Below are 54,641 nucleotides of genomic sequence, written 5' to 3' on the forward strand. Positions count from 1 at the left end.
TCAAGACCGGCACCCTCTACGACGAGGCAACCGCCTGGTCGCGTCACACCGAGTCGCTTGCTGCTTGACAACTAAAGCTCCTGGGATGTCTTTCCTTACGGAGGTGGCCGGGTGCCGGTCGGCACCCGGCCAGCGGATCACGTGTTGTCGGGACGGTGGGGGCCGCGGTCGCGCGGGTACCAGTCGCGCTCGGCCGCGTTGTCGGAGGTCACGGCCGGAGCATCCACCGACGTGCTGGAGCGGATGAACTCGCGGGGGTCGGGCACTGATGTCATGATCATCTTTCCTTTCGTTGGGTTGATCACCGATCGGCAGTTGGCTTGAGGGGGAGCGCGGGCGGCGAGTCGACGGCGTCCGCGTCGGTCAGCGGACGGGCGTCGCCGGCGAAGCGGTCCAGCTCGGCGCCGCTGAGCAGCGGTGTCCCGGCCGGCGGGCCGCCCGCGACGACGAGGTTGCCGATCCTGTCGCCGCGCAGCACGTCGGGCTCGGCGAACAGGCGAACCTCGTCGAACACCGCCCTGAACGTCGCGACCTGGCGGCGGGCGAAGGCGAAGGGGACCGCGTCCAGGATGTTCAGCGCGTAGTGGCCGCCGGGCTTGAGCGCCGCCGCCACCGCGGTGAGGAACTCCAGGCTGGTGAGCCGCGCGGGGACGCCGGTCCTGATCAGCACGTCCGTGACGATGAGGTCGTAGGCGTGCGGGCGGGCGGACGTGACGGCGTCGCGGGCGTCCGCGATGCGGATGTCCAGGCCGGGCGGCGGCGGCAGCACCTCCGTGACCGTCTCCATCAGCGTGGCGTCCCGGTCCACGACCAGCTGGGACGAGCCAGAGCGGGTGGCGGAGACGTAGCGCGGGAGCGTGAGACCTCCGCCGCCCAGGTGCAGCGCCGTGATCGGCGTGCCGGGGGGCGCGGTGCCGTCCGCGATGGAGGCCAGCATCCGTACGTACGGCATTCTCAGACGGCGGGGGTCGGCGAGGTCCACATAGGACTGCGGGAAATGGTCGAGAATCAGCACCCACATATTCGGGCCGCCGGCGGCCGGCGTCAGGTCGACCGTGCCGAAATCGGTCGACACGGTGACCGCGCCTTCAGGTCCCTGATGAACGGTCATGGAGTAACGGACCTTTCTCGCGACCCGTCCTTCGACAGTATTGAGCTTAGGTCGGCGCGCGCATCCATTACAGGTCAGCGACAGGCCATTCACCGGACATTTCCCGCGATTGCCGGTCGCGCGGCGTTGACGGCAGGTCCCCGCGTCCGGCGAATGTCCGGCAGATACCCTCCGCACGCCCTTTGAACTCCTGACCTGCGCGTCGATACTCCTGAAGGAGAACGCACACAGGAAGGTGGAAACGGCATGAAAACTGCTTTAGCGTCGGTGGGCGACAGGCTGCTCACGCTGCTCGCGCCCAAGGCGGTCGCCAGTGCGGGAGCCTGTGAATACGAGAGGTTCTGCAGTTCCCCGCAATGCAAGATAGGGACCAACCTCTACCCGCGAACGCTGTACACCCTGTACAGCAACTGCGACATCGTCTCCTCAGGCTGCTGCACCACCTAGCGCCGCATCGACGATTCCGCTTGGTTCCGCGGCACGCGGGACCAAGCGGAATTCGTCCCGGACTTTTGTGGAGTCGGAACATTGCTGGCTTATGTAGGTTTCGGGTGCCGAGTGTTGCTCGCGGTGGTCTTCCTGGCCGCGGCGGTGAGCAAGGTGCGCGGCCGGCGCGATCGGGCCGCCTTCCGGACGTCTCTGGGGGCGTTCGGCGTCAAAGCCCGGTTCAGGCCCGCCGTGGCCGCGGCGGTGATCGCCGGCGAGCTGGCCACAGCGGCGCTGCTGGCGGCCGACGTCACCGCGCTCGCGGGGCTGGCTCTCGGCGCGGCGCTGCTGATCGCCTTCACGGTGGCGATCGGCTCGGTGCTGCGGCGGGGAGCGCCGGTGAGCTGCCGGTGTTTCGGCTCCTCGACGCAGCCGCTGGGCCGTCGGCACCTCATGCGCAACGCGCTCCTGCTGCTGGTCGCGGCGGCGGGCGTCACGGGGACCGCGCCGGCCGTGGGGTGGAACCCGGGGGCGCTGCTGGTGGCCGGGTTCATGGCGGTGATCGTGGCCGCTCTTGTCATCTCTTATGACGATCTCGTGTCGGCGGTCCTCCCCCGCTGACGCTTTCCGAAGGAGAGTGGGTCGATGGATGTGGTGCTGATCGCCGCGGTCGTCGTGGTCGGCGTGCTGGGCGGGCTGAACCTGCTGCTGATGCTCGCCGTGCTGCGGCGGCTGCGCGAGTACGACGACACATGGGCTCGGTCGGGCATGGACAACCTCGCCCAGCGCAGGTTCCTCCCCGACGCGGGCACGCGGGTCGCCGACTTCACCGTCACCACGCTGGACGGCGCCGAGATCGCCTTGCGCGACCCGGCCGGGGTGAGCGGGGTGGACGGTCCGCTGCTGGTCGCGTTCTTCGCCACCGGCTGCCCGGCGTGTCACGACGAGCTGCCGCGTTTCGTCCAGTACGCCGCCACCGCGCCGGGCGGCCGCGAACGGCACCTGGCGGTGGTCTCCGGGGCGCCCGACGAGGTCGCGGACGTCGTCGAGGCCGTCTCGCCGGTGGCCCGCGTGGTGGTGGAGCCGGACGAGGGCCCCGTGACGACGGCATTCGGCGTACGGCGCTGGCCCTTGTTCGTCCTGCTCGGGCAGGACGGCACGATCCTCGCCGGCGTCGGCGGCGTCTCCGCTCTCGAGCGGCAGGCCGTCTCGGTGTGATGCGCGCTCCCGAGGAGGATGAGTCCGGCTGGCGGGAACGCTGCGTGACCGCGCTCGGCCTGGCCTGGCGGGCCAGGCCGGCGCTGCTCGCCGCGCAGCTGGCCGGGGCGCTGGTCATGGGCGCGACGCCGGTCGCGGTCGCGTGGCTGACCAAGCAGATCCTGGACGAGCTGCTGGGACGGCGGCAGCCGATCGGCTGGCTGGTCGGGCAGAGCGCGCTGCTGGCCGGGCTCGGGCTGGTCGCGGCGGCCCTGCCGCATCTCTTCCAGTACGTCGACGCCGAGATGGGCCGCTCGATCCGGCTGCACAGCCGCGACCGGCTGTACACGGCGCTGTCGCGGCTGGCCGGGCTGTCCAGGTTCGAGAACCCGGCCTTCCACGACCGGATCCGGCTGGCCCAGCAGGCCGGCGAGATCTCACCTCAGACGATGCTCGACGCCTCGCTGGGGGGCGTGCGGACGGTGGTCACCATGCTCGGGTTCACCGGGTCGCTGCTGGCGGTCAGCCCGGTCATGGCGGCTGTGGTGCTGGTCTCGGCCGTGCCGGTGGTCGCCGCCGAGCTGAGCCTGAGCGCCAGGCGGAGCCGGCTGATGTGGACGGTCAGCCCGCACGAGCGGCGGCAGGTGTTCTACTCGCAGCTGATGATCGACCGTACGGCCGCGAAGGAGATCCGGCTGTTCGGCCTGGCCGGCTTCGTCCGCTCGCGGATGCTGCACGAGCTGCGCCAGGTGAACGCCGCACAGCGGCGGCTGGACCGGCGGGTGTGCCACACCCAGTTCGCGCTGGCCGCCCTGACCGCCACCGTCGCCGGGGTCGGCCTGGTCTGGGGCATCCTGCAGGCCCGCGCCGGCCTGCTGACCCCGGGCGACGTGATCGTCTTCATCGCGGCCGTGGCCGGCGTACAGACCGGCCTGTCCGGGCTCGTCTCCCAGCTCGCCTCAGGACACCAGGCGCTCCTGCAGTTCGCGCACTACCTCGCCGTCCTCAACGCCGAACCGGACCTGCCCGCCCCGGCCCTCCCCACCGCCGCGCTCCCGTTGCAGAGCGCGATCGAGCTGCGCGACGTCTGGTTCCGCTACGACCCCGACAAGCCCTGGGTGCTCCGCGGCGTGAGCCTGCGCATCCCGGCCGGCTCCCTGCTGGCCCTGGTCGGCGTGAACGGCGCCGGCAAGAGCACCCTGGTCAAGCTCCTGTGCCGCCTGTACGAGCCAACCCGCGGCTCGATCACCTGGGACGGAGTCGACATCCGCCACATCCCCGTCGCCGACCTGCGCGAACGCATCGGCACCGTCTTCCAGGACCACATGAACTACGACTTCACCGCCGCCGACAACATCGGCATCGGCGACCTGCCCGCCCTGCACGACCGAGACAGGATCCGCACCGCCGCGACCGCCGCCGAGGTCGACGCCACCGTCACCGCGCTCCCCCACGGCTACGACACCCTGCTGAGCCGCATGTTCTTCATGAACGCCGACTCCGACGACGCCACCACGGGCGTGACCCTGTCCGGCGGCCAGTGGCAGCGCATCGCCCTCGCCCGCGGCCTCATGCGCGGCCGCCGCGACCTGCTCATCCTCGACGAACCCAGCTCCGGCCTGGACGCCGAGGCCGAGCACACCATCCACCGCCGCCTGGCCGAACACCGCCACGGCACCACCAGCGTCATCATCACCCACCGCCTCAATGGGGTCCGCATGGCCGACCACATCGCCGTCCTCGACGACGGCCGCATCACCGAGCAAGGCACGCATGAGGAGCTGATGGCGTACGACGGCACGTACGCCCGCCTTTTCCGCATGCAGGCCTCCGGCTACCAGCCGGACCCGATCCCATGATTCCCCTGAGTCTGCTGACCGCCCTGGTCCTGACGATCATCCTTGTCCGCCGCACCGTCGTGATCGTCACCGTCTCCGGCACCAGCATGACCCCGACCCTGCGCCCTGGTGAAAAGCTCCTGGTCCGCAGATGCGAGCTCACCGCGCTGAAGGTCGGCGACATAGTGGTCCTGGGGCCCCCGCGCATCCCCGTCTCCCCAGAGGTCACAGCCCTGGCCCCGTTGCCCGCGCGAACGAGATGGCAGGTGAAACGCGTAGCCGCCCTCCCCGGCGACCCGATTCCCGAACCGGCGAGAAAAGCATCCGGCACACTGCGAACCGTCCCGGACGGCACCCTGATCGTGCTGGGCGACAACAAGGCCAGCCACGACTCCCGCCTCGCCGGCCCCTACCCCGCCACCCACCTCCTCGGCCGCACCCTCAGGAAACTCTCCACCCCCATCTGACTACTCGTCGGCGTAAGGCGTGAAGAGCGTGTCGCGTCGCATCCAGGACTCGGTGAGCAGCTCGCTGTGCAGCTCACCCTGGACGATGCCCAGGAGGAGGCCGGTGGTGGGCAGGTCGTATCGCTCCCATAGGTCTCCGTTGCGGTCCGAGATCCGGATCGCGTACGCCTGGGGTGAGATCTGCCAATAGAGCGTGACGCCTGTGCCGGTCGAGGCCCAGGGCAGCAGCCTGTCACCAGGGGCGAGATCGTCGGGGCGTCCCACGACCTCGTCCTCGAACAGGTCCTGGAGTTGTTCCCATTCCAGCGTCGATCGCTCCAGGTCGACGTGCTTGGGGCCTGCGGGCACGTGGAGTCTCAAGAAGCCCAGCCAGAGACCGCCTCCGCCTGCGTCGAGAAGCTCGCGGTAGTCGTGCGGTACGGCGGTTCCGAGCCGGTGCGTGACCCGTTCCCAGTCGTACGGCACGGGTGGTGCGGTGAGACGTGCCCTTTCGATCAGCTGCTGAGCTGCGGTTGCCATGTCGGGTGTGCCCTCAGGATCGCCGGTGTGCCTTCAGAGCCTATTGCCAGGCCCCCGTTCATCGAATATCGTCGATTGTCGATGAAGGAAGAGACGGGGCCGCTGCCGCGTGCGGAGGCCGAGGAGTATGCGAGCTGGTTCAAGGCGCTGGCCGACGCGACCCGGATTCAGATCGTGTCGTTGCTGGCCAGGCGGCGTGAGCCGATGAGCGTGGGCGAGATCGTGGCCGCCTCCGGGGTGGGGCAGTCCACGGTGTCGCATCACCTGAAGATCCTGGCCGAGGTGCGGTTCGTCCTGGTGGAGCGGCAAGGGACGTCCAGCCTGTACCGGATCAACGAGAACTGCGTGAGCTGTTTCCCCACCGCCGCCGACGTGGTGATGGGCAATCCGGTGCCGGCCGCGCCGACCTGTGAATGAGGAGATCTCATGGCGTCCGACGAGATCATCGACCACTACTCCGCCCTGGCCCGCAGCGCGCTTCATGGGCAGCGCATCACCGACTGCGATCCCGTCGCCTTCACCGGTGGCGGTTTAGGGCCCGCCGGTTACGACGACACCACCACGCTCCCTGACGGGGCGCTTCGCGCCAGCCTGGGGTGTGGCAACCCGGTCGCCGTCGCGGAGCTACGTGCCGGTGAGACGGTGCTCGACCTGGGCTCCGGTGGTGGCATCGACGTGCTGCTGTCGGCGCGCCGCGTCGGCCCGTACGGCACCGTCTTCGGCCTGGACGCCAGCCCCGCCATGGTGGAGCTGGCGCGGCGCAACGCCGAGCAGGCGGGCGTCACCAACGTACGGTTCCTGCAGGGGACGATCGAGGCGATCCCGCTGCCCGGCCACGCGGTGGACGTGGTCATCTCCAACTGTGTGATCAACCTGTCCGGCGACAAGGCGGCGGTGCTGGCCGAGGCGTTCCGGGTGCTGCGGCCGGGCGGCCGGTTCGGCGTCAGCGACGTCGTCACCACGCAGGTGCTCGACGAGCAGGCGCGGCAGCGGGCCGAGGAGCGCATCGGGTGTGTCGCCGGATCGCTCACGGTGCAGGAGTATCGGGAGCTGCTCGTCGAAGCCGGCTTCGTCGCCGTCACGGTCACGTTGACCGCCGATCACGGCGATGGGGTGCACTCGGCGATCGTCCAGGCCGTGAAGCCCGCCATCGGGCCCGGCCTGGAGATCCGGCCGATGCGCGAGAGCGACGCCGCGGAGGTGCTGGCGATCTACCAGGCCGGGCTGGACACCGGCCAGGCCAGCTTCGAGACCGTCGCGCCCAGCTGGGAAGGGTTCACCGCGAGCAGGTTGCCGCGCCTTCGGTACGTGGCCGTGGACACCGATTCGGGCGAGGTGCTCGGCTGGGTGGCGGCCTCGCAGGTCTCGGCGCGGAGCGTCTATGCCGGGGTGGTCGAGCACAGCGTCTATGTCCACCCCGGCTGCCAGGCTCACGGCATCGGCCGCGCCCTGTTGACGGCGTTCGTCGCCGCGTGCGAGGACGCCGGGGTGTGGACGATCCAGTCCGGCATCTTCCCCGAGAACACGGCCAGCCTGGCCCTCCATCAGGCGGTCGGTTTCCGCATGGTCGGGACCCGCGAGCGCGTCGGCTGTCACCACGGGGTGTGGCGGGAGGTGGTGATGGTGGAGCGGCGCAGCCCGGTGGTCGGCACCTGACCGACGCGGCGACATCGGCCCCGCCGTACGGCGGGGCCTTCGCCGTTTCCGGTTCCCCTCCCTCCGCCCCGCCTGTTCAGACTGGATTCGATGTATGTCAATATAGACGCACATCGATTTCAGTGACGGTCCAGAGGGAGGGCGTGTGGAAGTCCTGCAGATCTTGGAGTGCAGCCCGCCGCTGACCCGCGAGCCGCTCGACGCCGAACAGGCCGCGGCGGTAGCCCGGGTGTTCAAGGCGCTGGGTGATCCGGTGCGGCTGCGCATCCTGTCGATCGTGGCCAGCCGCGCGGGCGGTGAGGTGTGCGTGTGCGACATCACCGACGCGTTCGAGCTGTCCCAGCCGCCTTGCTGCTGCTCAACTGGGTGCTCGGCCCGGCGCTGATGTTCGCCCTGGCCTGGAGCTTCCTGCCCGAGTACCGCACCGGCCTGATCATCGTCGGGCTCGACATCACCGCCGCCCACCCCAAGGTCCTCACGGCCGACGCGGTCGAGACCTCCGACGTGGTCATCACCATGGGTTGCGGCGACGCCTGCCCGATCTTCCCCGGCAAACGCTACGAGGACTGGAAACTCGACGACCCGGCCCCGGGCAGGACATCGAAGCCGTCCGTGCCATCCGCGATGACATCCGATCCCAGGTCGTCAGGCTGCTCCGCGAGCTGCTGCGCGACGGCAGGGGCGGTTAGCGGTCGGCCAGCGGGGCGAACAGTGCGCCCAGCCGGTTCACTGCCTCGGGGATGATCCAGTAGTAGACCCAGGTGCCGCGCCGCTCACTGCCGATCAGTCCGGCGGTGCGCAGCACCTTGAGGTGGTGACTGATGGTGGGCGCGGTCAGGTCGAAGGCGTCGGTCAGGTCGCACACGCACGCCTCGCCGCCGGCGTGAGAGCCGATCATGGACAGCAGCCGCAGGCGTACCGGGTCGGCCACCGCCTTGAGCAGCACGGCCAGCTCGGCGGCTTCGCCTTCGCCGAGCGGCTCGCGGGCGATCGGCGCGCAGCACGCCCCATCCTGCGCGCCCTGGCCGGCCTGGACGAGGGGCAGCGTGGTGGTGGTCATGCGGGGGCCTCCGGACCTGACGGGTGCTTCGACGTTCGTCTAAATGATAGTCGGTGGTAGCCGGTGAGTGCGGCTGCGGCGATCAGACAGGTGAAGGTGACGGCGGCCATGACCCAGCCGTAGCCGGCGGCACCGGCCAGGACCAGGGCGGCGGCCAGGCTGACGGCTTTGGCCACGGTGGACGGCAGAGCCAGGCGGCCGGACAGGCTGGCGTACGCGGTGGTGCCGTAGCTTTCCGTCAGCAGGTGCGGCTTGGTGATGGTACCCACGCCGAAGCCGAGCCCGAACAGCAGCACGGCGGCGATCGCCCCCGCGATGGTGGCGCCGATGAACGGCAGTGCGGCCGCGGCCACGGCCTGCAGGGCGAAGATGGTGGCGGCGATCAGGGCGGCCGGCAGGCGGCGCTGCAGGCCGGTGGTGATCAGCCGGCCGGTGACCGACAGCAGGCCGAGCAGCCCGGCCACACTCGCGGCCAGCAGCGGCGGGTGGCCAAGGTGGATCAGGTAGGTGATGAGCAGGACCGAGATGGTGGCCACACCGGTGCTGTGCAGGGTGAAGGCGGCGGCCAGCAACCAGAAGGCCGCCTGGCGGGTGGCGCTGCGCACCAGCGCCACCCGTTCGTCCGCGCCGCCGCCCGCCGGGGCGCAGGCCGATGACGCCGGGACGGGCCGGCGTGCGGCCAGGGCGTGCAGCGGGATGGCCGCCGCGCCGTACACCAGGGCCAGGATGATCAGAGCCTGGCGCCAGCCGTGCGCCTGGGTCAAGACGCCGGTCAGCGGCATGAAGACGGAGGAGGCGAAGCCGGCCACCACGGTGATCGCGAGCAGTGCCGTGGCCCGGGCGGGAGCGGCGAAGCGGGCGACGACGACGGCGAAGGCCGCCTCGTACAGCGCCATGGCCGAGGCGAGGCCGATGAGGACGAACACCACGTACAGCTGCGCCACGCTCTGCACCTGTGACCAGGCCAGCAAGGCCACGGTGCCGAGCACCGAGCCGGCCGTCATCAGTCCCCGCCCGCCGCGCACGTCCAGCCACCGGCCCGTCACCGGCGCGGCCAGCGCCGCGACGAGCACCGAGGTCGTCAGCGCCAGTGAGACGCGGGAGGCGTCGGCGCCCAGGTCGCGGCTCATCGGGGTGAGCAGCACCGAGAAGCTGTAGTACAGCACGCCGAAGCCGATGGTCTGGGTGACGGCCAACGCCGCCACCAGCCGCCAGTCCTTGAGGGAAGGGCGGCCGGGGACGGAGTCGGGGCCGCTCCCGCCGCCGGTCGAGGCGGCGGTGATCGGATCGGGGGCGGGCATCGAATCTCCAGGTCAGCCGCAGCAGCCGCCCTGGGACGCCCCGACCAGGGGCAGCGGAGTGCTCAGGAGACCGCCGCCGATCCCGGTGGCCAGGCCGACCCGCTGCTCTTGGGCCTCGGCGAGGTTGGAGGAGCAGACGCCGGTTTCGGGCAGGTCGAGCTGGACGTCCCGTGCCGCCTCCCAGTCGCCGGCCAGCGCGGCGGCCACCGAGCGGGCCTGCTCGTAGCCGGTGGCCAGCAGGAACGTGGGGGCGCGGCCGTAGCTCTTGACGCCGATCGCGTAGTAGCCGTCCTCGGGGTGGGCGAGCTCGTCGGCGCCGTGCGGCGGGACGGTGCCGCAGGAGTGCGCGTTGGGGTCGATCAGCGGGGCGAGGGCGCGGGTGGAGCCGAGGATCGGGTCGAGGTCCAGGCGCAGTTCGCCGGCGATGGTGTGATCGGGACGGTAACCGGTGGCGGCCACGATGCGGTCGGCGGTGACGATCTGCTCGTGGCCTGAGGAGTCGCGGCTGAGCACGCGTACCTGGTCGCCGTCCCGTTCGACGGCGTGGGTGAAGAAGCCGGTCACCAGGCGGATGCGGCCGCTCTCGACGTGGGCGTGCAGGCGGGTGCCGAGCGCTCCCCGCGCGGGCAGGGCGTCCGCGTCGCCGCCTCCGTACGTACGGGCGGCGCTGCCGGCGCGGATCGCCCACGTGATCGGGGTGTCCTCCAGCTGGGCCAGCGCGAGCAGCGTGGTGGCCGCCGAGTGGCCGGCTCCGATCACCAGGACGTGCCTGCCCGCGTACCGGTCGCGGTCGGCGCCGAGGACGTCGGGCAGGGCGTGGTCGATCAGGTCACCGGCGTCGGCTTCGCCGTGGGCGGGCAAGCCGGAGGCGCCGAGCACGTTCGGGGTGGCGTAGGTGCCGGAGGCGTCGATGACGGCACGGGCGTGCAGCTCGCTCCCGTCGGCCAGGCGGATCAGGAACGGCGCCTGCTCACGTCCCGCCGTACGGACGCGGTCGTAGCCGAGCCTGCTGATCGCCGTCACTTTCGCCCCGGTACGCACCCGCTCACCGAACAGCTTGGCCAGCGGCGACAGGTAGTCGTCGATCAGCTCGGCACCGGTGGGCAGCCACTCGGAGTCCGGCGCGCTCCAGCCGTCGGCCTCCAGGAGGCGGCGGGCGGCGGGGTCGATGTCGTACTTCCAGGGGCTGAACACCCGTACGTGCCCCCACTGCGCGATCGACGCCGCCGCCCGCTCCCCCGCTTCCAGCACCACGAAGTCGAGCCCGCGCTCGGCGAGGTGGGCCGCGGCGGCCATCCCGATCGGGCCGGCGCCGATGACCACGACGGGCAGGCCGTCGGGTCGTGCGGCCTGGCGGCTGGGCTCCAGCTCGACGGCGGTGGGACCGCAGCATCCAGTCATGGCACTTCTCCTTGCTTCGATGTCCGTCTAAGTAATGTCATCAGCAGGATGCCCGAGGACTTAGATGGATGTCAAATTCGACCCTCATCTAATCAACCGGCGTGCGGAGGCCGCGGCGCTGGCGCGGGCGCCCATCACCCGCCAACGCACCCATCTCGGCGAGGTACGGCAGGTCCGGCCGGTATCCGGTGGCCAGCAGCACCGCATCGACGCGCTCGCGCCGGCCATCGGGCCAGACCGCTTGATCGCCCTCCAGCCGCGTGAACATCGCCCGCCACGCGTAGCGCCCCTCGCGCAGCGCCCGGCGGTAGCGGCCGTCATCGAGCACGGGCGACGGCGGCGGGGCCTCCGCGCGGGCCGGCGGCAGCCGCTCGAACCCGGTCACGCGGAACCAGAAGTGCAGGTCACGGCCCAGCGGGCACTGCTCGACAAAGCGGATCGGCGTGCGGCCGACCAGCGTCACCCGGCGTCCGGCGGCCAGCTCGTACGCGATCTGGACCGCGGAGTTGCCCGTCCCGACCACGACGACGTGCCCACCGTCCAACCGGGGACATGCCCGCCGCCCACGACACGTTCGCCGGCCCGGCCTCGGCAGGGGCGCTCCAGGTGGTTCTGACGCGCGGAAGCGGGCACGGTCAAGGCATGCCGGAGGACAGCTTCGACGAACGGATCGCGGCGACGTACGAGGCGAAGTGGCCGGAGCTGTTCGACCCGGCGGTGATCGAACCGGCGGTGAGCTTCCTGGCCGGGCTGGGCGGCGCCGCGCTCGAGTTCGGCGTCGGCACAGGGCGCATCGCGCTGCCGCTGGCGCGGCGCGGGGTCCGCGTCGAGGGGATCGACCTGTCGGCCGCGATGATCGCGCGGCTGCGCGCCGAGCCGGGCGCCGCCGCGGTCCGTACGACGGTCGGCGACTTCGCCACCACCAGGCTGGACGCGACCTTCACGCTGGTCTACCTGGTACGCAACACGATCACGAACCTGACCACCCAGGACGAACAGGTCGAGTGCTTCCGCAACGCGGCGGCCCACCTCGAACCCGGCGGTCGTTTCGTCATCGAGAACTACGTCCCTGAGCTGCGCCGGCTGCCGCCGGGCGAGACCGTCCACGCCTTCGCCGTGGGCCAGGAGCACCTCGGGTTCGAGGAGTACGACGTCGCGTCGCAGATCGCGACCTCCCACCACTACTGGCTGGCGGACGGCCGGATGGAGACCTTCTCCTCGCGGCACCGGTACGTGTGGCCGTCCGAGCTGGACCTCATGGCGCGGATCGCCGGGATGCGCCTGGAGGAGCGCTGGGCCGGCTGGACGCGCACGCCCTTCACCGGCGAGAGCAGGAGCCACGTGTCGGTCTGGCGGAAGGCGGACGGACGGTGAAATTTTCAACTATCCGAAATTTTCACCCGCTCGGCGTCGGACCAAGTGAGCGCGGCGTTTCGCGCCCATCCGGCCGGACCCCCTGACTGACCACAGTTGACAGGGCAACGGCACATTCTTGACTCTTTTGGGAGCGCTCCCACGTCTTTCATCTCCGGTTCTGGAGATGACACCAGTCAGCACGTTGAGGAAGGACGCTCTATGGAAGCACTGGTCAACCGGCAGCAGGATCTTTTCCTGGCCCTCTATCGCATCGTGCTGGGACTGCTGTTCGCCTGCCACGGCGCGGCCACACTGTTCGGTGTTCTCGGCGGCCCGCAGGGCGAGGCGCCGGCCTTCGCCGAGTGGCCGGGCTGGTGGGCGGCCCTCATCGAGCTCGTCGCCGGAGGCATGGTCCTGCTCGGGGTGGCCGCGCGCGCCGCCGCCGTCATCTGCTCGGGCACCATGGCGTACGCGTACTTCGTCGTGCACCAGCCGCAGGCGTTGTTCCCGATCGAGAACGGCGGCGAGAAGGCCGCCCTGTTCTGCTGGGGTTTCCTGCTGATCGCGGTGCTCGGTCCCGGCCGCTGGGCGCTGTCCCTGCTGCGCGCCCCGCAGGCGTCGCTGGCGTCCCCTCAGCCCGACCAGCCCAGCACCGGCCTGCCACGGCCATCCTGACCTGCGGTGACGCGCTCGCCATCCGGCCTGTCGCGGCGGAGGCCGTTGGCCCACAACGGAACGCCCGCCCCGTGGTGCCGGGGGCGGGCGTGTCCCGGTGCGCACTACTTCAGCCAGGCGTGGCGCCGCACGATCGGCAGGCCACCGAGTCCGAGGGTGGTGCCGGCGCCGGCCATAGCCAGGCCGATCAGGACGATGGAGTAGACGATGTGGTCGTCCATGAAGGGGTTGTTGGCCAGGGGCAGCTCGGCCGCCCACATCAGGGCCAGCATGAACGTGCCGGCGAGGGCGGCGAGCCTGGTGGCGATGCCGAGGATCAGCGCCAGGCCGATGCCGAGCAGGCCGGCCATGAACAGCCAGTCCACCCACGCCTGTCCCGCTAACGCGGAGAAGAACCCGCCGAGCGCGTTCTCACCGGTGCCCTTGAGGAACCCGGTCGTCGGGCTGCCGCCCGCGATCCAGGCCCGGTCCGACGGGGTGGCGAAGCCCCATCCGAACGTCTTGTCCAGGAACGCCCACAGGAAGATCCAGCCGATCGCGATCCGGGCGGCTGCCCAGACGTAGTCGACCGGACGGCGTCCCTCAGTGACGGTCGCGCCCGCCTGCCCGGCGGACCTGTCGATCGTGGCGGCCATGACGGCCCCTTTCCTCGGTGGTGTGTCTCGCGCTCTCATCACACCGGGAAGGGGCCCGTCCGAGGCAGTGCCGTACGGCCGTCGTACGAAGGACCTTGGTCCTGGGCCGGTCGCGCAGGAAGCGTGCCGGCCTTCGGCTGCAGGAGGCCGGGTCGGTGGGCCGGGGGGCGCGGTGGGCCGGCAGCCGGCGCCGTCGCGTCAACGCTGACCGGCGATGGTGTCCAGCTCGGCCAGGTCCTCGGGTGAGAGGGAGAGGGCGGCGCCGGTGATGTTCTCGCGCAGGTGGGTCACCGATGAGGTGCCGGGGATCAGGAGGATGTTCGGGGAGCGCTGGAGGAGCCAGGCCAGGGCCACGGACATCGGGGTCGATCCCAACCGCGAGGCGACGGCCGAGAGGGCTGAGGACTGGAGCGGGGTGAAGCCGCCCAAGGGGAAGAAGGGGACGTACGCGATGCCTTCTGCGGCGAGGCGGTCGATGAGCTTGTCGTCGTGGCGGTGGGCGAGGTTGTACAGATTCTGCACGCACACGATCGGCGCGATGCTCTGCGCCTCGGCGACCTGCTCCTCGGTGGCGTTGCTGACCCCGAGGTGGCGGATCAGGCCCTCCTGCTGGAGTTCGACCAGCGTTCCGTACGCCTCCGCGAGCGAGCCGGGCTGGGGGCCTTCGGCGTCGCCGAGACGGAGGTTGACCAGGTCGAGGACGTCGAGCCCCAGGGACGTGAGGTTGTCGTGGACCTGGCGGCGCAGGTCCTCGGGGCGCCGGGCGGGCGGCCAGCCGCCCTGCTCGTCGCGGGTCGCGCCCACCTTGGTCGCGAGGTGCAGCGACTCGGGGTAGGGGTGCAGGGCCTCGCGGATCAGTTCGTTGGTGATGCGCGGGCCGTAGGCGTCGCTGGTGTCGATGTGGGTGATGCCGTTGTCGGCCGCTTCCCGCAGGACGGCCAGGGCGCCCTCGCGGTCGGCGGGCGGGCCCATGACCCACGGGCCGGCCAGTTGCATGGCGCCGTACCCGAATCGGGTGACGGTCAGGTCTCCCAGGGTCCAGGTGCCGCCGGGAAGGGATGTGCTCATTGGGGTTCCTTTCGTTGTCGCTCTGCATCAGTATTGGGAAGCAACTTCCTTCCGGGAAGTAGGCACTCCGAAGTGCGTAACTCACCCACGGGCGAGAGGTGTGAGCGGTGGCGACGATGAAGGCGGCCCAGCAGCGGGCTCAGGCCAAGGTGGAGTACAACGCGTTCCTGGCGGGGTGTCCCAGCCGGCAACTGCTCGACCGCATCTCAGACAAGTGGGTCGTCCTGATCCTGTGCGCGCTGGGCGGCGGCGAGGAGGGGCCGAGAGCGATGCGGTACTCGGAGATCTCCCGGATGCTGGCCGGGGTCAGCCAGAAGATGCTGACCCAGACGCTGCGGTCGCTGGAGCGTGACGGGTTGCTGACCCGTACCGTGACGCCGACCGTCCCCGTCACCGTCTCCTACGAGCTGACCGGCCTCGGCCTCTCCCTCCACGACCTGACGCGCGGGCTCAGGAGCTGGGCGCAGACGCACATGAGCGAGGTCCTCGCGAACCGCGAGGACTACGACTCCAGGTGAGGGCCGCGAGCGCCGCCAGGGTGGCGGCCAGGATGAGGGCGGCCATGAGCGACCAGGTGGCGAGCGGGCCCGCGATCGCCGCGCCCAGGGCGAAGCCGGTGATCTTCAGGCTGGCTCCGGTGGTGAAGATCTGGCTGCGCAGCCGCTCAGGGGCTTCGCGGTGGCGGATCGCGAACAGGGCGGTGAGCTGGGGGCCCTGGCCGATGCCGAGCAGCAGCATGGCGGCGACGAGCACGGCCGCGTGATCGACGGCGGCCAGGGCGAAGGCGGCGGCCTGCAGCAGGGCGCTCGCCCAGACGACGGTGCCGGGGGAACGCGGCCGCCGGGCGAGTACGGCGTTGGCGGCCAGGGCTCCGGCGGCCGCGCACGACAGCAGCAGCGCCCCACGGTCGGCGTCGCCCAGCACGCGTAGGCCGAGCAGGGGAAGGCAGCCCACCAGCATGCCTTCGGCCGTGCAGCAGATGACCGAGACCAGGGTCGCCCGGAACAACGGCCGGTTCGCGATCATGACCCGCGCTCCGGCGAGCAGGGAGCCCGCTTCCCGTGACGGTGGACGGGCGGGCAGCGTCCACGCGCTGGGCACCGCGAAGCCGATGAGCGCCACGGCGACCACCACGGCCGTCGGTGCTCCGAGCAGCTCGGCCACTCCCCCGGCCAGCGCGGGACCGGCCAGGCTCGCCACGCTGAAGGTCATCGCGTCGAACGCGTTGGCCCTGGGCAGCTTTGCGGGCGGCACCACGCGGGGCAGCTGGGCCGTCCAGCCGCCCGACAGCGCAGGACCGAGCAGCCCGGTGCACAGCGCGATCACCACGCTGATCGCGATCGGCAGATGCCCGAGTCCCATGAGGATCGCGCCGAGGCCCGCCGCGTACAGCGCAAGAGCGCAGGCCAGCAGCCGGCCCGGCCGCGCCGCACGGTCGAGCAGCACCCCGAGCAGCGGGCCGCCGACCGCCGCCGCGGCGGTGATCCCCGCGAGCAGCGACGCGGCGTCGGTGGCCGAGCCGGTGACGGCGAATCCGGCCAGCATCAGGGCGGGCCCGGACATCTCGTCGCCTGCGCGGGCGGCCACCGCCCCGGCCAGGTAGGACCTGATGGAATACACCCGCGCGACCCTAGCGAGGTAACGCAAAACATAGCAATATGCGTTACATTGCCAGGATGTCGCACACCGACGACTGGTCCACCCGGCATTCCGTGCTGACCATGGCCCGGCGCACCGCCGCCCTCGTCAACGCCCTCACCGACGACGCCTCCCCGGAAGCCATCGGCGAGCTGCTGCGCGCGTACGGCGAGCTGGACCCCATCGAGGTGACCGAGCAGGACGTCGCCGCCATGCGGACGGCCGCCGCCCTGCTACGCGACGTCTTCGCCGCCACCGACGCCGACGCCGCCGCCACGGCGCTCAACCGCCTCCTGCGCGAGCACACCGGCCCGCTGCGCCTGACCTCGCACGGCGGCACCACACCCTGGCATCCGCACCTCGACCGCGACGACGACGGCCCCCTGGGCGAATGGTTCCTCACCTCGTCCTGCATGGCGCTGACCGTGCTCGTCTGGGACCGCCAGCGACCGCCCGGCAAGGTCTGCGCCGCGACCGGCTGCCGGAACGTGTTCATCGCCCAGGGCAGCGGCCAGGAACGCCACTACTGCTCCCGCCGCTGCGCCACCCGCGAACGGGTCAGGGCCCATCGGGCCGGACGCTAGGAGCGCCGCAGGTCGCAGGCGGCCCTGGCGTGCTCAGCCGCGACCTCGCCGTCCTCCAGGATCTCGACGCAGAACGCGGTGACGAGCGAGTTGCAGGCGTCGATCCTGGCCTGGGTCGTCGGGTAGCCGTGACTGTTGAGGTAGGCGAGGCAGTCCTGCGGCGACTGCGCCGAGGCGACGGCCGGCAGGGCGAAGATGGTCAGGGCGAACAGCCCCACGACGAAGGCGGCTTTCTGCAGAGCACGCATCACGGATCGGGCCCCTTTCTGCGAACGGAGACTCGTCCGATTCTCAAACGGCGGCAGCGGCCGGACCAGGGCGCCGGCCGGACATTCACCGGGCACGCTCAGGCGGGCAGGGCGTCTCCGGGGAAGCCGTGGCAGGCGTGGACCTCGTACCGCATCATCCCGGCCCGCACGTAGGCCACCCGCCACATGCCCTCGTACTGGACTTCGACCCTAGCAGCTCAAGTTTCCTTAGGGAACTCCGAAAGCTAGACTGCCGCCATGCAGCGAACCCGCTTCAGCGAGATGGCGTGCTCCATCGCCCGCACCATGGACGTGATCGGCGAGCCCTGGTCGCCCCTGATCCTGCGCGACGTGTGGGCAGGGGTGCGCCGCTTCGACCACATCCAGGCCGACCTCGGCATCTCCCGCAAAGTCCTCACCGAACGCCTCCACCACCTGGTCGAGCAGGGCGTCCTCGAACGCCGCCCCTACGACGCCCGCCCCCGCTACGAGTACCACCTCACCGACAAGGGCGCCGACCTCGTCGCGATGCTCATGGTGATGGCGCGCTGGGGCGACCGCTGGCTCGCCGGTGAGGCAGGACCACCCGTCCTCTACCGCCACCACGCCTGCGGGCAGATCGCCCACGTCGAGCCGGCATGCAGCCACTGCGGCCAGCCGATGCACGCCGGCGACGTCGACCTCCTGCCGGGCCCCGGCTCGGCAGCCGGGTGAGCGCCGTGGACGTGTACGAGGCCGTGGACAGCCGCCGGGCCGTGCGGGCGTTCAGCGATGAGCCCGTACCCGCAGACGTGCTCGAACGCGTGCTAACCGCCGCGACGCGGGCCCCGTCGAGCGGGAACCTCCAGCCGTGGCGTCTGTACGTCGTGACCGGCGAGCCCCTGGCCGAGCTGAAGAAGCGGGCGACGGCCAGGGCACTGGCGGGAGACCCGGGCGACGAGCGGGACTATCCGATGTACCCGGCGGAGCTGACCTCGCCGTACCGTGACCGCTTCGCCGCCGCTGCCGCCCAGCGGTATCAGGCGCTGGGCATCGAGCGTGACGACCCCGACCGGCCCATGAAGATCGCCGCCTTGAACTCCGAGGCGTTCGGAGCGCCGGTCGTGCTGTTCTGCTACCTCGACCGGGCGATGGGGCCGGGGCAGTGGGCGGACGCGGGGATGTACCTCCAGACGATCATGCTGTTACTGCGGGCGGAAGGACTGCACAGCTGCCCTCAGGTGATGTGGACGATGTACCGCGAAACGGTCGGCCGCATCGTCGGAGCGGATGACACGCTCGCGCTCCTGTGCGGTGTGTCGGTGGGGTTCGAGCGGGAAGGCGTGCCGCCGCTGCGCACCGATCGTGCGGACATGTCGGAGACGGTGACCTTCGTCGGAGCGTGACTCAGGGTTCGCGCAGTGCCGCGTCGAGGAGGGAGTCCAAGGCGTTCTGCGAGGTCTGGAGCTGTTCGATGGTCGTGGCGATGCGGGTGCGTTCGCGGCGCAGGTCGTCGATGAAGGTCGGGCAGTGGGACGGCGTGATGAGCCCGTCGGATCCCTGGATGCAATCCAGGACGCGGGCGATGACGGCGGTGGGAAGTCCGGCGGCGAGCAGGGCGCGAATGTGGCGGACGGCGGCGACGTCCGACTCGCGGTACTCGCGGTAGCCGTTGCCCAGCCTGACCGGCCTGAGCAGGCCCTGCTCCTCGTAGTAGCGCAGCAGCCGCCTGTTGACCCCGGTCCTGCCGGCCAGGTCCCCGATCCGCATGCCTTGACCTTCACATCGATGTGAGCCCTTACCGTCCTGAGTATCGCCGAAGCAAGGAGGAGATCAGATGGCGGGGGTTGTGATCATCGGGGCGGGTCCCGGGATCGGGCAGGCGGTGGCGCGCAGGTTCGCCAGGGAGGGGATGCCGGTCGGGCTGATCGCCCGCAGCGACCACACGTTGCGGAGCGCGGCCGACGCGGTCGCCGGCGAGGTGGTGACGTGCCGGGCCGACAGCACCGACCAGGCCGGGCTGAACGCCGCGCTCGACGAGGTGGCGCGGGCGCACGGCGTCCCCGATGCGCTGGTCTACAACGCCGCGATCATCCAGGCGGACGCGCCGGGTGAGCTGTCCGTACGCGGCCACATGGACGCCTGGGCGGTGAACGTCGTCGGCGCCCTCAACGCCGCCGCCCACGTGGCGCCCGCCATGGCGGCACGCGGCCACGGCACGATCCTCATCACCGGCGGCATGCCCGAGCCCAAACCGCAGTACGTGAGCCTCTCCCTGGGCAAGGCCGGCGTCCGCACCCTGGTCACGCTGCTCGACCAGGAGTACGGCCCGGCCGGCGTCCACGTCGCGAGCGTCACCGTGGCGGGCCCGGTCGCCCCTGGCACCGACTTCGACCCCGACGACATCGCCGAGCACTACTGGCGCCTGCACACGCAACCTCGCGGCCAGTGGACCCACGAGGCCCTGCACGCGGCGCCGTAAAACCGGAAACCGCTCCTGCGCGCCACGGACGCTTCCCATGCCGTGCGCGACAGGTCCCTGATCTGCGTACGTAAGCGACTTTTCCCGAGATGTCATCAAATTTCGTGATCTTTGTGATATTCACGACGCGAGATCCAGCACTCCCAGAAGGGAAGCACTACGTGCGACTGATCACTCACGCGATCGCGCTGGCCATGGCCCTGACGGCGTTATGCGCGGCCCCCTCCACGGCCGCCACCACGGCCGCCACCACGGCCGCCGCCCCCGAGCTCATCGTCAACGGCACCTTCACCAGCGGCACCGCACCCTGGTGGAGCTCGGCCAACACCACGATGGGCACCGACGACGGCAGGCTCCGGGTCGGCGTGACCGGCGGCACCGCCAACCCGTGGGACGCGATGGTGGCCCAGAACGACATCCCGCTGGCCCAGGGCAAGGCGTACACGCTGTCCTTCACCGCCTCGGCCGGCAGCGCCGTGAGCGCCGTCGCCACCGTGCAGCTCGGCGACGCCCCGTACACCAACACCCTCACCGCGCCGATCTCCCTCACCACCAGCGGCAAGCGCTTCAGCCTTCCCTTCACCTCGTCCCTGAGCACGACCGCCGGCCAGGTCACCTTCCAGCTCGGTGGCGGCGCCGCCCACACCTTCTTCCTCGACGACGTCTCCCTGACCGAGAGCGGCCAGTCCTCCGGCGGGCCGCTCGACCTGACGAACGGCTTCTACGTCGATCCCGAGTCCAACCCGGCCACGTGGGTACGCGACAACCCCGGCGACTCCCGCGCCTCGCGCATCCAGTCGGCGATCGCGTCCAAGCCGATGGCCTTCTGGGTCGGCGGCTGGTTCGGCGACGTCAGCGCCACCGTGTCTTCCCACGTCGCCGCGGCCGACGCCGCCGACAGGCTGCCGGTCCTGGTGGCGTACAACATCCCCGGCCGCGACGCCTGCGGCGGCCACTCGGGTGGTGGCGCCGGGAGCGAGAGCGCGTACCGGGCGTGGATCTCCGCCTTCGCCTCCGCCATCGGCGACCGTCCCGCCGTCGTCGTCATCGAGCCCGACTCCCTGGGCGACTTCGCCTGCATGGACGACGAGGACATCGCGGCGCGCAACCGCATGCTGACGTACGCGACCGAGCAGTTCCGCGACCACGCGCCCAACACGTGGGCCTACCTCGACGCGGGCAACGCAGGCTGGGTCGCCGCCGGCACCATGGCCCAGCGACTGCAGAACGCGGGCGTGGGCAACATCCGCGGCTTCGCCGTCAACGTCTCGAACTACTACACGACCGCGCAGTCGGCGGCGTACGCGTCGGACGTCAACGCCGCCCTGGGCGGCGGCGCAAAGTGGGTGATCGACACCAGCCGCAACGGCAAGGGCTCCAACGGCGAGTGGTGCAACCCCGCCGGCCGCCGGCTCGGCACGCCCGCGCGGGTCGGCGGCGACGCCGGCACGGAACTGCTGCTGTGGGTGAAGGTCCCCGGCGACTCGGACGGCAACTGCGGCATCGCGCCCGGCACGCCGGCCGGGACGTTCAGTCCTGAGCTGGCCATCCGCCTCATCGACGGCTCATAGCCGGAAGGGGTCCGCCTGCCAGGCGTAGTGGCGGGGCAGGCGGACCCCGCTCAGGGGGACCACGCGATCCGGCGCGCCCAGCCACTTCCGGCATTCGCCGGACGGCGGCTGATCCAGGACGAGCGTGCTGTAACCCTCTCTCCGCAGCTCGAAGCAGAGCGCCTCGCCCAGCCGGGCGAGCTGCCGGGGGCGACGGAGCCTGGCCATGCGGAGATAGCGCAGCTCACAGGCGTCAGGAGCGGGATGCCCGAGCACGGCGCCGACGACACCGATCAGCTCACTGTGATGATCCAGCCCGAGGACCACCAGGAGGCGCCGCTCCCCCGCCCCTGCGTCCTGGAAGATCTCCCTCCGCAGCTCGTCCACGCTGCGCGCGCCGGTCAGCGCGGTCACCAGCGGTTCGTCGTACGGCTCGTAGTCGCGGACGCGGTCCGCCTCTCCCAGCCGCAGGTCCAGGTACGCGTCGTGCGTGCAGGGCATCATGAACCCGTGCCGGCGCGTGCAGCCTGGGTCCCAGTGGTAGGCGTAGTGGATGAGCGAGGCGGCCAGGTCGGGGTGCGCACTCGCCCAGACGTCGTCGAAGGCATAGGTGTGCTCGTAGACGGTGCCCTTCCGCAGGACGATCTGCACCAGGTGCTCTCCGACGTGAATGACGGGAGCACGCCGGGGAGCACGTACGTCTCGTCCCAGCCCAGAGTGTCGTGCCGCGCGTTCAGGCTCGTGAAGAGCAGGTAGGTGGCACCGGTGTCCCCGGCAGGCGCGAGCTCCACGCAGGGAAAGGGCGGGACGAACGGCGCCGGCCCGGGAGCGGCGGCATCGGGCAGCGGCCACGATGGGTGGAGCGGGTAGGCCCACCGCTGCGGCTGCTCGGCGACGCGCGCGTCATCGACGAAGGAGAACGCCTCCTCCAGGTGGATGCCCATGCTCCTGATCCGGACGCTGTGGTCGTCGATGTGCAGCTCGTTGTCGGCGTATAACCGCATCCGGATCCGCCGACGCAGCTCGACCATGTCCTCGGGAGGCCCGTCGCCGCATTCCCGCAGCAGTTCCAGCTCGTAGGGCGCGGCCATCAGGTCGGCGTGCGCCCGCTCGAGTCCGTCCGGCTCCCACAACCCCTGAAACCATTCGAGCACCGTACGGCCGGGAACATGCCGGACGCGCTTGCCCAGCGGTCCGGCTTCCCAGTTGCGATGGATGAAGTACATCAGGGCTCCCGAGGAGATGGCGTCGTGGCGGCTGCCGCCGTGGATGGTGCGTTGTCCTAAGCCTGCCGTCCGAGGTGGGCCAGCAGGCGGGTGAGCAGCGGGGCCGTCGGGGGGACAGGGATCGCCGGGGCGAACTGGCCGGTGCGGCGCCGGGTGTCGCCGATGCCGGTTTCGGCGTGCTGCCAGACCATCCGCACCACGGTGTCGTCGGCGTGGTACGGCAGGTGGGCGCCCGTGGCGATGTCCCAGCCGTGGATCAGCGACTCCTGGAGGCTGATCGAGGCCAAGACGGCGCCGGGCACGGTGGTGCCCATGAAGGCGATGGGGCGCTCCAGGATGCCGGGGGTGGTGAAGGCCGCCACCGACCGGTCAGCAATCGCGCGGAAGGCGGCGGCGGGGTCGGCGCCGAGGTGGTCGGTGTCGGCCTGGCGCTGTTCGTCGAGTTCGGCCGGATCCGGTTGCTCTCCCTCGGCGAAGCGGGCGAGCAGGAGGAGGGCGCCGGCCAGGTGGTCGGCGGTCTGGCGCACGGTCCATTTCTCGCACCCGCCGGCGGCCTCCCACTGCTGCGGGCTGATCTGCTCCAGCACCCGGGCGACCTCAGAGTGGCTGCGCCTGAGCAGGCCGACGTGATCGGACGGGGCGGTGGTACGCGGTTCCATGGTGTCTTCTTCCGGTGCGGGTCGCGGAAGCGCGACCGTTCGCCCTGACAGATCCGGCGCGAGGCGCCGACTCATCGGTCGCGACGGATTCTCCGCTCCATGGGCAGCCCGAACCTACGGAACAGCTCCTGATCAGGGAACCCGACGATCTCCGCCACCCCTTGGGCGGTCAGGGACAGGACCATGATCCCGAAGCCGCGGCAGGCTCCGGCGTCGTCGGGAAGATAGGCCGCCAGCGCGGGCTGGCCGTTCGCGGCGACCTCGACCAGCTCGATGAGGTCCAGCCGCCCACCGGCCGGTCGCGTGGCGAAGAACTCCACCACCGCCGCCCGGCCGGCGAACTCGGCCGCTTCCGGCGGCATGCGCAGGATCACGTCATCGCGCAGGAGCGCGGCCAGGCCGTCGATGTCGCGCAGCTCCCAGGCGCGGACGAACCGCCGCAGCAGTCGCCGCTCGTAGTCGATCAGCGGCCGCGGCGGCCGGGTGTCATGAGCGCGCAGGGCCGCGCGGCCACGTTGCAGCGAGCTGTTGACCGCCGGGACGCTGAGGCCGAGCAGCTCGGCGACCTCGGCGGCGCTCCAGCTCAGCACCTCACGCAGGATGACCACGGCCCGCTGGGCGGGCGGCAGCAGTTGCAGCGCCGCGATGAACGCCAGCGCCACCGCCTCGCGCCGCTCGGCGATCAGGGCCGGGTCGAGCAGGGAGTCAGGACAGGGCTGCAGGTAGGTGATGTCGGCATGGACGGCCGGCAGCCGCTCGCGCCGCTCGGCGGCTCGCAGGCAGGCCATGGTGGCGATCCTGTGCAGCCAGTGGTGCAGCGGTGCCCGGCCCTCGTAGCCGGCCAGCCCGCGCCAGGCCCGCAGCAGCGTCTCCTGCGTCGCGTCGTCGGCCTGGTCGATCGAGCCGAGCATGCGGTAACAGTGCAGGTGCAGGGCACGCCGGTGCGGCGCGACCAAGGCGTCGAAGGCCGCGCGATCGCCGCCGCGGGCGGCGGCCAGCAGGTGCGCCTGACCGGCGCCGGTGTCCTCGACCGTGCTCACGGTCGCGAGCCTAGCGAGCGGGTCCGACACGGAAGCGATGAGTACGCCGCCGCCCGGGTCTTCCGCGCAGGGTTCGCGATCCGCTAGACGGTCTCCTCGGAGAGGCCGAGGCTCCCGGTCTCCGTGGTGGGGGCGGGAGACAGCCGGACGCGGACGATGGCGAGGCCCTCGACGGCGAGGACCTGCAGGCGCCAGCCGCCGGTGACGACGCTCTCCCCCGGAGCCGTGGGCACGTGGGCGAGCAGGGTCAGGACGAGGCCGGCGACGGTGGTGTAGTCGCCCTCCGGGCGTTCCTCCAGGTGCACGTCGATGTCGGGCAGGTCGTGCACGGGGAAGGCGCCGGGCACCACCACGCTGCCGTCGCTCTCGCGGACGGCTTCGAGGACGTCCCTGTCGGTCTCGTCGTAGATCTCGCCGACCACCTCCTCCAGGAGGTCTTCGAGCGTGACGATGCCGTCGATCGAGCCGCGCTCGTCCACGACGAGGGCGAACTGCTGGCGTTCGGTCTTGAAGCGGCGCAGTGCCTCGGCCACCGGCAGGCTGTCGGGCAGCAGGAGCGGCGGCTTGGCCGCGTCGGCGGCGGTGACGGCGTTCTCGTCGGTGAGCAGGTCGCGCAGGTTCACGATGCCGGTGACGTCGTCGAAGCCGCGGGCGCCCACGACGGGAGCGCGGGAGTGGCCGGAGCCGGCCAGCAGGCGGCGGGCCTGTTCGACGGGGGTGCCGGCGTCGAGGGTGAAGACCTGGCGGCGGGAGACGAGCACCTCGCGCAGCACGCGTTCGCTGATCTCGACGGCACCGGAGATGATCAGGCGCTGTTCGGGGGTGAAGCCGCGGTGGGTGGCGACCAGGTCGCGGATCTCTTCTGGGCTGATCTCCTCGCGGTGCCGGCGCGGGTCGGCGCCCATCAGCCGTACGGCGAGGTCGGTGGACTTGCCCAGCGCCCACACCACCGGCCTGGACACGGTGGAGATCGCGCTGAGCGGCCGGGCCGCCAGCATGGCCCAGCTCTCGGCGCGCTGCATGGCCACCCGCTTGGGCGCCAGCTCGCCGAAGACCAGGGTGAGGAACGTCAGCACGATCGTCACCAGCACGATGGCCACCGGGCCCGCCGCGTCGCCGAGGAAGCCCAGCAGCGGCACCAGCGGCTCCGACAGCGTGACCGCCGCCGTGGCGGAGGCGAGGAAGCCGGACAGGGTGATGACGAGCTGGATCGTGGCCATGAACCGGTTGGGGTCCCGAGCCAGCCGGACGAGGATCCGCCCGCCCTGGCCGCGCTGCTCCAGCCGGCGCAGCTGGCCATCGCGCAGCGAGATCAGCGCCAGCTCGCTACCGGCGAAGATCGCGTTGACGATGATCAGTACCACGACCAGGCCCAGTTGAACCCAATAGCCGTCCACGGCAGACATACTCCTCGACATGAGAACCCGGCGGCGCGCCGGTGATGGGGGAAGCCGGCGAGCCGACGCTGCGGGGCCGGCGTGTGAGGCTGCGGGACGTCTCGTTCACGGCGATCGGGACGACGGCGTCTGGGCACGTCCCGCCTGCCGGATGGGCGCATGGGTGACGGGACGCCGGGCGGTGGCCCGGCCTGTTCCTGCACTCTTCCACTGAAGAGCCGTCACTCCATTCGTTCATGATCCGTTCACACAGCTATGTGCATGAACGCGACATAGCTTAACAAAGTTCCCCATAGCCACCGGTGAGAGCCGTGCTCGTTTGCGGGCGTACACCATCGGGAAGCAACGCAATGCCGACGTGTCTCTGCGACCTGCCGCATCAATGTCAAGCAACCACCAGAAGGGCGGCGCAGCATGGAAGTCACCGGTATCATTTCGGCGCTCATCATCGGCCTGGTCATCGGCGTCATCGGGCGCCTGGTGGTGCCCGGGCGCCAGAACATCCCGATCTGGCTCACCATCGTGATCGGCATCGTCGCCGCCCTCATCGGCACGGCCATCGCCGCCGCGGTCGGCGTCGCCGACACCCGGGGGATCGACTGGATCGAGCTGGTCATCCAGGTCGTGCTGGCCGGGGTGGGCGTGGCGCTCGCCGCCGCCCTCTACGGCAAGCGCGGCACCACGTAGAAGACGAGCCGGGCCAGGCTCAAGGGCAAGGGCCTGGCCCGACGATCGTCATCTCGCCACGGGCGCGGCCTGGAGGACGGTCACGGAGAACGGCCGGTGGGTCTCGATCTCGACGTGGTGCAGAATCGGCGTCATGCCGCTGATGTAGGTGTAGAGGCGTTCGGCCTCTGGCCAGGGGTGGACGAGGGTCAGCAGGCCGCCGGGGGCGACGAGCTCGGTCAGCCGGGCCGAGGCGAGGCGCAGGCGTTCGCCGCGGCCCAGGTAGTAGAGGGTCTCCGCGCAGAAGACGAGGTCGAAGGCGCCGGGCGGGGTGTAGGAGATCAGGTCGGCGCAGGTGAACGTCAGGCGTTCGCGGGCGGGACGTGCGCGGGCCCGGTCGAGTGCGCGCTCGGAGACGTCCACGCCGGTGACCTCGGCGTCGGGATACCTCGTGGCCAGCATGTGCGTGAAGACGCCCTCGCTGCAGCCGACGTCGATGATGCGGTGATAGGGGCGGGCGGGCAGGAGACGTAACGTCGTGGCGTATTTGTGCTGCTCGTAGTCGTCGGTACGGAGCCGCCAGGGGTCGGGTGAGCGGTGCCACCAGTTGAAGTAGCGCCGCAGCAGCACCGCCTGTGATCGGGGCGGCAGCAGGGACACCGCCTTGAAGAGGGCTCGGTGGAGGAGGTCGGGAAGGGGCTGCCGGTCAGCCTCGGGCGGGCGCGGAAGCATGCTTCGAATCTAGGTGCGCGCCCGCTGATCGTCATGAGCCTCAGGTCGGAGTTGCGGTCTCGTACTCAGGAGGGAGGACCCCTGAGTATCAGGTTACAAGATTTGAAATCTGTCACCCATGGGCGTAGGTTGTGCCGCGTGGAGCAGAAGCGCACCCCGCTGGACGCGGACACGATCCTGGCGGCCACCGAGGAGATCCTGCGCCGCCACGGGCCGGACAAGGCGACGGTCGTGGACGTCGCCAGGGCGCTCGGGGTCAGCCACGCCGCCGTCTACAAGCACTTCGCCTCGAAGCAGGCGCTGCGCGAGGCCGTGACCCGGCGCTGGCTCGACCGCAACCGCGACACCCTCGCCGCCATCGCCGCCGACCAGGGGATGCCGCCGGCGCGCCGGCTGCGTACGTGGCTGCACGCCGTCCTGGCACTGAAGCAGACCAAGATCCGCGAGGACCCCGAGTTGTTCGCCGCGTACGGGAACCTCGCCGCCGCCCACAGCACCGTCGCCACCGACCACGTCGCCGACCTCCTGGGCCAGCTGACGGCCATCATCACCGACGGCGCCCGCGACGGCGGCTTCCGCACGAGCGACGCGGAGTCCACCGCCCGCGCGGTCCTCCACGCCACCGCCAAGTTCCACCACCTCGCCCATGCCGCCGAATGGCGGGAGCCCGGCATCGACACCGAGCTCGACGAGGTGTGCACCCTGCTACTCGAAGGCCTCCAGCCGTAAGGAGTGACGCATCGCCATGGTGTACGCAATCGGAGCCACCCAGCTGGGCGGACCTGACACGCTCGTCGAGTTCGACCTGCCGCCGCAGCCCCTCGGCCCCGGCCAGGTCAGGATCCAGGTGGCCAGCGCGGCGGTGAACCCGGCCGACGTCATGGCCCGGTCACTTCCGCGGCAGCACGGGGACGACTCGGTACGGGTGCCGGGCATGGACGTCGCCGGCACGATCACCGAGGTCGGCCCCGGCGTGGACCGGCCGCTGACGGCCGGGGACGCCGTCATGGGCATCGTGGTGCCCTCGGGCGAGCACGGCGGCTACCGGGCGGACCTGGTCCTGTCGGCACGGTCGGTGACGAAGATCCCGGCAGGGCTCTCGGACGCCGAGGCCGCCACCCTTCCCATGAACGGCCTCACCGCGCAGCACGCACTCGACACGCTGGCGCTCCCCGCCGGCGCGACGGTCGCCGTCACGGGCGCCGCCGGCATCCTCGGCGGGTACTTCGTCCAGCTCGCCAAGGAGGCCGGGCTGGTCGTCGTGGCCGACGCCGCCCCGCAGGACGAGGACTTCGTCCGCTCGTGCGGCGCCGACGAGGTGGTGCCGCGCGGGGACGCGTTCGTGACGGAGGTCCGCCGCCTCCACCCCGACGGCGTGGACGGGCTGCTCGACACCGCCGTCCTGGACGCCGCCGTGCTCCCGGCCGTCAAGGACGGCGGCACGCTGGTCACCGTACGCGGCTGGCCGGGCGACGGGACCGACCGCGTCCGCGTCGCCCCCGTCTTCGTCCTCAACTACGCCGAGGAGGCGGAGAAGCTGGACCGGCTCGCCGAAGTCGCCGGCCGGGGACGCCTCACCCTCCGCGTCGCCGCCCACCTGCCCGCCGCCCAGGCCGCCGAGGCCCACCGCGCACTCGAACGGCCCGGCGTCCGAGGCCGCTACGTCCTGACGTTCGCCTGACCCACGGCCACGTCTACCGGGGGTGTGCCGCGCGTATACCGCCGTTCAACCCGTCGATCTACCGGCACCGCAGCGTCAAGGTGAGCTACACCTGCTATGCCGGCCGGTGCAGGGTCACCAGCACCCTGTACGGCATGTGGATCAACGGAGTCGGCAAGCCGATGTGACCCGCCCTCCGCCCTCTCCCGCCCTCTCCCGCCGGTTCGAGCGGGAGAGGGCGGACGGTCGCTCAGGCGGTCGCCGGGGCGGGGGCCGGTTCTTCGTCGGGGGTGTGCCACAGGCGGGTCGCCATCCACGCGACCCCCACCGCCGCGACCACCAGGCCGGTCAGGTAGACCGGGAGCGGCACCGCGTTCCGTAACGAGCCGGGGATCATTCCCGCCGCGTACAGCACGACGCCGATCACCGGCAGCGTCCCCGAACGCAGGGCGGCCACGCTGAAGGTCAGGACGCCTGCGAGCAGGACGATCGCTGTGATCATGAAGGCTTGTCCCGTGCTTCCCGCCAGCAGGCCGGCCACCGCGCCGCCGCTGAGGTAGGGGAAGACGAAGTGCAGGATGTACTCGATGGCGAAGGCGCCGGCCAGGCCGGCGCTGTTGAGCACGTACCCGATCAGGCCCAGCGTGCCCGACGCCGGACGGATGAGCAGGTAGAGGCCGGTGATCGCGAGCAGCCCCGCCAGCGCCGCGAACGGTGCGACGGCGTGCGTGAACGCCGTCTCCGGCACGATCCCGCCCCGCCGGGCGCAGTTGACCACGAGCAACACGGCGCAGAGGAACCCCGCCACCGCGGTGACCCGGTAGATGCGCATTTCGTCGGCCTTTCTCTCGACGGCTGTGATGCTCGTCATGATGCGCGCCGCACCGGGCCGTGCGGAGAGGGCGGCGGAAGCCGTAAGCAGCCCGAAAGAGGTTGCCCGAAAGAGGTTGTCTGTCGTCCGGGGCCTACGTCATTCGGTGTAGCGGGAGCGTCATCCACGGGCGGACGTCGTACGGGGGCGGAGTCGCGACGATGGGCGGTGAGTGCTGAAACCCTGAGGTGAGGCGAGATCATGGCACCGCGCATGCGTAAGACCCTGTTGGTCGTCCACATCGTCGCTTCCGTGGCGCTGGTCGGTGAGGTGTGGGGGCTGGTGGCCCTGAACACGGCCGCCACCTTGACCGATGACCTCGCGCTGGCGCACATGGCGTACCGGTTGATGCCGGTCATGGTGTTCGCGGGCGGCATCCCGCTGAGCCTCATCGCCTTGGCCAGCGGCGTCACGCTCGGCCTCGGCACCCATTGGGGGCTGATCCGGTACTACTGGGTGGCGATCAAGCTGGGTCTGCTCGTGGCCGTCGTGTGCGTGGGCATGTTCCTGTTCGACCCTGAGGGCATGGCCGCCGCCACGGAGGGCGCCAGGCAGGCGGTGACGTCCAGTCAGTGGGCCCAGGTCTGGGTGCTGGGTGCCCAGGTCGTCATGCTGCTGGTCTCGACAGCGCTGTCGGTGTTCAAGCCTCGCTGGAGGCTCCGGTCGCGGTAGGTCGGACGGGTGCGACGGCTTCCTCTCTGGTCGCGATTTTCCGGATATGTCGGGTGGCGAGGAGGGGGACCGAGACGCCGATCAGGTTGCAGTACGCCACCGCGGTGTAGAAGCCGTCCGCGGTGCTCGTGGTCGTCGCGCCCACCGCGACGATCAAGGCGAAGTAGATCGCGTTGAGGATGATCGCGCGGAAGCCGCCGCCGGTCTCCTCCATGACGGTGAGCGAGGCGAGCACGGGGCCCTGGACGGCGTACGTGAGGGCCACGGCGCCCAGGTAGGCGCCCGCCTCCGCGGCCACCCCCGGGTCGCCGCCCAGCAGGTCGGCCAAGACGTCGTGGAGCGACGACACCAGCACGGCGATCACCACGTAGACCATGACGGTGACCTCGATGCCGCCGCGCATCGACGTACGGATGTGCCGCCATTCCCCGGCGCCGCGTCGCTGGTTGATGGTGATCGCCGTGGCGGTGCCCAGGGCCATGGCGGGCAGCAGCACGGCGTTCTGCAGGGCCGAGACGACGGTGAAGGCGGCGACGGCGTTCTGTCCGTAGGCGCCCAGGACGGCGATGACGGCGACGTTGTACGCGGAGATCACGAGGAAGGACAGGGCGATGGGCACGCCGATGCGGCGCAGGTCGGTGAGCACCTGGCCGCGCCAGATCCGTACGGCCCGCGGATGCCACAGCTCGGTGCGGCGCAGCAGGGCCAGGCCCATGGCCAGGCCGGTCACGGCTGCGGCGGCTTCGGCGACGGGCACCGCCGCGATGCCGAGGCCGGGTCCGAGGGCGGCGACGAGGGCCACCCGCACGCTCGCCGTGCAGACGACCAGGGCGGTGGCTCGGCGTACGTACCCGTAGCCGCGCAGGCTGGAGGCGCACAGTTCCTGGCCGAGGATCAGCAGACCGGCGGCGCTGGTCCAGCGGAGGAACGAGGTGAACGTGTCCCGCAGCCCGGCGTCCACGTGGAGGAGGCCGGGCAGGGAGGGCGCCGCGATCGTGAGGGCCAGGTAGAGGGCCGCGCCGAGCCCGAGCCATACCCGGGCCAGGCCGGCGGCGTTCGCCATGACGTCCTGAGGACGCCCGGCTCCCTTGGCGATCGCGGCGGCGACCTGGTTGCAGACGGCGAAGCCCACGCTCAGGGCGAGGACGATGAGGCTGACGGGCTGGTACAGAGAACGCACATAAATGGCCTCGCCGCCCATTCGCCCGAGAATGGCGACGATGCCGAGCTGGGACGCGAGATTGAGCGATCCGGCCACGAAGAGCGGAATGGCGAGGCCGGAAATTTCTCGCCATACCTCCTTTCTTGCCAACATTCGAACCCCCAGACGTTCATCGGCCTGTGGGACGGTAGCGACATTTATTGAGGAATGTCCAGCACGGCGAGGGCATCAATCTCGACGAGCAAGCCCGGAGGGAGCCGCACGCTGACGGTGGTGCGGGCGGGGAACGGGGCTTCGACGATCGACTCGTACGCCTCGTTCATCTCGGCCATGTGGGCGGGGTCGGTGAGGTGGACGCGGAGCATGACGACGTCCGCCCAGGTCGCGCCGCCCGCCTCCAGCACGGCGGCCACGTTGCGCAGGGCCTGGGCGGTCTGCTCGGCGACCGTGGCGCCGACGACCTCGCCCGTCTCCGGGTCGAGGGGAAGCTGGCCGGAGACCTGCAGGACGGGGCCCTTGCGGACGCCCTGCGACAGGGGTGCGGGCAGGGCGGGGGCGTTCTCGGTGGTGATGATCATGTCCAGATCTCGCGTTCTTCGGGGCGGGGGTCGTCGTGCTGGGTCCACTCGGTGTCGATGCGCATGGTCGCGCGGCGGCCGGTGTCGTACGGGGTCCAGCCGGGATCGCCGGTCCTGGCGAAGCGGATCCAGGTCTCGTGGACGCGGGTCGCGAGGTCGGCGGGGGCGTGGCCGGGGCCGAGGAGGGCGTTGGGACCGTTCAGCTCTGGCCGGTGCGCGAGGTCGAAGACGAAGGGCACCTCGACCGCGTGGGCGGCGCCGAGCTCCCCGTCCAGCGCCTTGGAGCGCCAGGCGAACTCGTACGCGTACGTACCGGAGCCCGGATGGGCCGCGTGCGCGGCGGCCAGCGCGCGGCTGCCCGCCCCGAACAGGGCGTCGCCCATGATGGCGGAGCGCAGCTCGGCATGCGACGCCCCGGGGCGGGACCTGCGGTAGGTCTCGACGAGGCGCTCGGGCGACGGGTGCGAGCGCGCCGCCGTCGCGTGGACGTCGGCGGCGGTCGAGGTCGCGTACGTGTCCACCGGCACCAGGTAGAGGTTGCCCTCCTCGGCGTTGGTGCCGACGAGCAGATCGACACCGGCGCCCGGCCCGGCGGCGACGGCCTCGGCGGGCTGCGTGTCCAGGACGAGGCTGAACGGGCTGAGCCCGATGAGCGGGTCGGTGCGGGTCTCGGTGCGCAGGTCGATGCCGGCGAGCTGGGAGGCGGCCTCGACCAGGCGTTCGTCGGGGATGCCGGCGAAGACGTCCACGTGGGGTTCGATGCCCAGGACGTCGGCCGCGGCCTTGGCGACGCGGGCGGCCTGCTCGGTGCTGAACGCGCCCAGGCCGCTGCCGCTCTGCACGATCGCCCGGCGGAACAGCCCGGCGGCCGAAGGGGCGGCGAGGACACCGCCGACGATGGTGGCGCCGGCCGACTGGCCGAAGAGGGTGACGTTGCCGGGGTCACCGCCGAAGGCGGCGATGTTCTGCCGGACCCAGCGCAGGGCGGCGACCACGTCGAGCAGGCCGCGGTTCGGGGGCGCGCCGGGGAGGTCGAGGAAGCCGGCGATGCCGAGCCGGTAGTTGAGCGTGACGAGGACGACGCCGTCGCGGGCGAACGCGGAGCCGTCGTACATCGGGGCTCGTGTGGACCCGGCGACGAACCCGCCGCCGTGCACGAACACCATCACCGGCAGCGCCTCTCCCCCGGCGGCGGGCGTGTTGACGGTGACGGTCAGATAGTCGTCCCCGCGGCTCCAACCGGCGCCGAAATAAGGGGACATGTCAACGTTTCCGAGTCGGCGTTCGGACTGCGGCGCGTTGGGGCCGGGCGTGGTGGCGTCGCGTACGCCGTCCCACGGCTCGTGCGGCCGCGGCGGCGCGAAGCGGCCGGCGCCTCGGGGCGGGGCGGCGTACGGGATGTTCATGAACGTGCGGGCGGCGCCCCGGAGCAGGCCGCGGACGGCTCCCTGCGCGGTGGTGACGACGAGGTTGCTCATGATGGTGCCTTTCAGACCTGCTCGGCGTACGGGGCCTCGGTGTACGGGGCCTCGGTGTACGGGGCGAAGGGCGCCCAGCCCTTGACGGCGAACTTGTCCCCCTCGCGGACCACCTCGGCGGCGCCATGGCCGCCCAGGTGGGCCGGGATGATCAGGGCGTTGGTGTCGGCCGCCCGGCCCAGCAACTCGCGGCGGGTGGCGACGGCCGCCGCGGGGTCCTCGCAGAAGCAGCTGTTGACGTCGGGCTCGTGGATCTGGAACGGGTTGTGCAGCAGGTCGCCGACGAACAGGGCCCGGTCGGAGCCGGACTCCAGGGTCAGCACCGACGAGCCGGGCGTGTGGCCGGGGGCGAGGTCGAGGCGCAGGTTGCGGTCGATGCGGTGGCTGCCGTCCCACAGCCGGGTCTGGCCCGCCTCGTGCACGGGGGCGACGCTGTCCTCGAACACGTTCTGGTTGCCCCGGCCGAGCCGCGCCTTGTGGTCGTTGGCCGGGTTCCAGAAGTCGAAGTCCGCCTTGGGCATCAGGTAGGTGGCGTTGGGGAACGTGGGCACCCAGGTCCGGCCGTCGAGGTAGGTGTTCCAGCCGACGTGGTCGATGTGCAGGTGGGTGTTGACGACGATGTCGACGTCCTCGGGACGGACTCCGGCGCGGGCGAGATTGTCGAGGAAGCTCGTGTTGAGGCGGTTCCAGACGGGCGCGTACGGGCGGTCCTTGTGGTTGCCGACGCCGGTGTCGACCAGGATGATCTTGCCCTCGCTGCGCAGCACCCAGGTCTGGATGGCCGAGTTGACGATGCGGGTCCGCGCGTCGAGGAAGTCCGGCGCCAGCCAGTCGCTGTGGGTCTGCCACGCCTCCTCTGAGCTTTCCGGGAAGAAGACCTCGGGTGTCATGTCGACGGGGCCGAAGTACTCCTGGACGCGGGTCAGGGTGACGTCGCCCAGGGTGATGGTGTCCATTGATGCGTCTCCAGTCCGGTGAATGTCGGGGGGCTCAGCCATCGTGCGGCGGCCGATCGTGGTCGCGGTATCCGTCACGTGACTGCAGTCGCGCGGCGAGGACGCCGCAGCAGGCGCCGAGCGCGGTCTCGTGGACGCGCAGGACGAGCACGTCCGCCGAGAACGTGTCGAGCAGCGCGAGCAGCATGCAGAGCATGCCGGTGATGAAGAACGTGACCGCCCAGTAGGCGTCCGGCGAGGTGAAGAACATGCCGAACATGCAGGCCAGCAGCAGGACGAGGAGCAGCGGGCCGTACGGCGCCGCGAGCGTGGCCAGGCCGTAACCGGCCGCCGCCCCGAGGACGGTGCCCACCAGCCGGCGCACGCTCTGCCGCAGGACCTCGCCGGTGCTCTCGGTGTTGATGAACACGACCCAGGTGGTCACGACGGCCCAGTACCAGTGGTCAGGGGACACCAGGTGGCCGCCGGCGATGGCCAGTGCGGAGGCGGCCGTCACCTGGAGGGCTTGCCGGCTCGCGGCGCGGGACGGCTCCGCCGGGTTCGGGACGCGTACGCCCGTGCACAGGACGGCGCAGAAGGCGACCACCACCGCCACGCTCAACTGCGGCACGTCGGCCGCGCGCGCCTCGGTGAACTGCGCGAGGAAGTAACCCATGAAGGCGAAGACGCCCGCGCCGTGCCCGATGGGGCCGTGAAGGCGGGCGTGCACGGCGGCGTAGATCAGTGGCAGGAACACCAGCGCGGCAGCGACCGGGTACGGCCCCGCCACGGCTCCGGCCGCCAGGGCGGCGAGGTAGAGCGGCGCTCCGAGCGCCAGGGTGCCGAGCCGGTCGACGGCCAGCGCGCTCGTCATCACGGTGAAGCCGCCGGCCAGCAGCGACGTGTCCGGCTGCCCCAGAGCGGTTAGGACGGTCAGTGTCGCGGCGGTGCCGAGGACGGCGCGCGTCGCGGCGCTCAGCCGAATTCGCGAATTGTTCGTCGTGCCCATTCCGGTGCTCCGATGGTTGCTTTTCAGCTCACCATCGTGGTTATTTCGAGCGCCGGCCGGTATCCGTCATCCGACTGCACACCGGAATAATCCCGGCGGCTTTTGTGTTGTAGCGCACAGTTTTCGAGATCGGCGTCCCCATTTCCTGGAGCATCAGTGCATCACCGCGGAGACCATTCGGCAGTGGGCCGGGAAAACGAAATCGCGGAAATTCTCCGGCGTTTGGAGTCCGGCCGGGTGCTGGTGCTCGCGGGCGATCCCGGCGCAGGGAAGAGCGCGCTGCTCGACGTCGCGGCCGGCCGAGCGGGCCGGGTGTTGCGCGCGGCCGGCAGCGAGTCCGAGGCGTTCCTGGGGTTCGCAGGGCTCCATCAGCTGCTCCGCCCGGTGCTGGGCGAGCTGGACGGCCTGCCGCCACGGCAGCGTTCCGCGCTCAGGGCCGTCCTCGGGCTGGACGACGGAGCCTACGATGGCATGCTCGTCGGCTCGGCGGTCCTCACCCTGGTCTCGAATCTGGCGCCGCTGCTCATCGTGGTCGACGACGCCCAGTGGATCGACCGCGCATCGCTGGACGTGCTGTCCTTCGTGGCCCGCCGCCTGGACGCCGAACCCGTCTCGCTGCTGCTGGGCGTCCGCTCCGCGGCGCCGCTGCCCGGCTTCGGCGGCGAACGCCTGGAGCTCGGCCCGCTGAGCGACGAGGCGGCGAACCGGCTGCTCGACCGCCAGCCGGCCCCGCCCACCGGCCGGCGTCGGGTGCGCATCCTCCAGGAGGCGGCCGGCAATCCCCTGGCCCTGATCGAGCTCGCCCGCGCGACCCCGCAACAAGGTGTCGAGGGCCCGCTGCCGGTCACCGAACGGCTGGAGCGGATCTACGCCGACCAGATCGAGTTTCTGCCTGAGGCGACCCGCCGCTCCCTGCTGCTGCTCGCCGCCGCCGACGCGACGGACGTACGGACGGCCTCGAAAGGGCTCCCCGAGGCCGACGACAAGGCGTGGACGCCCGCCGAGCAGGCCGGCCTCGTCCGCCAGGACGGCGCCCGCATCACCTTCCGCCACCCGCTCGTCCGCTCGGCCGTCTACCACGCGGCCTCCTTCGACGAGCGCAGGCAGGCGCACCTCGCGCTGGCGGAGCTGAGCGAGGAGCCCGACCGCCGGGCCTGGCACCTCGCCGCCGCGACCATCCGTCCCGACGCGGAGGTGTCGGACGCCCTGCGGCGGACGGCCGGCCGGGCGCGCCGGCGGGGCGGCTACGCGGCCGCTGCCGCCGCCCTCGAACGCGCCGCCGAGCTGAGCCCGCACCCGGCGGACCGGGCCGGGCTGCTGGCCGAGGCCGCCGCCACAGCGGTGTTCACCGGCCAGCTCGGCTGGGTGGAACGCCTGACCGCCGAGGTGGCCAGGCACAGCGACGACCCTGCGCTGATCGGCGACGCCTGGCTGGCCACCGGGCGGCTCATGGCCCTGCGCAGCAACCACGCGGCCGCGTTCGCGGTGCTGACCCGCGTCGCGGACGAGCACCCGTCCAGGGCCATGGACGCGCTGGCCGCGGCGGCGGTGGTCCGCTACTACTCGGGCGAGGAGTCGCAGCGGCAGCGGATCGAGCGCCTGCTCGCCGCCTCCCCCGACGCCGCCTCCCCCGACGCCGCCTCCCCCCACAGCGCCCTGCCCGCCAGCGGCCTGCCCGACAGCGGCCTGCGCGTCTGGGTGGAGGCCGTCTCCGACCCCCATGGCGCGGGTGCCCGGTTCGTCCCGGCGCTGTCAGGGCTCATCGCCGACGCCGCGGGCGACCCCGGCCGGCTGACCGCGCTCGCCATCGTGGCCTGGATCCTCGACCAGACCGCGCTGGCCGCCAGGACCTTCGACGAGGCGTACGACCGGTGGCAGGCCGACGGCGCGCTGCCGGCCGGGCTGGGCAGCGCCGTCGGCTGGGCGTACCTGGAGCAGGGCCGGTGGGCCGAGGCCCGTACGGTGGCCGCCGAGATCGCGGCGACGGCCACGACGGCCGGGCTCGACCATGCCGAGGCGTGCGTCCACGCGCTCGACGCGACGGTGCTCGCGCTGCGCGGCGACGCGGACGGCGCGCGGCGCGGCGCCGAGCGGGCGCTTGCCCTGGTCGATCCGCTGGAGAGCCGGTCGATCGCCGTGTCCGCGCGCCGGGCCCTGGGGTTCGCGGCGGTGGCCGAGGGCGACTACGAGACCGCGTACGCCCAGTTCCGCTCCGCCTTCACCGACGACGGCGAGCCCGTGCACTACCACGTCTCCTTCACGGTCCTGGCCGAACTCGCCGCGGCCGCCGTTCGCAGGGGGCGGCGGGAGGAGGCCGCCGGCCTGCTGGAACGCGCGGCTTCCCGTCCCGGCCTGTCGGTACGCGTCCGCGCGCTGCTCGACCGCGGCCGGGCCCTGCTCGCCGAGCCGGACCACGCGGAGCCGTACTTCCTGGCCGCGCTGGCGGACGACGCGGGCGAGCAGTGGCCGTTCGAGCGGGCGCAGACCCGGCTCGACTACGGCGAGTGGCTCAGGAGGCGGCGGCGCATCGCCGAGGCTCGTCCCCTGTTGACGGCAGCGCTGGAGACGTTCCGGCGGCTCGGCGCGCGGCCCTGGGCCGAGCGGGCGGAGGCGGAGCTGCGCGCCGCCGGCATCGAGGCCACCGGCGCCGTGGCGCCCACCGCTCTCACCGAGCTGAGCCCGCAGCAACAGCAGATCGTCCGGCTCGCCGCCCGCGGGCTGACGAACCGGGAGATCGGCGACAAGCTCTACCTCTCACCGCGCACGGTCGGCTCCCACCTCTACCGCGTGTTCCCCAAGCTGGGCATCACGGCCCGCGCCCAGCTCCGCGACGTCCTCGAGAGCACCTAGACGGTGATCACGATCTTGCCGCGCACGTGGCCGCGCTCGGCGTAGGTGTGCGCGTCCGCGATCTCGTCGATCGGGTACGTCCGCTCGATGCGCGGGGTGTAGCGGCCCTGCCGGCCGAGGTCGCTCGCTTCGGCGAGGAGCGCGGGGTCGTTGGCCGCGTTGGCCATGTGCACGCCGAGGCGCTGGGCGTTGGCGTGGTCGGCGACCGTCGAGACGCGCTCGGGGTCGCCCGCGATCGCGATGAGGTCGGGCAGCGAGCCGGAGGCGGCGGTGTCGAGCACGATGTCGATCCCGTTCGGGGCCAGGGTGGCGAGGCGGTCCGCGAGGCCGGCGCCGTACGTGGTGGGGACGGCTCCGAGCGAGGTGAGGAACGCGTGGTTGCGCTCGCCGGCGGTCCCGATGACGGTGGCGCCCCACGCCACGGCGATCTCGACGGCGGCGCTGCCCACGCCTCCTGCCGCGCCCTCGATGAGGAGGGTGCGGCCCTTCACGGGGCCGAGCGCGTTCAGGCCGTTCATCGCGGTCACGGCCGCCAGCCCGGCGCCGGCGGCCTGCTCGTCGGTCCACGTCTCGGGCGCGTGGGCCCAGGCCGACAGCACGGCCAGCTCCGCCGTCGCGCCGGTCACGCCGCCCAGCCCGAAGACCCGGTCGCCGATGCTCACCCCCTCCACGCCCTCGCCGATCTCGTCCACCACGCCGGCGGCGTCACGCCCGGGAACGGCGGGCAGGTCCACGGGGAGCACCTCGCGCACCGCCCCGGAACGCACCTTCCAGTCCACGGGGTTGACGCCGGCCGCCGCGACCCGGATGCGGACCTCGCCAGGCCCGGGGTGCGGGTCCGGCGCCTGCTCGACCACCAGGGTCTCCACACCGCCGTACTGGTGATAACGAACTGCGCGCATGACGTACTGCCTTTCACTGTGATCAGTGGGTCGATGTCCGCTTACGCTAAAACCTGACGTCAACGTCAGCTGCAAATCGAGCCAGGAAGGCCCCCCATGCGCACCCTGTACGTCGTCACCCATCCGGAGGCGACACACCACGTCGAGAAGGTCGTCGGCGGCTGGCACGACTCGCGGCTGACACCGGCCGGGCTCGACGCGGCGGCCTCGATCGCCGAGGCGTTACGCGCCCGCATCCCGGACGACGCCGAGGTGGAGCTGTTCTCCTCGGATCTGCTGCGCACCCGGCAGACGGCCGACGAGATCGCCGGCTTGTTCGGTGTGCGGGCCGTTCTGGATCCCAGGCTCAGGGAGAAGTCCTACGGGGAGGCGGGCGGCAGGCCGCAGGAGTGGCTGGACCAGCGCTTCATCCCGCCGCCCGCGGCCGGTGAACGGCTGCGTCACGACGAGGGCGTGGCCGGCGCCGAGACGAAGGCGATGCTGGCGCAGCGCGTGTACGCGGCCATGGACGAGATCGTGCAGCGTTCCTGCGAGCACCAGGTCGTCGTCACGCACGGCGGCTCGCTGACGTTCGTCGTGACGTCATGGATCAGGATGCCGATCGAGGCGGCCGGTTACGCGGCCTTCCCGGTGGCGTCCGGCAGCATCACCACGCTGCGCGAGGACGACCGCTATCATAACCGCGCGGTGGTCAGCCTGGGTGACATCCGGCATCTCGCACGGAAGAGGCGGTTCCTCGTTCTGCACGACTACGGCATGGGCGCGATGTGGTGGTGGATGCGGGCCCGGTCGGCCAGGGAGATCGTGGAGACGTTCGCGGAGGTCGAGGTGGCCCATGATGCCCAGGCTCCGGACGGAAACGTGCCGGAGGTCGACATCGACTCCCCCGCGCTGCCCGGCCGGCTCGACGAGTTGCGGGCGAAGCGGGACGCCCAGCGTGCCCGGCCCGGCTTCGGGGCGTTCGCGGGCCGGGACGTGGTCTATCTGCGGCGCCGCTGGGACGGCGAGGACGGCGTGCCAGCGGCGAACTATCTGATGGAGGTCGGCTCCGACGGCCGGCGGCTCCGCCAGGTGGAGCAGCGCGACGACGGAGCCGCCTTCCGAAGCGATCAGGACGACTGGGCGTTCAACCCGCCGGTCGTCGATCTCTTCGATCCCGAGCTGGTGGAGATGGAGATCCGCCGGGAGGACTTCGAGGCGGCGTGGGCGCGGGCGAAGAGCTGCGACGACTCGTCCCTCAGTTGAGCACGTGCTGGGGCAGCCGCCGGATGACCAGGGCGGCGGCGATGAGCCCGATGACCGAGAGGCCGGCGGCGGTCACGAACGGGTTCGCCGAGTGCAGGGCGGGGGCGAAGCCGATCCCCACGTAGACCGTCACTCCGGCGGCGCCGCCGAGCTGGTCCACGCCGCGCTGGATCCCTGAGGCGATCCCGGCGTCCTCGTCGGTCGCGCCGCTGACCGCGAGGTACTGCAGCCCGATGAGCCCGAAGCCCATCCCGGCGGCGATCAGCACCATCGCCGCGATCAGCCACGGCGCCCCGGCGCCGAGGACGGCGACCAGGGCGATCAGGGCCATCGCGCCCGCGGTGCAGCCGAGGCCCGCCAGGACGCACACGCGCGCTCCCCACCTGCCGAGCAGTCGCGGGACGAGCAGGGAGGCCACGACCATGGCGACGCCCATGGACAGCATCGTGAGCCCGGCCTCCAGCGGGCCGACGCCGCGGACGTCCTGCAGGTAGAAGGTGAACAGCAGGAACGACGTGGACAGCGCGCCGCTGAGCAGCGTCGTGGCGATGTTCGCGGTGACCCTGGCGCGGTGGGCGAAGAAGCTCAGCGGTACGAGCGGATGCGGGGAGCGGGCCTCGACCCGTACGAACGCGGCACCGGCCAGGGCCGCGCCGGCCAGCGCCACCACGCTCACCCACGGGCTCGCGCCCGGCTCACCGGCCTGCACCACGCCATAGACGAACAGCAGCGGGCACGCCGTCAGCAGCAGCGCCCCCGGCAGGTCCAGGGGGCCGGGGCGGGTCACCGGCCGGTCGGATTCGACGAGGAGCAGTGCCGCCACGATCACGACCAGGATGACCGGCACCGAGATCAGGAACGTCCACCGCCACCCCAGGTGCGCGGTGATGACCCCCGACAGCACGAACCCGAGCACCAGCCCGCAGCTCGCGACGGCCGCCCACACGCTGAGCGCCCGTGACCTGCGCGGCCCCTCGGGGAACAGCAGGACGACGGTCGCCATCGCGGCCGGCAGCGCGACGGCCTCACCGGCGCCCTGCAGCAGCCGCGCCAGCACGAGGACGGGGAACGACGGGGCGAGCCCCGCCAGCAGGGACGCCGCGCCGAACAGGACGGTGCCGGACAGCAGCACGCGGCGGCGGCCCAGCAGGTCGGCCAGCCGGCCGCCGAGCATCAGCAGCCCGCCGCCGGCGATCGTGTAGCCGACCACGACCCAGGTCAGAGCGTGCCCGCCGGCGCCGAGGTCCGCGCCGATCGACGGGAGGGCGATGTTGACCACGGTCACGTCGACCGCGAGGAGGAACTGCAGCATGGACATCGCGCACAACACCAGCCATGCGCGCGTGGGGGAAGAGGAAGCCGGGCCGTGCCCGGGTGCGGAAAGCATCAAGCGCTCCGGTGCTCGAAGGTGAATCCGAGCAGCACGAAGGTGCCGCTCGGGACGGATCACGGAGCGACCGGACGTTCGCGAAGGGTTTGTGTGACGTGAACGCCCCGCCGCTAGCGGGACGTCCTGGTTACTGCCGCGCAGGCGGCCGAGCACGAAGCGGCTGACATGCCCTGCACCTTACCAGCCCCCTGTACCGAGGCCGGGCGCCCGGCCTCGGTGATGCACGGGGACGTGTCAGGCGCCGTCGGCCTGCTGGTCGTCCTGCTGGTCGTCCTGCTGGTCGTCCTGGGGGCGCTTCTCCTCGCCGGCGAAGCGTTCCCAGGCCGACTGGCGGGTGACGCCGAGTGCCGCACCGATCCTGGCCCAGCTCACGCCGCGATCCCGGAGCTCGGCGACGCGGCGGCGGAGGCTGACGTCGACCTGGGTGCCGACGCGGTCGATCCTGGGCAGGGCGCGCAGGATCTCCTCGTCGGACATGTTCGCCCATTCCGGGAGCTCCGGCTGGGCGGGGCCGACGTCGGCGGCCAGGATCTGGTTGCAGGCGGCGACGCATTCGTCGCAGATGTAGATGCCGGGGCCGGCGATGATCTTCTTGACCTCGGCGGCCTCCTTCCCGCAGAAGGAGCAGGTGGGCAGGGGAACAGCGGGGCTCATAGGCCCTCCTTTGTCAGGGTGATCCTGACGCGAGTCTATAGCGTCAGGGCTGGCCTGACAATCCGGTCAACGGCTGATCGCCTGACCGGGGAGGGTCAGGCGGACGACGTCGCCGTACTCGGCCAGCAGGCGGGCCTTGCCGGTCGTGACGTCCAGCGCGTAGGCGTTCCTGCCCTTGGCGTGATCCCGGACCATGACCTCCGTGTCGCTGAGCCACACGGTGGGCGTAGGGCTGCCGGGCACGTCGGTCGTGGGCAGCTGCCGTACGGTCTCACCGGTCTTGGCGTCGAGGACGGTGAGCACCGGTTCCTTCCTCGGGGAACCGGTCATGTCGAGCGCCACCACCGTGCGGCCGTCCGGCGCGACCTCGCTGAACGAGACGAACGTGCCGTCGAAGCGCACCGGCTCGCCGCCGCCGGTCACGGGCATCAGCCACAGATCGGTCTTGACGTGGCGGACCAGCTCCAGCACTCCGTCCTTGATGGCGACCGGCTGGAAGCCGCGCGGCAGCATCGTGGGCTCGTCTGCTCGCATGTCGATGAGCACGCCGGTGTACTTGTCGAACTCCTCAGGGTCGTCGAAGACCAGGTAGCGGCCGTCGTCCGACACCAGCAGCATGGCGCCGAGCGGGATCTTCCTCTCCGGCACCTTGACCGGCGAGACCGTCTCGGCTCCGGTCTCCAGGTCGCGCACCACGTGGGCCTGCGCGTCACGGCTGTAGTAGGCCAGCATGCGGCCGTTCCTGCTGATCGCGATGGGCGCGTGCGCCTTGCCGGTGGTGCGGGTGAGGGCTCGCGGCAGGCGGTAGGTCGCTCCTTCGGCCGTCACCACCCGCCACTCCTCGTCACCGCAGGGCGGCTGCTCGCACCTCGTCTCGTACGCGTGGCTGAGCGTCCCCACCGGCGCTTCGGGCAGGTCGGACACCACGTCGGCCTGTTCCACGCCCGGCGAGACCCGCACGGCGGGCACGGCGTTCACCTGCCAGGGCGTCGTCATGACCACGCCGCCGGCGCCCACGATCGCGGCGACCGCGACCGCGGACAGCGACGCCGCGACGATCCGCCTGCGCCGGTGGCGGGCGATGGCCGCCTCGGCCAGGTCCACCAAGGGTGCTTCTGCGGCGATGTCGTCCAGCGCCCGGTGCAGCCGCGTCATCGGATGACCTCCTCGATCTCGGGGTCGGACAGCAGGTGCGCCAGCTCGGGCGCGATCTCCCGCAGGCGGGCCAGGGCGCGGTGGGTCTGGCTCTTGACGTTGCCGATCGAGCAGCCGAGCACCTCGGCCGCCTGCGCCTCGGTCATGTCCTCCCAGAAGCGCAGCACGATCACCGCGCGCTGCTTGGGCCCGAGCCGGGCCAGCGCCTGGCGCAGCACGATGCGGTCGAGCGTGGCGTCGTCGTGGGAGACCCCGCCCTGGGGCACCTCGGCGCTCGGCAGCTCACGACGCGGCCGGCGCCTCCAGGACGTGTACTGGTTGACCAGCGACTTGCGGATGTACGCCTCAGGATTGCCGCCCCTGGCCAGCTTGCCCCATTTGCCCACGACCTTGGCGAGGACGCTCTGCAGCAGGTCCTCGGCCAGGTGGGCGTCTCCCGTGAGCAGGTACGCGGTCCGCATCAGCGCTTGCTGACGGACGAGCACGAACTCACGGAAGCCGTCGTGACGGTCCAATGTGATCTCCTCTCGCCCGTTCAGAACGCCACCCACGGGACGAAAGGTTGCACCCGGCTCGGAGATCGCTCAGCCGTCGCCCGCGCGCAGCACCTCACTCAGCCGCCGACGGCGCCGCACCGCCGCCTCGACGGGCACCACGACGGCGACGGCCACCACGAACGCCACCGCCACCGCGCCGACGCCCCACCACGGGGGTGCCGGGGCCGGGCCGGCACCGGTGAGGAGGTGCAGGGAGAGCGACCCGAACGTCAGGTGGGCCAGCAGCACCCCGAGCAACGGGCCTCCGACGGCGGCGAGCATCGCAGGGGGCAGCAGCTCCCCCGCCGCAACCCATCGGGTATCTCGGGACCGCAACCCGAGGGTCCGCAGCCGGGTGAGCGTCTGCCACCGTTCCGGCGCACTGGCCGCCGCACCCAGCGCGAGCCCCAGCAGCCCCAGGACCGGCAGCGTCACGCCCACCACCCAGGCCAGCCGCAACAGCCCCGCGGCCAGCGGCCCCGCCGCGGGACCGCCTTCGACCGCGGCACCGAGGGTGGGCGCGGGGGCGAGGGTGAGCGCGTTCGAGGGGTCCGAGCCGAGGGCGGCTGCGAGGGTGAGGGTGTACGTGGTGAGGGCTGCGGCGGTGACGAGGGTCGCCAGCGGGAGGACGCGAGTCGAGGTCGCCGCTGCCCGGGCGGCTCCGAACACCGCCAGCGGGCGGCGGGAGCGCAGCAGCCGCTTGAGCGCGACGCGGGTGCCGAAGGGCAGGGCCCGTGCCAGCATGAGCGCGCCGGCGAGCGCGCACAGGGCGGGGGCGCTCGCGGGCAGCACTCCCCCGCCGGTCCCGCGCTGGTGCAGGGCGACGGCGGCGCCGATCGCGGCCAGCAGCACCCCGAGCTCCGCGGCGGCCCGCCGTAGCCGTGCGGTGTCGCGCATCCACCGCCGTGCGCTCCGGTTGGCGGGGACGCGGCGGTCGCGGGTGGCGCGGGCGGCGGTGAGCGTGCCGAACACCGGTCCAGCGACGACGGCGACGATCACCACCGGCGCGATCCACTCCCAGGAAACCCCGGATGCCCCGGCCTCGATCAGGCCGGCTCCCGGCGCGACTGCTCCGGCCGCTCCAGGGCCTGGCGCGCCGGCCCCGGACAGGGCGACCCCAGGCGTGATGACCGCGGCCAAGGTGAGTCCCACCGCCGCGGCGAGCAGCGCCGTCACGGCCGATTCCAGCAGCAGTTCGCCGCCGATCACCGGGAGGGACATCCCGCGCTGGCGGGCGGCGGCGAGGGGGCGGGCGCGGCGGCGTACCAGGAGGTCGGCGGCGAGGAGCAGGACCAGGGCGGCGACGGTGAGCAAGGTGACGAGCAGCAGGGACGCCTGCGCGAACGCGGCCTCGACCTGCGCGCTCACGTCCCGCAGCACCCCGTCGAGCCGGGTCTCCCACTTCAGCGAGCCGTCCCGCGCGCCGGAGGACCCGGAGGCCGCCTTGAGCGCGACCACCTTGGCGGCGACCGGCGGCACGACGTCCCAGGAGAGGCGGGCCCGGTCGGGGGTGAACCAGGCGGTGCGCCGCAGCTCGTCAGGTCCGAAGGCGAGTCGGGCGTCGGGCAGGGATTCGCGGGACAGCAGCCCGGCGAAGCGGGTGCTTCCCCTGCCGTCCGCCCCGGCCACCGGCTTCAGCAGGGCGGGGGCCAGCCGCCAGGCGGGGTCGGCGCTGTCCGACGGCCGGAAGATGCCGCTGACCTGGACCTTCTTGACGTTCCCCTGGTCGTCGGCGAGCGGGATCTCGGCGCCGGGCCGGAGCTGGAGAGCGGCGGCGTCCGCCTCCGACAGGCCCACCTGCACCGGCCACGGCGGCGCGCCGTAAGGGACGGACGCCGTCTCTGAGCCGGTGGGCTCGGGCGGGCCGCCCGTGATCCAGGTGACGGCGGGGCCGCCCTCGCGGGAGAGGTAGGCGAGCTGGAACGTGCGCAGCACGCTGCCGTCGGTGATCTTGAGGGTGGGGCTGATGACAGTGGCGACGGGTGGGTGCACGGCCGCGCGCAGGCCGGGCCCGAGTTCCTCGGTGGCCCTGGCGCGGAAGTCGTCCACGCTCTCGGCGAGGCGCGGGTGCCGGATGCGGCTGGCGCTCGGCCCGCCGTCGTCCTCCATCCGGGAGTGGACCTGGAGGTCGCCGCCGTCCCTGCGGACGGCGTCCCGTACGGCGGCATCCGCGGTCGCGCTCAGCAGCGGCGGGATCGCGGCGGCCAGCACCGTGACCACGGCCACCACAAGGGCGGCCAGCAGCAACGGCCCGGCATCCGCGCGTGCGCGGCCGGCGATGCTGGGCCAGTGCGGTCCCGGGAGTCTCATGACGCCACCCACCACGCGTGCGTGCCGACGATGCCGGGCCCGTGGAGCTTCATGACGCCACCCGCAGGTGGGCGGCGTCGGCGCGACGGGCCTGGATGGCGACCACCATGCCGACCGCCAGGACGCAGGCGGCCAGCAGCCCGGCGAGCAGGGTGGACTCGGCGACCCAGGGCCAGACGGGCAGGACTTCGGGGACGGGGGCCGCGCCGGTGTCGGAGCGGATCTGGAGGGGGGCGACGAGGTGGGTGGCGAGGGCGCCGACCGCCGCGCCCGCGGCGAGCAGGGGCAGCAGAATCCCGATGTGCTGGGCGAGCAGCACCCTGCGGATCTCGCGCCGCGTCAGCCCCAGCCCGCGCAGCCGCGCCACCTCGACCGCGCGGGCCCGCAGGTCGAACGTCACGTGCAGGATGATCCCGGCGAGCATCAGCAGGAGCGCGGCCGGGACGAGCAGCCGGAGCACGGCCGGCAGGCCCGCCCGGAGCGGTCCGCCGGTGAGCCGGGCGGTCTCGGACGCGCGCGTGGTGGCGCCGGGGGCGTCGGCGGTGGGGTGGCCGACCCACCAGGCGTCCACGGGCGCGTCGAAGTCGCCGCGCACGGCCAGGGCTCGGGTGAGGGCGTCGAAGTCGGCCAGCACGGCGGCGGCGCCCGGGGCGGACGGCACGGCGGGGAGCACGTCGGCCACACGGACCGGTACGGGGGTGAGGCCGACGGTGAGGTCGAGCCGGGACCCGGGACGCGCGCCCACCTCCCCGGCGAACCGGGCCGAGACGGCGACCGGCACCGGCCCTGGGGCGGGGAAGGCGGTGGCGACCAGGCTGGCGGCGTCGGGCGGGCCCTGGAGCGAGACGGTGGTGGTCATCCGCAGCTCGGAGCCCTTGGCGGTCACGGCAGGGTTGGCGAGTTGCCTGGGGATCGGGCCGGCCGAGGTCGCGGTCCACGGTCCTTGCGAGGCGTCGGAGCCCGCCACGGTGAGGGTCACGGCGACGCGGCTGTCCGCCGCGGAGGTCCCGTAGAGGGTGTGGCCGGTGCCGACGTTCCCGGTGTCGATCTCGAACGGCAGCGACACCGCGACCAGCCGGAGCCCATCGCCGCTCGCGCAGTCCGGCAGCGGGTGCGGCTTGCCGTCGAGCGGGATGGGCGGTCCCGTGCAGGGGGTGCGCAGGCCGGTCGGGTCCTGGAGCAGCAGCCGGGGCGTCGTGGTGAGCGGGGTCGTGCCGGTGGCGTTCCCGGTCAGGGAGAGCGCGGCTCCGGCCGGGACGGCGATGCCCGCCACCCGTGACGGCGGTGCGAGGGCGGCGCCGACGGCGCTCCAGGAGCGGCCGTCGTTCAGCCGGCCGCGCAGCAGCGCATCGGCGCGGGTGGCGTCCACGGCGACCAGCCTGGGCGGGTCGCCGGCGCCGCCGAGCCACTGGCCGACGGCGATGCCGCGGTCGGTGGCCGGGCTCACCTCTCCCCCGGTGGCCGTGCCGACCGCCGGGCCCTGGCCGACGGCGGGCGGGGCGGTGAGCGCGAGCGCGAGGTCGGTGCCGACGGCCAGGTCGGCCTGGTCCTGCTGGGAGCGCTGCCAGGTGGCGTCGAACCCGATCCCGTACGTGGCCGCCGCGCACCCCAGCCCGACCAGCAGCCCGGCCGCGACCGCCTGCGGCCTGCGAGCGGCCTCGAACGCGGCCAGCGGCACCAGCAGCCCGCGAGCCCGGCGGGCCAGCCGTTCCACGACGCGCAGGGCGGGCCACACCAGACGCAACGCCAGCGCGGATCCGGCGATGAGCAGCAGCGCGGGGGCGAGCACCCGTACGGCGTCGATGGGCGAGCCAGAACCGGCCGGCTGGTCGCGCAACTGCCACCAGCCGACGGCGGCGAGCGCCACGAGCAGCACGTCGGCGCCTGACCTGGCGAGCAGCTCCCGCCGCCGGCGCAGCGCCGTCGCGGGGGTGCGCAGGGACGGCACGACGAGCACCGCCGCCAGCGCCAGCGCGCCACCGGCGACGGACAGCACCTGGGCGGCGTTCACCCCGAACGGCGTGGCGAGCCCGGCCCCTGACATGGGGGCCAGCCGGGTCAGCGTGGCGTGCAGCGCGGAGGAGGCCGGGATCGCGACCGCGGTGGCGAGCACGGCGAGCGCGCCCGCCTCGGCGACCGCCGCCCCGGCGAGTTGCCCGCGGCCGACGCCGAGCGCGGACAGCAGCGTGGTCTCCTCGCCGCGCACGCCCGCGCTGAGCCGGCCGGCGAGGGCGAGGGCGGTCGCGGTCAGGACGAGCCCGATGGCGGCGACGGCGAGCACGGCGGCCGTGGTGACCCGCTGCTGGTCGTGGGCGGACAGCAGGGTCGCGGGCAGTTGGGAGGCGACGCGCTGGATGCGTACCCGGTCGCCGAGCGTCTGCCCCAGCCTGCGGTCGGCGGCGAGCACGGTCTGGATGACGGTGTCGAGGTCACGGACGTCGGGGGCGGACAGGTCGGGGTGGGCGGTGATCTCCAGCCGGTCGAGGGTGGAGCCGCCGGCGAGCAGGTCGTGGAGGTCGGCCAGGAACGGCCCGTACGCGTGCACCGGCTGCGCCGAGCGGCCGTCGCGGTAGGCGAGGTCGTAGCCGGCGGCGGCGAGCGGGTCGCGCTCCCAGCCGGCGCCGGGCAGCGGGCGGACGACGCCGACCACGCTGACCTCGATCCCCTCGTCGGGGTCGTCGGCAAGCTCCCTGCCGAGGCTGACCCGGCTGCCGACGGCCAGGCCGAGCCGCCGCGCGGTGCTCTCCAGGACGACGGCCTCCACCGGCGTGGCGCCCGCGCGCGGCAGGCGTCCCGTCACCGGCTGGGCGCGGGACCGCAGGTCCTCCACCGCCGACAGGTACGCGACCGCCTGCGTCCCCGTGCCGGGCAGCCATCGCATCACCGACGACGTGCGGGCGGCCGTCGTCGCCTGGAAGGGGGTGAGGGCCGAGGTCAGCGCGGCGCGGGTGTCGTCGGCGACGGATCTCGCGTGCTCGCCGCGTACGGTGACGGTGTAGGCGGTGACGTCGATCTGGTCGGCGGTGGCGCGCGCGGCGGCGGTCTCACGGGCCTGTTCGGCGGTACGGGTGAGCAGGAGCGCGCACACGCCCAGCAGCGTCGTGCCGACCACGGCCACGGCCAGGAGCGCGGCCAGCATCGGCCACTGCGCACGGGCCCGCCGCGCGACCAGCCTCAGCACGTGCGGCCCTCACCACTCACGAATCGCCCCGCCCATCGGAGGACGCCCGCCGATTCCCGTCAGGCGAGGAGCGCGCGTCGAGATCATCGTCGAGGTGGCCGTCGTTGATGTGGATCACCCGGTCGGCGAGGGCGAGCATCGTCGGGTCGTGGGTGGAGACCAGGGCGGTCACGCCCTCCGACTCCACCACCCCGCGCAGCAACGCCATCACCGACAGGCCGGTCTCGGCGTCGAGCTGGCCGGTGGGCTCGTCGGCGATGAGCAGGCGGGGTGAGGCGGCCAGGGCGCGGGCGATCGCCACCCGCTGCTGCTGCCCGCCGGACAGCTCGCCGGGCAGTTGCTCGGCGTGGTCGGCCAGCCCGACCAGGTCGAGCAGCAGCGCGACCCGCCGCTCGCGTTCCGCCGGGGAGACGCGGGCGAGCCGCAGCGGGGCGCCCACGTTCTCGGCGGCCGACAGCACCGGGATCAGGCCGAAGGTCTGGAAGACGTACGAGACCTTCTCCCGCCGCAGCAGCGCCAGGCCGTCCTCGTCGAGGGCGGTGACGTCGGTGCCGTCGACGTGGACCGTACCGGCGTCGGGGCGATCCAGCCCGCCGATGACGTTCAGGAGTGTGGTCTTGCCGGAGCCCGACCGCCCGACCAGGGCGGTCATGGTGCCGGGCGCGAGGTCGAACGTCACGTCCCGCAGCGCCTGCACGGCGGTCGCGCCGCTGCCGAAGCGGCGGTGCACGCCGCGCACGCTGACCAGCGGCCCGCCGCTCATGCGGGCCCGCCGCCGTCGGGACGGATCGCCACGTGATCCGACTCGAGCACCAGCCGGACCCGCCGGGTCAGCGCCAGCGCCTCCCGGTAGTCGCGCGGCACCTGCACCCGTCCCGCCCGGTCCATCACCGCGTACTCCTCGGCGATCACCTGCTGGGCGCCGTCGTCGTCGGTGGCGGTACGCCGCAGGACCTCGCTGCTCGTCCGCCCGTCGCGGATGGCCACCGTCCGCTCGACCTGCCCGCTGACCGCGGGGTCGTGGGTGACGATGACGACGGTGACGCCCAGCCGCCGGTTGACCTCCCGCAGCAGCGCGAACACGGCCGCCGACGTGGCGCTGTCCAGCTCCCCCGTCGGCTCGTCGGCCAGCAGCACCTTGGGCTCGTTGGCGAGGGCGACCGCGATGGCGACCCGCATCTGCTGCCCGCCGGACATCTGGCCGGGCCGCCGGTCGGCGCAGTCGGCGACGCCGAGCAGGCCGAGCAGTTCGGCGGCGCGTTCGCGGCGGACGCGGGCGGGGGTGCGGGCGGCCGTCATCGGCAGGTCGACCATCTGGCGCGCGGTCAGGTACGGGATGAGGTTGGCGGCGGTCTGCTGGCGCACGAAGCCCACGGTGTGCCGCCGGTAGCGGACGCGGTCGGCGCGCGACATGTCCAGCAGGTTCCACCGGTCGACCCGCACGCGCCCTGCGGTGGGCGCGTCCACGCCGGCCAGGATGGACAGCAGCGTCGACTTCCCCGACCCGGACGCGCCGACGACGGCCACCATCTCGCCGGCGTCCACGACCAGGTCGAGCCCCTGCAGCGCCTGCACCTCGACCGAGCCGGTCTGGTAGATGCGCACCAGGCTCTCGCAGGCGATCAGCGCGTCGCGTCCGAACTCGGGTGCCTTCGCGGGCGGCTCAGGCAGGGACAGGGGCGTGACGGCCATCGCCCTCCTCAGTCCCGGCAGTGATCTCGGGGCAAGACTCTATCCTCCGGGCGAACCGTGCCCAACCCCAGTTTCTCCGGGTGATCGGGCGTATTCCCTGCGTATTCCACGCTGCTGCCGGCGCGTGCGACGATCACGCCCGATGAGCCTCGGCCGGGAGAGCCGATCTCCGGCCGTCGAAGGAGAAGACATATGCATCTGCTGAAGAAGGTCACCGTCGGCGTCGCCGCCGCGGTGGCGAGCCTCGCCCTGGCCGCACCGGCCCACGCGGAGAGCTTCAAGCGCGACGTCGGTGACGGGATCATCCGCTACAACGACGCCACCAACGAGCTGTGCGTCCTCGCGGACAACGTCACCGGCACGGCCTGGGTGGAGGTGACGCTCACCCGTCCCGGCACGATCGGCTCGCCCGTCGTCATCAGGGACGACAACGTCAAGCACCCAGGCGCCGTCTGCGGGCTGCTCACCGGCTTCGACGGCGTCACGTTCAAGGCCTCGTACGAGAGCTACTGGAGCGGGCGCGGCACCATCCTGCGCGGCTCGTTCGAGTTCCGGTCCTGACGCGATCGCGAGAGTTTTCCTCATGAACAAGCTGATGAAGACGGCCCTTGTGGCAGCGGTGGCAGTGAGCTCGACGATCGTCGGAGCGCTGCCGGCCCACGCGGCGAACCGCGACAACTGCCGCGGCAACGTCTCCTCCATCTACACGAGCGGCTCCGCCGTCGTCGCGTCGTACGTCATCGTCTGCGACCGGACGCAGAGCCACATCGTCGTCTCGGCGGACGTGACGCGCCAGGAGTACCCCTTGGCGAACCGGCGCGCCACGAAGACCTGCTACAACGCCGTCAGATGCTCGGTCCAGCCCCGCATCACCAACAAGACCGGCCGGCAGCTGTACTCCGGAGCGGTCTTCGGCGCGATCGCCAGGCGGGGCAGCTACATCGCGGGCTGCGGCTACGTCCAGGGCTTGCTGAGCGGCGGCCTGTCGCTGGACGCGCTCATGACGTGCAGGGCCAAGGACAAGTACCTGTAACAGGGCGCCCCGGCTCGCCGGGCCGGGCCGAAGGGGGCGGCCGCCGAACGTGACGCCGTCCCTGGTGCCCGGCTGCACCGCCGACGAGGCGCTCATCGCCTGGACTGCGCTGATGAGCGCGCTCGTCGCCGCGCCGCTGATCACCCGTTACGGGTCCAGCGCTGGTTGGCGCCGCCGTTGCAGGGCCAGATGGTGAGCTTGGTGCCGTTCGCCGTGGCGTGGCCGGGCACGTCCAGGCACTTGTTCGCGCCTACGGCGGTGATGGTACCGTCGGCGTTCAGACGCCACTTCTGGTTGTTCTGGCCGTTGCAGCTCCAGGTGATGACCGCGGTGCCGTCGGCGGTGCCGCCGCCGTTGACGTCCAGGCACCGGTCGCCGTGCACCCGCAGCTCGCCCGCGCCGGTGGCGGTCCACTGCTGGTTCGCCTGGCCGTTGCAGTCCCAGAGCTGCACCTGACCGTCGCCGGCGTCCAGGCAGCGGCCGGATTCGACGCCGCGCAGCGTGCCCGTGTCCGAGGGCGTGCCGTCCCCCGTGCCGACACCCTGGCCGTTGAAGGTGATGGAGTCCAGGTCGAACGCGTTCGCGGACGGCGCCCTGAAGACGACGTGCAGGTTGCGCGTGCCGCCCGGGTCGGTGACGGACACCGCGGGCAGCGACACGTAGGTGTCCCAGCCACCGGTCGCCGGCACGGTCCTGGTGGCGACGAGGGGTCCTGTCGGCGAGCCGGCGCGCAGCTCGATGGAGGCTCCGGTGGCGGACGGCGCCGAGACGCGGAAGGTCACCGTGTCGATGCCGGACAGGTTGACCGGGGTGAAGGAGATCCAGTCGCCGTTGGAGATGTCGCCGATGCGCCTGCCGCCCTCGGCGCCGGACTGCTCGACGACGCGGACCCCGGACGAGCCGGTGAAGTGCTCGGCCTGCTTGTGCTTCGGTTGCAGGGTGAGGCCGGCGGTGCCCTTCAGGCCGCCGGAGTCGGTGTACTCGGCGGACAGGGCGTAGTAGACGTTCGCGGTCTCGTCGTGGCCGGAGGCCGTGGTCGTGACCGTCCCCGTGCACCCGGTGTACTGGCCGGTGTCGTGGGCGTGCTGGTCGTGGCCGAGCGCGGTGGTCACGGTGACCTCGTCACAGTCGGCGGCGCCGTCCTCGGCGTCGGTGGCGACGACCGTGTAGTCCACCTCGTCGCCGAAGTCGATGAACCCGCCGTCGGGCGGCGCCGAGAAGGCCACCTCGGGACGGGTGTTGCCGACGACGACGGGCACCGTGACGCTGCCGGTCCTGCCGCCCGTGTCGCGGACGGTGAGCCTGGCGGTGTAGGTGCCGTTGGCGGTGTAGGTGTGCGAAGGGTTGGCGGCGGCGGAGGTCGCGCCGTCACCGAAGTCCCAGGCGAAGGTGATGGCGTCGCCGTCGGGGTCGGACGAGCCGGCCGAGGAGAACGCGACGGTGAGCGGCGCGGTGCCCGAGTCGGGGCTGGCGCTCGCCTTGGCCAGGGGCGCGCGGTTTCCCGCCACGTAGTCGATGCGGTAGATGCTGTCGTCGGTGTTCGCGTGGCCGAAGCCGTTGCCCCAGTCGGCCATGTAGAGGGCGCCGTCGGGGCCGAACTTCATGTCGATCGGCGCGCGTGGCGCGATCTGCGCCACGAAGGGGCTGATCTTCAGGAGGTTTCCCGAGGAGTCGAGGCGGAGTTCCTTGACGAAGTTGCGGCTCCACTCGTAGAAGAACGGCGTCCCGTCGTAGTAGGCGGGGAACTTCCGCTCGGAGCCGGAGGCCGCGTCGTAGCGGTAGATGGGGCCGCCCATCGGGGCGGCGCCGCCGCAGCAGTCGATCTCGGGGAACTCCTCCGAGGCGTGGTAGTCGTACCACAGGGTCGCGGGCTTGGCGGCCGGGAGGTTGGTCAGGCCGGTGTTGTTGGGCGAGTTGTTGACGGGCGCCGAGCAGTTGAACGCCGGGCCCGAGGCGCCGGTGGCGAAGTTGTAGTCGCGGTACGCCAGGTTGGGGCCGACGCAGTACGGCCAGCCGTAGAAGCCGGGCTCTTTGATCAGGTTCCACTCGACGGTGCCCTCGGGGCCGCGGGCGGAGTTCGCGGCGCCCGCGTCGGGGCCGTAGTCGCCCACCGAGATCCAGCCGGTCTCCTTGTCGACCGAGAAGCGGAACGGGTTGCGGAAGCCCATCGCGTAGATCTCCGGCCGGGTCCTCGCGGTGCCGGGCGGGAACAGGTTGCCGGACGGGATCGTGTAGGTGCCGTCGGCCTCGGGGTGGATGCGCAGGATCTTGCCGCGCAGGTCGTCGGTGTTGGCCGAGGAGCGCTGGGCGTCGTAGTGCTCCCTGCCCTGCCGCTCGTCGATCGGGGCGTAGCCGCTGGAGCCGTTGGGGTTGGTGTCGTCGCCGGGGCCGATGTAGAGGTCGCCGTCCGGTCCGAA

The 54,641-nt window shown here is 72.1% G+C and carries 55 protein-coding genes and 3 pseudogenes (1 of these 58 running past the window's edge); 25 read left to right on the forward strand and 33 right to left on the reverse strand.

The window, feature by feature from the left end; genetic code table 11:
- Positions 1–137: 137 nt before the first annotated feature.
- Together AB0K28_RS39980 and AB0K28_RS39985 are read right to left on the reverse strand one after the other, a co-directional pair.
- The gene (locus AB0K28_RS39980) at positions 138–275 is read right to left on the reverse strand and encodes a hypothetical protein (protein ID WP_364380612.1); all 138 of its coding nucleotides are present in this window, start codon (positions 273–275) and stop codon (positions 138–140) included.
- Positions 276–301: 26 nt separating this feature from the next.
- On the reverse strand, positions 302–1,075 hold the full coding sequence (locus AB0K28_RS39985) for a fused MFS/spermidine synthase (protein WP_364380615.1): 774 nt from the start codon (positions 1,073–1,075) through the stop codon (positions 302–304).
- A 564-nt stretch (positions 1,076–1,639) separates the two neighbouring features.
- On the opposite strand from AB0K28_RS39985, the gene AB0K28_RS39990 reads away from it, so the two are divergent.
- The 4 genes from AB0K28_RS39990 to AB0K28_RS40005 are packed head-to-tail and all read left to right on the forward strand — an operon-like array spanning position 1,640 to position 5,039.
- Entirely contained in the window at positions 1,640–2,158 is a 519-nt protein-coding gene (locus tag AB0K28_RS39990) for a MauE/DoxX family redox-associated membrane protein (protein WP_364380618.1), read from the forward strand.
- Between the two features lie 24 nt (positions 2,159–2,182).
- Entirely contained in the window at positions 2,183–2,755 is a 573-nt protein-coding gene (locus AB0K28_RS39995) for a TlpA disulfide reductase family protein (RefSeq protein WP_364380621.1), read from the forward strand.
- Complete coding sequence (locus AB0K28_RS40000; RefSeq protein WP_364380624.1) at positions 2,755–4,593, forward strand: ABC transporter ATP-binding protein; 1,839 nt, start codon at positions 2,755–2,757, stop codon at positions 4,591–4,593. The genes AB0K28_RS39995 and AB0K28_RS40000 overlap by 1 nt, the downstream gene beginning before the upstream one ends.
- Positions 4,590–5,039, forward strand: coding sequence for a S26 family signal peptidase (locus AB0K28_RS40005; RefSeq protein ID WP_364380627.1), 450 nt, complete (start codon positions 4,590–4,592; stop codon positions 5,037–5,039). Before AB0K28_RS40000 ends, AB0K28_RS40005 begins: the two co-directional genes overlap by 4 nt.
- Here AB0K28_RS40005 and AB0K28_RS40010 read toward each other — a convergent pair whose 3' ends face one another.
- Positions 5,040–5,558, reverse strand: coding sequence for a hypothetical protein (locus AB0K28_RS40010; protein ID WP_345408840.1), 519 nt, complete (start codon positions 5,556–5,558; stop codon positions 5,040–5,042).
- Positions 5,559–5,639: 81 nt separating this feature from the next.
- On the opposite strand from AB0K28_RS40010, the gene AB0K28_RS40015 reads away from it, so the two are divergent.
- The 5 genes and pseudogenes from AB0K28_RS40015 to AB0K28_RS40035 all read left to right on the forward strand — a co-directional run.
- Positions 5,640–5,975, forward strand: coding sequence for a metalloregulator ArsR/SmtB family transcription factor (locus tag AB0K28_RS40015; protein ID WP_364380631.1), 336 nt, complete (start codon positions 5,640–5,642; stop codon positions 5,973–5,975).
- A gap of 9 nt (positions 5,976–5,984) precedes the next feature.
- On the forward strand, positions 5,985–7,214 hold the full coding sequence (locus tag AB0K28_RS40020) for a GNAT family N-acetyltransferase (protein ID WP_364380634.1): 1,230 nt from the start codon (positions 5,985–5,987) through the stop codon (positions 7,212–7,214).
- A gap of 277 nt (positions 7,215–7,491) precedes the next feature.
- Positions 7,492–7,599 (forward strand): hypothetical protein, encoded by a 108-nt coding sequence (locus AB0K28_RS40025; RefSeq protein ID WP_364380923.1) that lies wholly within the window; start codon positions 7,492–7,494, stop codon positions 7,597–7,599.
- Positions 7,560–7,661 (forward strand): annotated as a pseudogene (locus tag AB0K28_RS40030) (hypothetical protein); the annotation flags it as partial. The gene AB0K28_RS40025 and the pseudogene AB0K28_RS40030, both read left to right, overlap by 40 nt.
- Positions 7,653–7,903, forward strand: a pseudogene (locus tag AB0K28_RS40035) (heat-shock protein HtpX); the annotation flags it as partial. The pseudogenes AB0K28_RS40030 and AB0K28_RS40035, both read left to right, overlap by 9 nt.
- Here the strand turns inward: AB0K28_RS40035 and AB0K28_RS40040 are convergent.
- The 4 genes from AB0K28_RS40040 to AB0K28_RS40055 form a co-directional block, all read right to left on the reverse strand.
- Positions 7,900–8,274: a metalloregulator ArsR/SmtB family transcription factor gene (locus AB0K28_RS40040; protein WP_364380637.1), complete on the reverse strand. Its 375-nt coding sequence runs from the start codon at positions 8,272–8,274 to the stop codon at positions 7,900–7,902. The pseudogene AB0K28_RS40035 and the gene AB0K28_RS40040 sit on opposite strands and share 4 nt — an antisense overlap.
- Positions 8,271–9,575 (reverse strand): MFS transporter, encoded by a 1,305-nt coding sequence (locus AB0K28_RS40045; RefSeq protein ID WP_364380640.1) that lies wholly within the window; start codon positions 9,573–9,575, stop codon positions 8,271–8,273. The genes AB0K28_RS40040 and AB0K28_RS40045 overlap by 4 nt, the downstream gene beginning before the upstream one ends.
- Before the next feature lie 12 nt (positions 9,576–9,587).
- Positions 9,588–10,976, reverse strand: a complete 1,389-nt coding sequence (locus tag AB0K28_RS40050; protein ID WP_364380643.1) for an FAD-dependent oxidoreductase — start codon at positions 10,974–10,976, stop codon at positions 9,588–9,590.
- A gap of 88 nt (positions 10,977–11,064) precedes the next feature.
- Positions 11,065–11,520, reverse strand: coding sequence for a hypothetical protein (locus AB0K28_RS40055; RefSeq protein ID WP_364380646.1), 456 nt, complete (start codon positions 11,518–11,520; stop codon positions 11,065–11,067).
- 98 nt (positions 11,521–11,618) lie between these two features.
- Between AB0K28_RS40055 and AB0K28_RS40060 the strand changes: the two genes are divergently transcribed.
- Both AB0K28_RS40060 and AB0K28_RS40065 read left to right on the forward strand, forming a co-directional pair.
- On the forward strand, positions 11,619–12,350 hold the full coding sequence (locus AB0K28_RS40060; protein WP_364380649.1) for a class I SAM-dependent methyltransferase: 732 nt from the start codon (positions 11,619–11,621) through the stop codon (positions 12,348–12,350).
- Between the two features lie 201 nt (positions 12,351–12,551).
- Complete coding sequence (locus AB0K28_RS40065) at positions 12,552–13,007, forward strand: DoxX family protein (RefSeq protein ID WP_364380652.1); 456 nt, start codon at positions 12,552–12,554, stop codon at positions 13,005–13,007.
- 104 nt (positions 13,008–13,111) lie between these two features.
- Here the strand turns inward: AB0K28_RS40065 and AB0K28_RS40070 are convergent, their stop codons facing one another.
- Entirely contained in the window at positions 13,112–13,642 is a 531-nt protein-coding gene (locus AB0K28_RS40070; RefSeq protein WP_364380655.1) for a DoxX family membrane protein, read from the reverse strand.
- A 198-nt stretch (positions 13,643–13,840) separates the two neighbouring features.
- Entirely contained in the window at positions 13,841–14,710 is an 870-nt protein-coding gene (locus AB0K28_RS40075; RefSeq protein WP_364380658.1) for an aldo/keto reductase family oxidoreductase, read from the reverse strand.
- Between the two features lie 107 nt (positions 14,711–14,817).
- Here AB0K28_RS40075 and AB0K28_RS40080 point away from each other — a divergent pair, with 107 nt between their 5' ends.
- The gene (locus tag AB0K28_RS40080) at positions 14,818–15,228 is read left to right on the forward strand and encodes a helix-turn-helix domain-containing protein (RefSeq protein WP_355415836.1); all 411 of its coding nucleotides are present in this window, start codon (positions 14,818–14,820) and stop codon (positions 15,226–15,228) included.
- Here the strand turns inward: AB0K28_RS40080 and AB0K28_RS40085 are convergent.
- On the reverse strand, positions 15,161–16,330 hold the full coding sequence (locus AB0K28_RS40085) for an MFS transporter (protein ID WP_364380661.1): 1,170 nt from the start codon (positions 16,328–16,330) through the stop codon (positions 15,161–15,163). The genes AB0K28_RS40080 and AB0K28_RS40085 overlap by 68 nt on opposite strands.
- A gap of 56 nt (positions 16,331–16,386) precedes the next feature.
- Between AB0K28_RS40085 and AB0K28_RS40090 the strand changes: the two genes are divergently transcribed.
- Positions 16,387–16,932: a CGNR zinc finger domain-containing protein gene (locus AB0K28_RS40090; RefSeq protein WP_364380664.1), complete on the forward strand. Its 546-nt coding sequence runs from the start codon at positions 16,387–16,389 to the stop codon at positions 16,930–16,932.
- On the opposite strand, the gene AB0K28_RS40095 is transcribed toward AB0K28_RS40090, so the two are convergent.
- Positions 16,929–17,180, reverse strand: a complete 252-nt coding sequence (locus AB0K28_RS40095; protein WP_364380667.1) for a hypothetical protein — start codon at positions 17,178–17,180, stop codon at positions 16,929–16,931. The genes AB0K28_RS40090 and AB0K28_RS40095 overlap by 4 nt on opposite strands.
- A 258-nt stretch (positions 17,181–17,438) precedes the next feature.
- Between AB0K28_RS40095 and AB0K28_RS40100 the strand changes: the two genes are divergently transcribed.
- Together AB0K28_RS40100 and AB0K28_RS40105 are read left to right on the forward strand one after the other, a co-directional pair.
- On the forward strand, positions 17,439–17,894 hold the full coding sequence (locus AB0K28_RS40100; RefSeq protein WP_364380670.1) for a helix-turn-helix domain-containing protein: 456 nt from the start codon (positions 17,439–17,441) through the stop codon (positions 17,892–17,894).
- A 5-nt stretch (positions 17,895–17,899) separates the two neighbouring features.
- Positions 17,900–18,565, forward strand: coding sequence for a nitroreductase (locus tag AB0K28_RS40105; RefSeq protein WP_364380673.1), 666 nt, complete (start codon positions 17,900–17,902; stop codon positions 18,563–18,565).
- Between the two features lies 1 nt (position 18,566).
- On the opposite strand, the gene AB0K28_RS40110 is transcribed toward AB0K28_RS40105, so the two are convergent.
- A complete protein-coding gene (locus AB0K28_RS40110; protein ID WP_364380676.1) occupies positions 18,567–18,929 on the reverse strand; it encodes a MerR family transcriptional regulator in 363 nt (120 codons plus the stop codon).
- Positions 18,930–18,996: 67 nt separating this feature from the next.
- On the opposite strand from AB0K28_RS40110, the gene AB0K28_RS40115 reads away from it, so the two are divergent.
- Complete coding sequence (locus AB0K28_RS40115; RefSeq protein WP_364380679.1) at positions 18,997–19,641, forward strand: SDR family NAD(P)-dependent oxidoreductase; 645 nt, start codon at positions 18,997–18,999, stop codon at positions 19,639–19,641.
- Positions 19,642–19,802: 161 nt separating this feature from the next.
- Entirely contained in the window at positions 19,803–21,212 is a 1,410-nt protein-coding gene (locus AB0K28_RS40120) for a glycoside hydrolase family 6 protein (RefSeq protein WP_364380682.1), read from the forward strand.
- Here AB0K28_RS40120 and AB0K28_RS40125 read toward each other — a convergent pair.
- The 4 genes from AB0K28_RS40125 to AB0K28_RS40140 all read right to left on the reverse strand — a co-directional run bounded on the left by AB0K28_RS40125 (position 21,207) and on the right by AB0K28_RS40140 (position 25,513).
- Positions 21,207–21,842 (reverse strand): hypothetical protein, encoded by a 636-nt coding sequence (locus AB0K28_RS40125; protein WP_364380685.1) that lies wholly within the window; start codon positions 21,840–21,842, stop codon positions 21,207–21,209. The genes AB0K28_RS40120 and AB0K28_RS40125 overlap by 6 nt on opposite strands.
- A 631-nt stretch (positions 21,843–22,473) precedes the next feature.
- Positions 22,474–23,076, reverse strand: a complete 603-nt coding sequence (locus AB0K28_RS40130; RefSeq protein ID WP_345408890.1) for a TIGR03086 family metal-binding protein — start codon at positions 23,074–23,076, stop codon at positions 22,474–22,476.
- Between the two features lie 71 nt (positions 23,077–23,147).
- Positions 23,148–24,116, reverse strand: coding sequence for an RNA polymerase subunit sigma-70 (locus tag AB0K28_RS40135; RefSeq protein WP_364380688.1), 969 nt, complete (start codon positions 24,114–24,116; stop codon positions 23,148–23,150).
- 83 nt (positions 24,117–24,199) lie between these two features.
- Entirely contained in the window at positions 24,200–25,513 is a 1,314-nt protein-coding gene (locus AB0K28_RS40140) for a hemolysin family protein (RefSeq protein WP_364380691.1), read from the reverse strand.
- Positions 25,514–25,927: 414 nt separating this feature from the next.
- Here AB0K28_RS40140 and AB0K28_RS40145 point away from each other — a divergent pair, with 414 nt between their 5' ends.
- Complete coding sequence (locus AB0K28_RS40145) at positions 25,928–26,200, forward strand: GlsB/YeaQ/YmgE family stress response membrane protein (protein ID WP_364380694.1); 273 nt, start codon at positions 25,928–25,930, stop codon at positions 26,198–26,200.
- A 48-nt stretch (positions 26,201–26,248) separates the two neighbouring features.
- Here the strand turns inward: AB0K28_RS40145 and AB0K28_RS40150 are convergent, their stop codons facing one another.
- Positions 26,249–26,911, reverse strand: coding sequence for an SAM-dependent methyltransferase (locus AB0K28_RS40150; RefSeq protein WP_364380697.1), 663 nt, complete (start codon positions 26,909–26,911; stop codon positions 26,249–26,251).
- A 138-nt stretch (positions 26,912–27,049) separates the two neighbouring features.
- Between AB0K28_RS40150 and AB0K28_RS40155 the strand changes: the two genes are divergently transcribed.
- Together AB0K28_RS40155 and AB0K28_RS40160 are read left to right on the forward strand one after the other, a co-directional pair.
- On the forward strand, positions 27,050–27,640 hold the full coding sequence (locus tag AB0K28_RS40155; RefSeq protein WP_345408900.1) for a TetR family transcriptional regulator: 591 nt from the start codon (positions 27,050–27,052) through the stop codon (positions 27,638–27,640).
- Positions 27,641–27,656: 16 nt separating this feature from the next.
- Entirely contained in the window at positions 27,657–28,592 is a 936-nt protein-coding gene (locus tag AB0K28_RS40160) for an NADP-dependent oxidoreductase (RefSeq protein WP_364380700.1), read from the forward strand.
- 229 nt (positions 28,593–28,821) lie between these two features.
- On the opposite strand, the gene AB0K28_RS40165 is transcribed toward AB0K28_RS40160, so the two are convergent.
- On the reverse strand, positions 28,822–29,442 hold the full coding sequence (locus AB0K28_RS40165; RefSeq protein WP_364380703.1) for a hypothetical protein: 621 nt from the start codon (positions 29,440–29,442) through the stop codon (positions 28,822–28,824).
- A gap of 213 nt (positions 29,443–29,655) precedes the next feature.
- On the opposite strand from AB0K28_RS40165, the gene AB0K28_RS40170 reads away from it, so the two are divergent.
- Positions 29,656–30,114 (forward strand): hypothetical protein, encoded by a 459-nt coding sequence (locus AB0K28_RS40170; RefSeq protein WP_364380705.1) that lies wholly within the window; start codon positions 29,656–29,658, stop codon positions 30,112–30,114.
- Here AB0K28_RS40170 and AB0K28_RS40175 read toward each other — a convergent pair.
- The 5 genes from AB0K28_RS40175 to AB0K28_RS40195 all read right to left on the reverse strand — a co-directional run bounded on the left by AB0K28_RS40175 (position 30,083) and on the right by AB0K28_RS40195 (position 35,276).
- The gene (locus AB0K28_RS40175) at positions 30,083–31,372 is read right to left on the reverse strand and encodes an MATE family efflux transporter (protein WP_364380708.1); all 1,290 of its coding nucleotides are present in this window, start codon (positions 31,370–31,372) and stop codon (positions 30,083–30,085) included. The two genes, AB0K28_RS40170 and AB0K28_RS40175, sit on opposite strands and share 32 nt — an antisense overlap.
- A 101-nt stretch (positions 31,373–31,473) precedes the next feature.
- Positions 31,474–31,854, reverse strand: a complete 381-nt coding sequence (locus AB0K28_RS40180; protein WP_364380711.1) for a Rid family detoxifying hydrolase — start codon at positions 31,852–31,854, stop codon at positions 31,474–31,476.
- Positions 31,851–33,332: a carboxylesterase family protein gene (locus AB0K28_RS40185; protein WP_364380714.1), complete on the reverse strand. Its 1,482-nt coding sequence runs from the start codon at positions 33,330–33,332 to the stop codon at positions 31,851–31,853. The genes AB0K28_RS40180 and AB0K28_RS40185 overlap by 4 nt, the downstream gene beginning before the upstream one ends.
- Before the next feature lie 11 nt (positions 33,333–33,343).
- Positions 33,344–34,288, reverse strand: coding sequence for an MBL fold metallo-hydrolase (locus tag AB0K28_RS40190; protein ID WP_364380717.1), 945 nt, complete (start codon positions 34,286–34,288; stop codon positions 33,344–33,346).
- 34 nt (positions 34,289–34,322) lie between these two features.
- Positions 34,323–35,276: an FUSC family protein gene (locus AB0K28_RS40195; RefSeq protein WP_345408910.1), complete on the reverse strand. Its 954-nt coding sequence runs from the start codon at positions 35,274–35,276 to the stop codon at positions 34,323–34,325.
- Positions 35,277–35,432: 156 nt separating this feature from the next.
- Between AB0K28_RS40195 and AB0K28_RS40200 the strand changes: the two genes are divergently transcribed.
- On the forward strand, positions 35,433–38,126 hold the full coding sequence (locus tag AB0K28_RS40200; protein WP_364380720.1) for an AAA family ATPase: 2,694 nt from the start codon (positions 35,433–35,435) through the stop codon (positions 38,124–38,126).
- On the opposite strand, the gene AB0K28_RS40205 is transcribed toward AB0K28_RS40200, so the two are convergent.
- Positions 38,123–39,028: an NADP-dependent oxidoreductase gene (locus tag AB0K28_RS40205; protein WP_345408914.1), complete on the reverse strand. Its 906-nt coding sequence runs from the start codon at positions 39,026–39,028 to the stop codon at positions 38,123–38,125. The two genes, AB0K28_RS40200 and AB0K28_RS40205, sit on opposite strands and share 4 nt — an antisense overlap.
- 96 nt (positions 39,029–39,124) lie before the next feature.
- On the opposite strand from AB0K28_RS40205, the gene AB0K28_RS40210 reads away from it, so the two are divergent.
- The gene (locus AB0K28_RS40210; RefSeq protein ID WP_345408916.1) at positions 39,125–40,273 is read left to right on the forward strand and encodes a histidine phosphatase family protein; all 1,149 of its coding nucleotides are present in this window, start codon (positions 39,125–39,127) and stop codon (positions 40,271–40,273) included.
- Here AB0K28_RS40210 and AB0K28_RS40215 read toward each other — a convergent pair.
- The 8 genes and pseudogenes from AB0K28_RS40215 to AB0K28_RS40250 form a co-directional block, all read right to left on the reverse strand.
- Positions 40,266–41,591, reverse strand: coding sequence for an MFS transporter (locus AB0K28_RS40215; protein ID WP_364380723.1), 1,326 nt, complete (start codon positions 41,589–41,591; stop codon positions 40,266–40,268). The genes AB0K28_RS40210 and AB0K28_RS40215 overlap by 8 nt on opposite strands.
- A 585-nt stretch (positions 41,592–42,176) precedes the next feature.
- Positions 42,177–42,317 (reverse strand): annotated as a pseudogene (locus AB0K28_RS40220) (ClpX C4-type zinc finger protein); the annotation flags it as partial.
- Between the two features lie 66 nt (positions 42,318–42,383).
- Positions 42,384–43,472, reverse strand: coding sequence for a hypothetical protein (locus AB0K28_RS40225; protein WP_364380726.1), 1,089 nt, complete (start codon positions 43,470–43,472; stop codon positions 42,384–42,386).
- Positions 43,469–43,987 carry a SigE family RNA polymerase sigma factor gene (locus AB0K28_RS40230; protein ID WP_364380729.1) on the reverse strand — a complete coding sequence of 173 codons (519 nt, stop codon included), beginning with the start codon at positions 43,985–43,987 and terminating at the stop codon, positions 43,469–43,471. Before AB0K28_RS40230 ends, AB0K28_RS40225 begins: the two co-directional genes overlap by 4 nt.
- A gap of 69 nt (positions 43,988–44,056) precedes the next feature.
- Positions 44,057–46,318, reverse strand: a complete 2,262-nt coding sequence (locus AB0K28_RS40235) for an FtsX-like permease family protein (RefSeq protein ID WP_364380732.1) — start codon at positions 46,316–46,318, stop codon at positions 44,057–44,059.
- Positions 46,319–46,367: 49 nt separating this feature from the next.
- The gene (locus AB0K28_RS40240; protein WP_364380735.1) at positions 46,368–49,499 is read right to left on the reverse strand and encodes an FtsX-like permease family protein; all 3,132 of its coding nucleotides are present in this window, start codon (positions 49,497–49,499) and stop codon (positions 46,368–46,370) included.
- Positions 49,500–49,515: 16 nt separating this feature from the next.
- On the reverse strand, positions 49,516–50,262 hold the full coding sequence (locus tag AB0K28_RS40245) for an ABC transporter ATP-binding protein (RefSeq protein WP_345408937.1): 747 nt from the start codon (positions 50,260–50,262) through the stop codon (positions 49,516–49,518).
- Positions 50,259–51,191, reverse strand: coding sequence for an ABC transporter ATP-binding protein (locus AB0K28_RS40250; protein ID WP_345408939.1), 933 nt, complete (start codon positions 51,189–51,191; stop codon positions 50,259–50,261). The genes AB0K28_RS40245 and AB0K28_RS40250 overlap by 4 nt, the downstream gene beginning before the upstream one ends.
- Before the next feature lie 192 nt (positions 51,192–51,383).
- Here AB0K28_RS40250 and AB0K28_RS40255 point away from each other — a divergent pair, with 192 nt between their 5' ends.
- On the forward strand, positions 51,384–51,752 hold the full coding sequence (locus AB0K28_RS40255) for a hypothetical protein (RefSeq protein WP_345408941.1): 369 nt from the start codon (positions 51,384–51,386) through the stop codon (positions 51,750–51,752).
- 22 nt (positions 51,753–51,774) lie between these two features.
- Positions 51,775–52,224: a hypothetical protein gene (locus AB0K28_RS40260; RefSeq protein WP_364380739.1), complete on the forward strand. Its 450-nt coding sequence runs from the start codon at positions 51,775–51,777 to the stop codon at positions 52,222–52,224.
- A 140-nt stretch (positions 52,225–52,364) separates the two neighbouring features.
- Here the strand turns inward: AB0K28_RS40260 and AB0K28_RS40265 are convergent, their stop codons facing one another.
- On the reverse strand, positions 52,365–54,641 hold the 3' portion of the coding sequence (locus tag AB0K28_RS40265) for a ThuA domain-containing protein (protein ID WP_364380742.1). It continues 1,191 nt past the right edge of the window; only the last 2,277 of its 3,468 coding nucleotides appear in the window; its start codon lies off the right edge, out of view; it ends in the stop codon at positions 52,365–52,367.

This window comes from Nonomuraea sp. NPDC049504 (assembly GCF_040676845.1).
Taxonomy (GTDB): Bacteria; Actinomycetota; Actinomycetes; order Streptosporangiales; family Streptosporangiaceae; genus Nonomuraea; species Nonomuraea salmonea.

Excerpts from the sequence above, each read along its gene's own strand:
- AB0K28_RS39980 (WP_364380612.1), bottom strand. The coding sequence starts at position 275 with ATGACATCAGTGCCCGACCCCCGCGAGTTCATCCGCTCCAGCACGTCG.
- AB0K28_RS39995 (WP_364380621.1), top strand. The coding sequence starts at position 2,183 with ATGGATGTGGTGCTGATCGCCGCGGTCGTCGTGGTCGGCGTGCTGGGC.
- AB0K28_RS40000 (WP_364380624.1), top strand. The coding sequence starts at position 2,755 with ATGCGCGCTCCCGAGGAGGATGAGTCCGGCTGGCGGGAACGCTGCGTG.
- AB0K28_RS40005 (WP_364380627.1), top strand. The coding sequence starts at position 4,590 with ATGATTCCCCTGAGTCTGCTGACCGCCCTGGTCCTGACGATCATCCTT.
- AB0K28_RS40010 (WP_345408840.1), bottom strand. The coding sequence starts at position 5,558 with ATGGCAACCGCAGCTCAGCAGCTGATCGAAAGGGCACGTCTCACCGCA.
- AB0K28_RS40015 (WP_364380631.1), top strand. The coding sequence starts at position 5,640 with ATGAAGGAAGAGACGGGGCCGCTGCCGCGTGCGGAGGCCGAGGAGTAT.
- AB0K28_RS40020 (WP_364380634.1), top strand. The coding sequence starts at position 5,985 with ATGGCGTCCGACGAGATCATCGACCACTACTCCGCCCTGGCCCGCAGC.
- AB0K28_RS40040 (WP_364380637.1), bottom strand. The coding sequence starts at position 8,274 with ATGACCACCACCACGCTGCCCCTCGTCCAGGCCGGCCAGGGCGCGCAG.
- AB0K28_RS40045 (WP_364380640.1), bottom strand. The coding sequence starts at position 9,575 with ATGCCCGCCCCCGATCCGATCACCGCCGCCTCGACCGGCGGCGGGAGC.
- AB0K28_RS40050 (WP_364380643.1), bottom strand. The coding sequence starts at position 10,976 with ATGACTGGATGCTGCGGTCCCACCGCCGTCGAGCTGGAGCCCAGCCGC.
- AB0K28_RS40060 (WP_364380649.1), top strand. The coding sequence starts at position 11,619 with ATGCCGGAGGACAGCTTCGACGAACGGATCGCGGCGACGTACGAGGCG.
- AB0K28_RS40065 (WP_364380652.1), top strand. The coding sequence starts at position 12,552 with ATGGAAGCACTGGTCAACCGGCAGCAGGATCTTTTCCTGGCCCTCTAT.
- AB0K28_RS40070 (WP_364380655.1), bottom strand. The coding sequence starts at position 13,642 with ATGGCCGCCACGATCGACAGGTCCGCCGGGCAGGCGGGCGCGACCGTC.
- AB0K28_RS40075 (WP_364380658.1), bottom strand. The coding sequence starts at position 14,710 with ATGAGCACATCCCTTCCCGGCGGCACCTGGACCCTGGGAGACCTGACC.
- AB0K28_RS40090 (WP_364380664.1), top strand. The coding sequence starts at position 16,387 with ATGTCGCACACCGACGACTGGTCCACCCGGCATTCCGTGCTGACCATG.
- AB0K28_RS40095 (WP_364380667.1), bottom strand. The coding sequence starts at position 17,180 with ATGCGTGCTCTGCAGAAAGCCGCCTTCGTCGTGGGGCTGTTCGCCCTG.
- AB0K28_RS40100 (WP_364380670.1), top strand. The coding sequence starts at position 17,439 with ATGCAGCGAACCCGCTTCAGCGAGATGGCGTGCTCCATCGCCCGCACC.
- AB0K28_RS40110 (WP_364380676.1), bottom strand. The coding sequence starts at position 18,929 with ATGCGGATCGGGGACCTGGCCGGCAGGACCGGGGTCAACAGGCGGCTG.
- AB0K28_RS40115 (WP_364380679.1), top strand. The coding sequence starts at position 18,997 with ATGGCGGGGGTTGTGATCATCGGGGCGGGTCCCGGGATCGGGCAGGCG.
- AB0K28_RS40130 (WP_345408890.1), bottom strand. The coding sequence starts at position 23,076 with ATGGAACCGCGTACCACCGCCCCGTCCGATCACGTCGGCCTGCTCAGG.
- AB0K28_RS40145 (WP_364380694.1), top strand. The coding sequence starts at position 25,928 with ATGGAAGTCACCGGTATCATTTCGGCGCTCATCATCGGCCTGGTCATC.
- AB0K28_RS40150 (WP_364380697.1), bottom strand. The coding sequence starts at position 26,911 with ATGCTTCCGCGCCCGCCCGAGGCTGACCGGCAGCCCCTTCCCGACCTC.
- AB0K28_RS40160 (WP_364380700.1), top strand. The coding sequence starts at position 27,657 with ATGGTGTACGCAATCGGAGCCACCCAGCTGGGCGGACCTGACACGCTC.
- AB0K28_RS40165 (WP_364380703.1), bottom strand. The coding sequence starts at position 29,442 with ATGACGAGCATCACAGCCGTCGAGAGAAAGGCCGACGAAATGCGCATC.
- AB0K28_RS40170 (WP_364380705.1), top strand. The coding sequence starts at position 29,656 with ATGCGTAAGACCCTGTTGGTCGTCCACATCGTCGCTTCCGTGGCGCTG.
- AB0K28_RS40180 (WP_364380711.1), bottom strand. The coding sequence starts at position 31,854 with ATGATCATCACCACCGAGAACGCCCCCGCCCTGCCCGCACCCCTGTCG.
- AB0K28_RS40185 (WP_364380714.1), bottom strand. The coding sequence starts at position 33,332 with ATGAGCAACCTCGTCGTCACCACCGCGCAGGGAGCCGTCCGCGGCCTG.
- AB0K28_RS40190 (WP_364380717.1), bottom strand. The coding sequence starts at position 34,288 with ATGGACACCATCACCCTGGGCGACGTCACCCTGACCCGCGTCCAGGAG.
- AB0K28_RS40195 (WP_345408910.1), bottom strand. The coding sequence starts at position 35,276 with ATGGGCACGACGAACAATTCGCGAATTCGGCTGAGCGCCGCGACGCGC.
- AB0K28_RS40205 (WP_345408914.1), bottom strand. The coding sequence starts at position 39,028 with ATGCGCGCAGTTCGTTATCACCAGTACGGCGGTGTGGAGACCCTGGTG.
- AB0K28_RS40210 (WP_345408916.1), top strand. The coding sequence starts at position 39,125 with ATGCGCACCCTGTACGTCGTCACCCATCCGGAGGCGACACACCACGTC.
- AB0K28_RS40215 (WP_364380723.1), bottom strand. The coding sequence starts at position 41,591 with ATGTCCATGCTGCAGTTCCTCCTCGCGGTCGACGTGACCGTGGTCAAC.
- AB0K28_RS40225 (WP_364380726.1), bottom strand. The coding sequence starts at position 43,472 with ATGACGCGGCTGCACCGGGCGCTGGACGACATCGCCGCAGAAGCACCC.
- AB0K28_RS40235 (WP_364380732.1), bottom strand. The coding sequence starts at position 46,318 with ATGAGACTCCCGGGACCGCACTGGCCCAGCATCGCCGGCCGCGCACGC.
- AB0K28_RS40245 (WP_345408937.1), bottom strand. The coding sequence starts at position 50,262 with ATGAGCGGCGGGCCGCTGGTCAGCGTGCGCGGCGTGCACCGCCGCTTC.
- AB0K28_RS40250 (WP_345408939.1), bottom strand. The coding sequence starts at position 51,191 with ATGGCCGTCACGCCCCTGTCCCTGCCTGAGCCGCCCGCGAAGGCACCC.
- AB0K28_RS40255 (WP_345408941.1), top strand. The coding sequence starts at position 51,384 with ATGCATCTGCTGAAGAAGGTCACCGTCGGCGTCGCCGCCGCGGTGGCG.
- AB0K28_RS40260 (WP_364380739.1), top strand. The coding sequence starts at position 51,775 with ATGAACAAGCTGATGAAGACGGCCCTTGTGGCAGCGGTGGCAGTGAGC.